50 protein-coding genes and 2 pseudogenes (2 of these 52 only partly in view) are annotated in these 56,137 nt (G+C 73.5%); 29 read left to right on the top strand and 23 right to left on the bottom strand.

Annotated features, from left to right (window positions below; genetic code table 11):
* Window positions 1–260, bottom strand: partial view of an ATP-binding protein gene (locus tag ACH4ZX_RS17900; protein WP_398273129.1) — the start only. 2,086 nt of this gene lie to the left of the window's left edge; 260 of the gene's 2,346 nt are visible here — the first part of the coding sequence; its start codon is at window positions 258–260; the stop codon falls past the left edge of the window.
* A 340-nt stretch (window positions 261–600) separates the two neighbouring features.
* On the opposite strand from ACH4ZX_RS17900, the gene lanKC reads away from it, so the two are divergent.
* A complete protein-coding gene (gene lanKC / locus ACH4ZX_RS17895) occupies window positions 601–3,156 on the top strand; it encodes a class III lanthionine synthetase LanKC (protein WP_398273127.1) in 2,556 nt (851 codons plus the stop codon).
* Window positions 3,157–3,650: 494 nt separating this feature from the next.
* Here lanKC and ACH4ZX_RS17890 read toward each other — a convergent pair whose 3' ends face one another.
* Complete coding sequence (locus ACH4ZX_RS17890) at window positions 3,651–4,637, bottom strand: DUF3048 domain-containing protein (protein WP_398273125.1); 987 nt, start codon at window positions 4,635–4,637, stop codon at window positions 3,651–3,653.
* A 322-nt stretch (window positions 4,638–4,959) separates the two neighbouring features.
* Here ACH4ZX_RS17890 and ACH4ZX_RS17885 point away from each other — a divergent pair, with 322 nt between their 5' ends.
* Window positions 4,960–6,150, top strand: coding sequence for a zinc-dependent alcohol dehydrogenase (locus ACH4ZX_RS17885; protein WP_398273123.1), 1,191 nt, complete (start codon window positions 4,960–4,962; stop codon window positions 6,148–6,150).
* Between the two features lie 15 nt (window positions 6,151–6,165).
* Here the strand turns inward: ACH4ZX_RS17885 and ACH4ZX_RS17880 are convergent, their stop codons facing one another.
* The gene (locus tag ACH4ZX_RS17880) at window positions 6,166–7,236 is read right to left on the bottom strand and encodes an ATP-dependent DNA ligase (RefSeq protein WP_398273121.1); all 1,071 of its coding nucleotides are present in this window, start codon (window positions 7,234–7,236) and stop codon (window positions 6,166–6,168) included.
* A 74-nt stretch (window positions 7,237–7,310) separates the two neighbouring features.
* Between ACH4ZX_RS17880 and ligD the strand changes: the two genes are divergently transcribed.
* Together ligD and ACH4ZX_RS17870 are read left to right on the top strand one after the other, a co-directional pair.
* The gene (gene ligD, locus ACH4ZX_RS17875) at window positions 7,311–8,348 is read left to right on the top strand and encodes a non-homologous end-joining DNA ligase (protein WP_398273119.1); all 1,038 of its coding nucleotides are present in this window, start codon (window positions 7,311–7,313) and stop codon (window positions 8,346–8,348) included.
* Window positions 8,349–8,470: 122 nt separating this feature from the next.
* The gene (locus tag ACH4ZX_RS17870) at window positions 8,471–9,475 is read left to right on the top strand and encodes a multicopper oxidase domain-containing protein (RefSeq protein ID WP_398273117.1); all 1,005 of its coding nucleotides are present in this window, start codon (window positions 8,471–8,473) and stop codon (window positions 9,473–9,475) included.
* A 4-nt stretch (window positions 9,476–9,479) separates the two neighbouring features.
* Here the strand turns inward: ACH4ZX_RS17870 and ACH4ZX_RS17865 are convergent, their stop codons facing one another.
* The 3 genes from ACH4ZX_RS17865 to ACH4ZX_RS17855 all read right to left on the bottom strand — a co-directional run bounded on the left by ACH4ZX_RS17865 (window position 9,480) and on the right by ACH4ZX_RS17855 (window position 11,444).
* On the bottom strand, window positions 9,480–9,989 hold the full coding sequence (locus ACH4ZX_RS17865) for a transposase (RefSeq protein WP_398273115.1): 510 nt from the start codon (window positions 9,987–9,989) through the stop codon (window positions 9,480–9,482).
* Window positions 9,887–10,417, bottom strand: a complete 531-nt coding sequence (locus ACH4ZX_RS17860) for a transposase (protein WP_398273113.1) — start codon at window positions 10,415–10,417, stop codon at window positions 9,887–9,889. The genes ACH4ZX_RS17865 and ACH4ZX_RS17860 overlap by 103 nt, the downstream gene beginning before the upstream one ends.
* Before the next feature lie 73 nt (window positions 10,418–10,490).
* Window positions 10,491–11,444, bottom strand: a complete 954-nt coding sequence (locus tag ACH4ZX_RS17855) for an NAD-dependent epimerase/dehydratase family protein (protein ID WP_398273111.1) — start codon at window positions 11,442–11,444, stop codon at window positions 10,491–10,493.
* A gap of 142 nt (window positions 11,445–11,586) precedes the next feature.
* On the opposite strand from ACH4ZX_RS17855, the gene ACH4ZX_RS17850 reads away from it, so the two are divergent.
* From ACH4ZX_RS17850 to ACH4ZX_RS17835, 4 genes are all read left to right on the top strand, one after another.
* Window positions 11,587–12,315 carry a TetR/AcrR family transcriptional regulator gene (locus ACH4ZX_RS17850; protein ID WP_398273109.1) on the top strand — a complete coding sequence of 243 codons (729 nt, stop codon included), beginning with the start codon at window positions 11,587–11,589 and terminating at the stop codon, window positions 12,313–12,315.
* Window positions 12,316–12,367: 52 nt separating this feature from the next.
* Window positions 12,368–12,490, top strand: coding sequence for a hypothetical protein (locus ACH4ZX_RS17845; RefSeq protein WP_398273107.1), 123 nt, complete (start codon window positions 12,368–12,370; stop codon window positions 12,488–12,490).
* Entirely contained in the window at window positions 12,468–12,719 is a 252-nt protein-coding gene (locus tag ACH4ZX_RS17840; protein WP_398273247.1) for a hypothetical protein, read from the top strand. The genes ACH4ZX_RS17845 and ACH4ZX_RS17840 overlap by 23 nt, the downstream gene beginning before the upstream one ends.
* Before the next feature lie 194 nt (window positions 12,720–12,913).
* Window positions 12,914–13,966 carry a LacI family DNA-binding transcriptional regulator gene (locus tag ACH4ZX_RS17835; protein ID WP_398273105.1) on the top strand — a complete coding sequence of 351 codons (1,053 nt, stop codon included), beginning with the start codon at window positions 12,914–12,916 and terminating at the stop codon, window positions 13,964–13,966.
* 43 nt (window positions 13,967–14,009) lie between these two features.
* Here the strand turns inward: ACH4ZX_RS17835 and ACH4ZX_RS17830 are convergent, their stop codons facing one another.
* Window positions 14,010–14,798: a VOC family protein gene (locus ACH4ZX_RS17830; protein ID WP_398273103.1), complete on the bottom strand. Its 789-nt coding sequence runs from the start codon at window positions 14,796–14,798 to the stop codon at window positions 14,010–14,012.
* Window positions 14,799–15,080: 282 nt separating this feature from the next.
* Here ACH4ZX_RS17830 and ACH4ZX_RS17825 point away from each other — a divergent pair, with 282 nt between their 5' ends.
* Window positions 15,081–15,341 (top strand): WhiB family transcriptional regulator, encoded by a 261-nt coding sequence (locus tag ACH4ZX_RS17825; protein ID WP_398273101.1) that lies wholly within the window; start codon window positions 15,081–15,083, stop codon window positions 15,339–15,341.
* An 895-nt stretch (window positions 15,342–16,236) separates the two neighbouring features.
* Here ACH4ZX_RS17825 and ACH4ZX_RS17820 read toward each other — a convergent pair.
* The 3 genes from ACH4ZX_RS17820 to ACH4ZX_RS17810 form a co-directional block, all read right to left on the bottom strand.
* Window positions 16,237–17,208 carry an acyl-ACP desaturase gene (locus tag ACH4ZX_RS17820; protein ID WP_398273099.1) on the bottom strand — a complete coding sequence of 324 codons (972 nt, stop codon included), beginning with the start codon at window positions 17,206–17,208 and terminating at the stop codon, window positions 16,237–16,239.
* A gap of 148 nt (window positions 17,209–17,356) precedes the next feature.
* Entirely contained in the window at window positions 17,357–18,133 is a 777-nt protein-coding gene (ddaH, locus tag ACH4ZX_RS17815; protein WP_398273097.1) for a dimethylargininase, read from the bottom strand.
* 90 nt (window positions 18,134–18,223) lie between these two features.
* Window positions 18,224–19,912: an ABC-F family ATP-binding cassette domain-containing protein gene (locus ACH4ZX_RS17810; protein WP_398273095.1), complete on the bottom strand. Its 1,689-nt coding sequence runs from the start codon at window positions 19,910–19,912 to the stop codon at window positions 18,224–18,226.
* 322 nt (window positions 19,913–20,234) lie between these two features.
* On the opposite strand from ACH4ZX_RS17810, the gene ACH4ZX_RS17805 reads away from it, so the two are divergent.
* Window positions 20,235–20,903, top strand: a complete 669-nt coding sequence (locus tag ACH4ZX_RS17805) for a GPP34 family phosphoprotein (protein WP_398273093.1) — start codon at window positions 20,235–20,237, stop codon at window positions 20,901–20,903.
* Window positions 20,904–21,259: 356 nt separating this feature from the next.
* Entirely contained in the window at window positions 21,260–22,042 is a 783-nt protein-coding gene (locus ACH4ZX_RS17800; RefSeq protein ID WP_398273245.1) for an isocitrate lyase/phosphoenolpyruvate mutase family protein, read from the top strand.
* A 37-nt stretch (window positions 22,043–22,079) separates the two neighbouring features.
* Here ACH4ZX_RS17800 and ACH4ZX_RS17795 read toward each other — a convergent pair whose 3' ends face one another.
* Window positions 22,080–22,496, bottom strand: coding sequence for an SsgA family sporulation/cell division regulator (locus ACH4ZX_RS17795; RefSeq protein WP_398273092.1), 417 nt, complete (start codon window positions 22,494–22,496; stop codon window positions 22,080–22,082).
* Window positions 22,497–22,764: 268 nt separating this feature from the next.
* Here ACH4ZX_RS17795 and ACH4ZX_RS17790 point away from each other — a divergent pair, with 268 nt between their 5' ends.
* Window positions 22,765–23,094 (top strand): plasmid stabilization protein, encoded by a 330-nt coding sequence (locus tag ACH4ZX_RS17790; protein ID WP_398273090.1) that lies wholly within the window; start codon window positions 22,765–22,767, stop codon window positions 23,092–23,094.
* A gap of 13 nt (window positions 23,095–23,107) precedes the next feature.
* On the opposite strand, the gene ACH4ZX_RS17785 is transcribed toward ACH4ZX_RS17790, so the two are convergent.
* The gene (locus tag ACH4ZX_RS17785) at window positions 23,108–23,404 is read right to left on the bottom strand and encodes a YciI family protein (protein WP_398273088.1); all 297 of its coding nucleotides are present in this window, start codon (window positions 23,402–23,404) and stop codon (window positions 23,108–23,110) included.
* A 48-nt stretch (window positions 23,405–23,452) separates the two neighbouring features.
* Here ACH4ZX_RS17785 and ACH4ZX_RS17780 point away from each other — a divergent pair.
* Together ACH4ZX_RS17780 and mmpA are read left to right on the top strand one after the other, a co-directional pair.
* Window positions 23,453–24,139 (top strand): annotated as a pseudogene (locus tag ACH4ZX_RS17780) (endonuclease V); the annotation flags it as partial.
* A gap of 586 nt (window positions 24,140–24,725) precedes the next feature.
* Window positions 24,726–24,872: a morphogenic membrane protein MmpA gene (mmpA, locus tag ACH4ZX_RS17775; protein WP_398273086.1), complete on the top strand. Its 147-nt coding sequence runs from the start codon at window positions 24,726–24,728 to the stop codon at window positions 24,870–24,872.
* Between the two features lie 514 nt (window positions 24,873–25,386).
* Here mmpA and ACH4ZX_RS17770 read toward each other — a convergent pair.
* Entirely contained in the window at window positions 25,387–26,565 is a 1,179-nt protein-coding gene (locus ACH4ZX_RS17770; protein ID WP_398273243.1) for a saccharopine dehydrogenase family protein, read from the bottom strand.
* Window positions 26,566–26,785: 220 nt separating this feature from the next.
* On the opposite strand from ACH4ZX_RS17770, the gene ACH4ZX_RS17765 reads away from it, so the two are divergent.
* From ACH4ZX_RS17765 to ACH4ZX_RS17745, 5 genes are all read left to right on the top strand, one after another.
* Window positions 26,786–27,937 (top strand): CaiB/BaiF CoA transferase family protein, encoded by a 1,152-nt coding sequence (locus ACH4ZX_RS17765; RefSeq protein ID WP_398273085.1) that lies wholly within the window; start codon window positions 26,786–26,788, stop codon window positions 27,935–27,937.
* Window positions 27,934–29,076, top strand: a complete 1,143-nt coding sequence (locus ACH4ZX_RS17760; RefSeq protein WP_398273083.1) for an acyl-CoA dehydrogenase family protein — start codon at window positions 27,934–27,936, stop codon at window positions 29,074–29,076. The genes ACH4ZX_RS17765 and ACH4ZX_RS17760 overlap by 4 nt, the downstream gene beginning before the upstream one ends.
* A 21-nt stretch (window positions 29,077–29,097) precedes the next feature.
* The gene (locus tag ACH4ZX_RS17755; RefSeq protein ID WP_398273082.1) at window positions 29,098–30,312 is read left to right on the top strand and encodes an acetyl-CoA C-acetyltransferase; all 1,215 of its coding nucleotides are present in this window, start codon (window positions 29,098–29,100) and stop codon (window positions 30,310–30,312) included.
* 40 nt (window positions 30,313–30,352) lie between these two features.
* Window positions 30,353–32,548 (top strand): 3-hydroxyacyl-CoA dehydrogenase NAD-binding domain-containing protein, encoded by a 2,196-nt coding sequence (locus ACH4ZX_RS17750; RefSeq protein ID WP_398273080.1) that lies wholly within the window; start codon window positions 30,353–30,355, stop codon window positions 32,546–32,548.
* Window positions 32,549–32,723: 175 nt separating this feature from the next.
* Window positions 32,724–34,058, top strand: a complete 1,335-nt coding sequence (locus tag ACH4ZX_RS17745; protein ID WP_398273078.1) for a glycoside hydrolase domain-containing protein — start codon at window positions 32,724–32,726, stop codon at window positions 34,056–34,058.
* An 8-nt stretch (window positions 34,059–34,066) separates the two neighbouring features.
* On the opposite strand, the gene ACH4ZX_RS17740 is transcribed toward ACH4ZX_RS17745, so the two are convergent.
* Complete coding sequence (locus ACH4ZX_RS17740) at window positions 34,067–34,780, bottom strand: MerR family transcriptional regulator (RefSeq protein ID WP_398273076.1); 714 nt, start codon at window positions 34,778–34,780, stop codon at window positions 34,067–34,069.
* A gap of 154 nt (window positions 34,781–34,934) precedes the next feature.
* On the opposite strand from ACH4ZX_RS17740, the gene ACH4ZX_RS17735 reads away from it, so the two are divergent.
* Window positions 34,935–35,861 carry a PfkB family carbohydrate kinase gene (locus ACH4ZX_RS17735; RefSeq protein ID WP_398273074.1) on the top strand — a complete coding sequence of 309 codons (927 nt, stop codon included), beginning with the start codon at window positions 34,935–34,937 and terminating at the stop codon, window positions 35,859–35,861.
* Window positions 35,862–35,966: 105 nt separating this feature from the next.
* Here the strand turns inward: ACH4ZX_RS17735 and ACH4ZX_RS17730 are convergent, their stop codons facing one another.
* Window positions 35,967–37,454, bottom strand: a complete 1,488-nt coding sequence (locus ACH4ZX_RS17730) for a M1 family metallopeptidase (protein WP_398273072.1) — start codon at window positions 37,452–37,454, stop codon at window positions 35,967–35,969.
* 198 nt (window positions 37,455–37,652) lie between these two features.
* On the opposite strand from ACH4ZX_RS17730, the gene ACH4ZX_RS17725 reads away from it, so the two are divergent.
* Complete coding sequence (locus ACH4ZX_RS17725; RefSeq protein ID WP_398273070.1) at window positions 37,653–39,578, top strand: Xaa-Pro dipeptidyl-peptidase; 1,926 nt, start codon at window positions 37,653–37,655, stop codon at window positions 39,576–39,578.
* A gap of 10 nt (window positions 39,579–39,588) precedes the next feature.
* Here the strand turns inward: ACH4ZX_RS17725 and ACH4ZX_RS17720 are convergent, their stop codons facing one another.
* The gene (locus tag ACH4ZX_RS17720; protein ID WP_398273068.1) at window positions 39,589–40,545 is read right to left on the bottom strand and encodes an FAD-dependent oxidoreductase; all 957 of its coding nucleotides are present in this window, start codon (window positions 40,543–40,545) and stop codon (window positions 39,589–39,591) included.
* Between the two features lie 66 nt (window positions 40,546–40,611).
* On the opposite strand from ACH4ZX_RS17720, the gene ACH4ZX_RS17715 reads away from it, so the two are divergent.
* Complete coding sequence (locus ACH4ZX_RS17715; RefSeq protein WP_398273066.1) at window positions 40,612–41,634, top strand: oxidoreductase; 1,023 nt, start codon at window positions 40,612–40,614, stop codon at window positions 41,632–41,634.
* A gap of 89 nt (window positions 41,635–41,723) precedes the next feature.
* Window positions 41,724–43,367 (top strand): ABC-F family ATP-binding cassette domain-containing protein, encoded by a 1,644-nt coding sequence (locus ACH4ZX_RS17710; RefSeq protein WP_398273064.1) that lies wholly within the window; start codon window positions 41,724–41,726, stop codon window positions 43,365–43,367.
* On the opposite strand, the gene ACH4ZX_RS17705 is transcribed toward ACH4ZX_RS17710, so the two are convergent.
* The 4 genes from ACH4ZX_RS17705 to ACH4ZX_RS17690 form a co-directional block, all read right to left on the bottom strand.
* On the bottom strand, window positions 43,364–44,152 hold the full coding sequence (locus ACH4ZX_RS17705) for a calcium-binding protein (protein WP_398273062.1): 789 nt from the start codon (window positions 44,150–44,152) through the stop codon (window positions 43,364–43,366). The genes ACH4ZX_RS17710 and ACH4ZX_RS17705 overlap by 4 nt on opposite strands.
* A 198-nt stretch (window positions 44,153–44,350) precedes the next feature.
* Window positions 44,351–46,735 carry a Tex family protein gene (locus ACH4ZX_RS17700; protein ID WP_398273060.1) on the bottom strand — a complete coding sequence of 795 codons (2,385 nt, stop codon included), beginning with the start codon at window positions 46,733–46,735 and terminating at the stop codon, window positions 44,351–44,353.
* Between the two features lie 98 nt (window positions 46,736–46,833).
* Window positions 46,834–46,965, bottom strand: a complete 132-nt coding sequence (locus ACH4ZX_RS17695) for an LPFR motif small protein (RefSeq protein WP_324790298.1) — start codon at window positions 46,963–46,965, stop codon at window positions 46,834–46,836.
* Window positions 46,966–47,039: 74 nt separating this feature from the next.
* The gene (locus ACH4ZX_RS17690) at window positions 47,040–47,909 is read right to left on the bottom strand and encodes a hypothetical protein (RefSeq protein ID WP_398273058.1); all 870 of its coding nucleotides are present in this window, start codon (window positions 47,907–47,909) and stop codon (window positions 47,040–47,042) included.
* 109 nt (window positions 47,910–48,018) lie between these two features.
* On the opposite strand from ACH4ZX_RS17690, the pseudogene ACH4ZX_RS17685 reads away from it, so the two are divergent.
* Window positions 48,019–49,020: pseudogene (locus ACH4ZX_RS17685) on the top strand (GlxA family transcriptional regulator).
* A 52-nt stretch (window positions 49,021–49,072) separates the two neighbouring features.
* Window positions 49,073–49,708, top strand: coding sequence for a DJ-1/PfpI family protein (locus ACH4ZX_RS17680; RefSeq protein WP_398273056.1), 636 nt, complete (start codon window positions 49,073–49,075; stop codon window positions 49,706–49,708).
* Here ACH4ZX_RS17680 and ACH4ZX_RS17675 read toward each other — a convergent pair.
* Window positions 49,695–50,444 (bottom strand): enoyl-CoA hydratase/isomerase family protein, encoded by a 750-nt coding sequence (locus ACH4ZX_RS17675; protein WP_398273054.1) that lies wholly within the window; start codon window positions 50,442–50,444, stop codon window positions 49,695–49,697. The two genes, ACH4ZX_RS17680 and ACH4ZX_RS17675, sit on opposite strands and share 14 nt — an antisense overlap.
* A gap of 202 nt (window positions 50,445–50,646) precedes the next feature.
* Here ACH4ZX_RS17675 and ACH4ZX_RS17670 point away from each other — a divergent pair, with 202 nt between their 5' ends.
* Complete coding sequence (locus ACH4ZX_RS17670; RefSeq protein ID WP_398273241.1) at window positions 50,647–51,159, top strand: ATP-binding protein; 513 nt, start codon at window positions 50,647–50,649, stop codon at window positions 51,157–51,159.
* 3 nt (window positions 51,160–51,162) lie between these two features.
* Here the strand turns inward: ACH4ZX_RS17670 and idi are convergent, their stop codons facing one another.
* Both idi and galE read right to left on the bottom strand, forming a co-directional pair.
* A complete protein-coding gene (idi, locus tag ACH4ZX_RS17665) occupies window positions 51,163–51,756 on the bottom strand; it encodes an isopentenyl-diphosphate Delta-isomerase (protein WP_398273052.1) in 594 nt (197 codons plus the stop codon).
* A gap of 479 nt (window positions 51,757–52,235) precedes the next feature.
* Window positions 52,236–53,201: a UDP-glucose 4-epimerase GalE gene (galE, locus tag ACH4ZX_RS17660; protein ID WP_398273050.1), complete on the bottom strand. Its 966-nt coding sequence runs from the start codon at window positions 53,199–53,201 to the stop codon at window positions 52,236–52,238.
* Window positions 53,202–53,480: 279 nt separating this feature from the next.
* Here galE and ACH4ZX_RS17655 point away from each other — a divergent pair, with 279 nt between their 5' ends.
* The 3 genes in view from ACH4ZX_RS17655 to ACH4ZX_RS17645 are tightly spaced (each overlapping or abutting the next) and all read left to right on the top strand, a layout consistent with a single transcriptional unit that may run on beyond the window.
* Window positions 53,481–55,289, top strand: a complete 1,809-nt coding sequence (locus ACH4ZX_RS17655) for a DUF5941 domain-containing protein (protein WP_398273048.1) — start codon at window positions 53,481–53,483, stop codon at window positions 55,287–55,289.
* Complete coding sequence (locus ACH4ZX_RS17650) at window positions 55,286–56,038, top strand: sugar phosphate nucleotidyltransferase (protein ID WP_398273046.1); 753 nt, start codon at window positions 55,286–55,288, stop codon at window positions 56,036–56,038. Before ACH4ZX_RS17655 ends, ACH4ZX_RS17650 begins: the two co-directional genes overlap by 4 nt.
* Window positions 56,026–56,137: the start of an iron-containing alcohol dehydrogenase family protein gene (locus ACH4ZX_RS17645; RefSeq protein ID WP_398273044.1), read on the top strand. Its footprint extends 950 nt past the window's final position; the window shows 112 of its 1,062 coding nt (coding positions 1–112); its start codon is at window positions 56,026–56,028; its stop codon lies off the right edge, out of view. Before ACH4ZX_RS17650 ends, ACH4ZX_RS17645 begins: the two co-directional genes overlap by 13 nt.

Raw genomic sequence — 56,137 nt, 5'->3', positions numbered from 1 at the left:
AGCTCGGCAGCGGTGTCCTCGTCCAGGCCCAGTCCCGCGGCGAGGGCCTGCACGGTACGCCGCTGCGGTCCCCGGGAGCGGCCGCGCTCCAGATCCGCCAGGGCGCGCACGCTCACCCCCGCGGCGTGGGACAGCCGCTCCTGGCTCATTCCGGCACGCATGCGCAGGGCCACCAGCAGCGGCCCGAACCCCTCGGCGACCGGTACGGCGGCTTCCCCGCCCATGTGGTGTTCCCCCTGCTCGGCCTGGTCCGGGCCCATGTCGTATTCCCCTTGTTCAGCCCGGCCCGGGTCCATGGCGCCTGCACGCCGCTCAGCCCGGCCCGGGCCCCTCTCGCACGCCTCCTGTTCAGCCTGGTCCGGGCACGGAGGCGACCTTCCGGCAGAAGTATGACGGGCCGTAATCCTGCTGGGAGAACTGCCTGGTGCCGCATGACGCCCGCCTGATCAACTTGTTACGCCCCCACAAGAGGCCGGCCCCCGCGGATACCCGGCGTCGTCCGGAACGGCGGCCGTGGCGGCCCCTGTGCCCGCAGGGCCGACCCCCGAAGCGGGGTGATCCGATTCACATCGTCCGCACGCCCGTGAAGGAGAGGAAAGCGTGGAGAAGGCCAACCATCTCGCCTATTGCCGAGCGGGCGTGCCGTTCTACGACCACCCGCGCAGCTCCCGGGCCGGCACGCCGTTCCCGGCCGCCGAGCGTCCCGCGCCGGCCGGCTGGCGCCGCGTCGAGAACGCCAACTGGGTGTACCTCAGCCCCGAGGACGCTCGGCTCCCCGACCAGGGCTGGAAGATCCACGTGTCGGCCACCGCCGCCGACGCGGCCGAGATCATCGACACGGTGTGGGACTACTGCCTGTCCCGTTCCCTGACCTTCAAGTTCCTGCCGCACTCGCGGGCCCACCAGTCCACGAACGGCAAGTACGCGCCCCGCGGCAGCAGCGGCAAGCTGATCACGCTCTACCCGGTCGACGACGCCGCCCTCAAGGGCGTCCTCGACGAGCTGGATCCCGTCCTCGGCGCGTACCGGGGCCCGTACATCCTCAGCGACCTGAGGTGGCGGCAGGGGCCGCTCCACCTGCGCTACGGGGGCTTCGCCCGCCGCGAGTGCCTGTCCGCGAGCGGCGAGCGGACGGCGGCCGTCGCCCGCCCCGACGGGGTGCTCGTCCCCGACGAGCGCACCCCGGTCTTCCGGATTCCCGACTGGGCGCCGGTACCCGGCTTCATCGCCGAGCAGATCGCCGCCGGCCGTGCGACCGGGGACGAACCCGCCTTCCCCTACACCATGGAGAAGGCCTTGCACTACTCCAACGGGGGCGGCATCTACCTCGCCACCGACAACGCCACGGGACACCGGGTGGTACTGCGGGAGGCCCGTCCCCTGGCGGGCCTGGACGGCGCGGGCGACGACGCGGTGACCCGGCTGCACCGGGAGGCCGCGACGCTGCGCCGTCTCGCCCATCTGGACGGCGTCCCCGCACTGCTGGGGACGTTCACCGCCTGGGAGCACCACTTCCTGGTGCAGGAGTACATCGAGGGCCGGACGCTCCAGCAGTTCACGGCCGCCGCCAACCCGCTGACCGTGCCGGGCCACGACGCACGGCGGCGCCAGGAGTACACGGACACCGTGCTGGACATCCTCGACCAGCTCGAGCGCATTCTGGAGGACGTCCACGCCACCGGAACCGTCTTCGGCGACCTGAGCCCCAGCAACGTGATGATCCGTCCCGACGGGCGCGTCGCGCTCATCGACTTCGAGATCGCCTATCGGCCCGGCACCGAGGACCCGGACCCCAGCATCGCCACCCCCGGCTTCGTCGCCGCACACGCCACCGGGTTCGACCGCGATCGCTACGCGCTGGACAGCCTGCGGCTGGCGCTGTTCCTGCCGCTGACCACGACGCTCGACCTCGACCCGGCCCGGGCCGGCCGGCTCGCCGATGCGGCGGCGTCGCTCTTCCCGCTTCCGGCCGGGTGGACCGACCGCGTGCGTCGCGCACTGACCCCTCCCGGTGTCACGGCCCGCACCGACCGGACGGCGGCCGACCTGTTCGCCGCCGCCGCGGAGGACCCCGGCTCGCCGTCCGCCCGCGAGCTGGAGCAGGCCCTGGTCGCCGCGATCCGGGCAAGTGCCACCCCCGAACGCACCGACCGGCTCTTCCCCGGCGAGCCCACCGCCCTGCACGACGGCGGCCACACCCTCGCCCACGGAGCCGCGGGTGTCCTGTACGCCCTGACCGCCACCGGACACGAGACCGACCCCGAGCACCACGAGTGGCTGTGGCAGGCCGCCCACCGTGCCGCGGAGCCCCGTCCGGGCCTGTACGACGGCCTGCACGGCGCCGCCCACACCCTGAGCCTGCTGGGCCGCCCCGACCAGGCTCTCGACATGGTGAACCGGGCCGTCGGCCTCACCACCGACGCGACACCGTCCGGGCTGTACGACGGACTGGCGGGCATCGGACTGAGCCTCCGCCACCTCGCACGGGCCCTCGACATGCCCGGCCTGCACACGCACGCCCTGGAGGCCGGCGAGCGCCTCGCCGCACGACTGAGCGGGGCCAGGAACGCCCCCGCCGGCCGCACCGGACTCATGCGCGGGTGGAGCGGACCGGCCCTGCTGCTCCTCGGCCTCCACGAGGACACCGGCGAGAGCCGGTATCTGGACCTGGCGCGTCGGGCGGTCCACCTCGACCTGGACCGCCTCCACGGCACCGCCGCGACGCCCACGCCGAGCGACGGACCACGACCGCTGCCCACCCTGGGGGCCGGCAGCGCCGGCATCGCCGTCGCCCTGGCCGCTTACCTGCGGCACCGTCCCGAGGAAGCACTCGCCGACACCCTGAAGACTCTGCACACTGCCCTGGACCTGCACTTCACCGTCTACAGCGGTCTCCTCGCCGGACGGGCCGGCCTCGCCGCCGCCCTCGCCCACAACCGCGCCGTCGAGCGTGATCCCGGGCTCGCGGCCGCTCTCACCGGCCACATCCGCGACCTCTCCTGGCATGCGCTGCCCCACGAAGGCGGCATCGCCACCTTCGGCGCCCAGAACATGCGCCTTTCCATGGACCTGGCCACCGGTACAGCGGGCGTCCTCCACGCTCTGCACACCGTCGCCGGCCGCCTGCCCGTCCTGCCCCTGATTCCCGGCCCCTGAGAACGAGAGGACCCACCATGACCGCGAACACCCCGCTGCGGAACACCGGCGAGACGGACCGCCGAAAACGCGCCGCACCGGCACCGGGCAAGTGGCCATAACCCCGAGGTGCCGGGCCGTCCCGGACGGCTTCAGTCACCTGTTCGCTCACATGACAAGGAGAATTCCATGAACCCGATCCTCGACCTCCAGATCCTCACCCCCCAGCCCGACTCGGAGGAGCTCGACGGCGCCATCGGGCAGAGCAGCACCATCTGGTTCTGCCACACCGACGTCAACTGAGCGGTGGTTCCGGTGACACCGGAACCGGTCTGACCGTCTGAACCGGCGGCAGAACAGGTGGGGGCGGGCCGGTCGGCCCGCCCCCACCAGCATGAACGAGCCTGGCCTGCGGAAGCGCGCCCGTCCCTGGCCCCGGGCCCGGGCCGGTTTCCGACCGGTGACCGAAGACGGCCCCCGGTGGCACAGGGCCGGCCTTGACGGACCCGCACCGGTCAGGTCGCCTTCGCGAACACCACCCACACCTGTCCCCGCGCGAAGCCGACCTGCGAGCCGTCCGCGGTCGTGAACCGGGTGCCGTCGCCGGCCCGCTCGCGCGTCCAGCCGACGTCGTAGACCCGCCCGTCGCGCAGCACCTGCGCCTTCCCGGAGCCCACCGTCTCGGTGTACGGCGTGTTGTTGCCGAGGAAGTCGCGGAAGGCGGACGGGCGCACCTTCACGTACTGCACGACGACGGTGGCGGGCGCCACCCGCTCGCCCGCCGTCGTCACCGCGGGCGTCCCGTCCATCGACACCAGCCAGCGGTGCCGGCTCGCCGACCAGCTGAAGGTGAAGCGGGCGGCCGGGTAGCGCACGGTCCGCGAGGACTCCGGCCGGCCGCCCTCGGGGGCGGCGCCGTAGCGGAAGCCGGTCGTCAGCGCGCCCGGGCCCGGCGCGGCGGACAGCAGGCGGCCGGGGCGCAGGTAGAGGTTGTGCGGGGCGGACCGGTCGGTGCCGCGGAAGTAGGCGTTCGGCGCCTCGTCGGGGGTCTCGGGCGTCAACGGCGCCTTGTCGATCAGCGGCAGCAGTTTGTGCTGGGCCCCGGAGAACGCGAGCAGCGGGTCGTCGAACTGGCCGAGCAGCTCCAGATCGGACTCGCGGGCGCTGCGCACCGGCCCCACGGCCTTCGGCAGTCTGCTCGCGTACACCGCCATCAGGCGGCTCAGTCCGCCTTCGACCTGCTCGGCGTAGACGACGTCGGCGGAGTCGAGGCCGGTGTGCGGCCGTGCCGCGGGGGCGTTGTCGATCTTCACGGCGAGCACGGAGCCGCCGGCCGCGTCCTGGCTCGGCGCCGGCGTCCGCGGGTTCCCGCGGCTGTCGTCCTGCGGGTGCCCTCCAGAGCAGCCCGCCATCAGCGCGGCCGTCGTCGTGGCGGCCAGCAGCGCCGCCGCCGTCGCGGTGCGTCGCCTGCGTGCCGTGCGTTGCGTGCTCACCCTGGCCACCACTCCCTCGTGTTCACCGATTGTCCGACAAGGGGGCAGGGGTGGCCATGGCCGATCGGTCCTGATCGCGCGCGTCGGCGGGCCGATCGGTCCCGCGCACGGTTCGCCCCCGGGCGCCCGGGTACCCGGCCGCCATCGCAGACCGGACCGGACGGGACAGGAGCGGACTGGTCCGGACAGGACTGGACGGGACCGGATCAGGCAGACAGAGCCAGATGGAACCAGACAGGGCCGGACGAGATCGGACCGGCGCAGGACGCAGGACGCAAGACGCAAGACGCAAGACGCAGGACAGGCATCGGCGACGGAGGGAGCGGCCGCCATGAAGGCAGTGACCTGGCAGGGCAAGCGCGACGTACGGGTGGAGACCGTGCCCGATCCGAAGATCGAGGAACCGACCGACGCCGTCATCCGCATCACGTCCACCGGACTGTGCGGCTCCGACCTGCACCTCTACGAGGTGCTCACCCCCTTCATGACGCCCGGCGACATCCTCGGGCACGAGCCGATGGGCATCGTCGAGGAGGTCGGCGCCGGAGTGCCGGACCTCTCGGTGGGCGACCGGGTGGTCGTGCCGTTCCAGATCGCGTGCGGCAACTGCTGGATGTGCCAGACCGGACTGCCGACCCAGTGCGAGACCACCCAGGTCACCAGCGAGGGCATGGGCGCCGCCCTGTTCGGTTACACCCGGCTGTACGGCTCGGTGCCGGGCGCCCAGGCCGAGTACCTGCGCGTGCCGCAGGCGCAGTTCGGCCCGATCAAGGTCCCGGAGGGGCCGCCCGACGACCGCTTCGTCTACCTCTCCGACGTCCTGCCCACCGCCTGGCAGGCGGTCGCCTACGCGGACATCCCGCAGGGCGGCAGCGTCGCCGTGCTCGGCCTCGGCCCGATCGGGGACATGGCCTGCCGCATCGCCCGGGCGCGCGGCGCCGGGCGGGTGTTCGGGGTGGACCTGGTCGGCGAGCGGCTGCGCCGGGCCCGCGCGCGGGGCGTGGAGACGTACGACCTCAGGGGCTTCGACAGCGAGAAGGAACTGGTCGCGGCGATCCAGGACCAGACCGACGGGCGGGGCCCGGACGCGGTGATCGACGCGGTCGGCACCGAGGCCCACGGCAGCGCTGTCGCCCGCCTGACCCAGCAGGCCTCGGCCATGCTGCCCAGGAAGCTGAGCGGGCCGTTCGCGGAGCGCTTCAGCGTCGACCGGCTCGCCGCCCTCTACACGGCCATCGAGCTGGTGCGCCGGGGCGGCACGATCTCGCTCTCCGGCGTCTACGGCGGCACGGCCGACCCGCTGCCCATGCTCACCCTGTTCGACAAGCAGATCCAGATGCGCATGGGGCAGGCCAACGTACGCCGCTGGGTCGACGACATCCTCCCGTACCTCACGGACGAGGACCCGCTGGGCGTGGACGACTTCGCCACCCACCGGGTGCCGCTGTCCGACGCGCCGCGCGCCTACGAGATGTTCCAGAAGAAGCGCGACGGCGCCGTCAAGGTGCTCATGCAGCCCTGAACCGGGAGCACGCGGTCAGCCGGGGGAGCCGAGGATCTGGTCCAGGTCGTAGCGCACCGGCTCCTCCAGCTGCTCGTAGGTGCAGCTCTCCGGCGTCCGGTCGGGGCGCCAGCGGCGGAAACGGGCGGTGTGCCGGAACCGCGCGCCGTTCTCCATGTGGTCGTACGCCACCTCGGCCACCCGCTCCGGCCTGAGCGGGACCCAGGACAGGTCCTTCTTGCCCGACCAGCGGCTCGGCGCGCCCGGCAGCCGGGCCGTCTCGTGCGCCGCCTCGTCGGACCAGGCCGCCCAGGGATGGCCGGACACGTCCGCCATGCGCAGCGGCTCCAGCTCCTCGACCAGCTCGGCCCGCCGCTTCATGGAGAAGGCCGCCGACACGCCCACGTGCTGCAGGGCGCCCCGGTCGTCGTACAGACCCAGCAGCAGCGAGCCCACCACGGGCCCGGACCTGTGGAGGCGGTAGCCGGCGACGACGACGTCCGCGGTGCGCTCGTGCTTGACCTTGAACATGGCGCGCTCGTCCTGCAGATAGCGCAGGGTGAGCGGCTTGGCGACGACACCGTCCAGGCCCGCCCCCTCGTACTCGTCGAACCACTGTGCCGCCACCTCGATGTCGGTGGTCGCCGGCGCCACATGGACGGGGGGCGTCACCTCGGACAGCGCCATCACCAGCAGGGACCGCCGGTCGGCGAGCGGCACGTCCAGCAGCGACTCGTCCGCGAGGGCCAGCAGGTCGAAGGCCACGAACGACGCCGGCGTCCGCTCGGCGAGCATCCGCACCCGGGACGCCGCCGGGTGGATGCGCTCGGTGAGCGCGTCGAAGTCGAGCCGGCCCTCCCGGGCGATCACGATCTCGCCGTCCAGCACGCAGCGTTCCGGCAGCCGCTCCCGCAACGCGTCCACCAGCTCGGGGAAGTACCTGGTCAGCGGCTTCCCGGTGCGGCTGCCCAGCTCGATCTCGTCCGCGTCGCGGAACACGATCGCCCGGAACCCGTCCCACTTCGCCTCGTACTGCATGCCCGGAGGGATCTTCGCCACCGGCTTGGCGAGCATCGGCTTCACGGGCGGCATCACCGGGAGATCCATGCCCCGATTCTGCTCGCTCCCGCCCCCGATCGCCCGGTATGCGGGCTTTGCCGGGTGCGCCTACCGTGGCTCGCATGGGCGAAGCGGTGGAACTCGAAGCGGGCGGGCGCACCGTGCGGCTGTCCAGCCCGGACAAGGTCTTCTTTCCCGAGCGCGGCTTCACCAAGCTGGACCTCGCCCGGTACTACCTCGCCGTCGGGCCCGGCATCCTGCGCGCCCTGCGCGACCGGCCCACCACCCTGGAACGCTACCCGGAGGGCGTCACGGGTGAGTCCTTCTTCCAGAAGCGCGCCCCCAAGAACATGCCGGACTGGATCCCGACCGCCCACATCACCTTCCCCAGCGGGCGCAGCGCCGACGAGATGTGCCCCACCGAGGAGGCCGCCGTCCTGTGGGCCGCGCAGTACGGCACGCTCACCTTCCACCCCTGGCCGGTGCGCCGCGACGACGTCGACCGCCCCGACGAACTGCGCATCGACCTCGACCCGCAGCCCGGCACCGACTACGCGGACGCCGTCCGCGCCGCCCACGAACTGCGTGCCGTGCTCGACGAGTTCGGCGGCCTGTGCGGCTGGCCCAAGACCTCCGGCGGCCGCGGGCTGCACGTCTTCGTGCCGATCGAGCCGCGCTGGACCTTCACCCAGGTGCGGCGCGCCGCCATCGCCGTCGGCCGCGAGCTGGAGCGCCGGATGCCGGACCACGTGACGATCCGCTGGTGGAAGGAGGAGCGCGGCCGGCGCGTCTTCGTCGACTACAACCAGACCGCCCGCGACCGCACCGTCGCCTCCGCCTACTCCGTACGGCCCCGCCCGCACGCCCCCGTCTCGGCGCCGTTGCGCTGGGAGGAGGTGGGCGACGCCGACCCGCGGGACCTCGACCTCGCCACCATGCCCGCGCGCTACGCCGAACTCGGCGACGTGCACGCCGGCATGGACGACCACCGTTACTCCCTGGACGCCCTGCTCGAACTCGCCCGCCGCGACGAACGCGACCACGGGCTCGGCGATCTGCCGTACCCGCCGGAGCACCCGAAGATGCCGGGCGAGCCGCGGCGGGTGCAGCCGAGCCGCGCACGCGGGGCGGTCCCTCCCGGTGACTCCTCGACCCCCTGATGCACGAACTTCGTCCGGATCGCGGATAAAACGCCGGATGGTCGGGAAATGTCCCACAGATTCACCACATATTTCCCGCATTTCCCATCCATACACTCCGCAAGAGGGCCGGGGGTTTCCGCATGGACAGACGTGCTTTCAACCGACGGGTACTGATCGGCGGCGCGGCCGCCGCGACATCGTTGTCCCTGGCTCCGGAGGCGGTGTACGCCGACGGGGACGCGCACGCCGACGTGCACGCCGACGGGGACGTGCGCACAGGCGGGGACGTGCGCCCCGACAGGGCCGTACGGACCGCGCCGGCCGGCGGGCGGGTCAGGCACCTCACGGTCTACGCCGAGGAGTTCGGCCGCGGGCGGCTGGGCTACGGCCTGAAGCGGGGAGAGGCGACGATCCCCGGCCCGCTGATCGAGCTCGTCGAGGGCGACACGCTGCACGTCGAGTTCGTGAACACCACCGACGTCCCGGCCAGCATGCACGTCCACGGCCTGGACTACGACGCCGCCAGCGACGGAACGCTCCTGAACCACAGTGCGGTCGACCCCGGCGGCACCCGCACCTACACCTGGCGCACGCACACCCCCGGCCGTCGCGCGGACGGCACCTGGCGGGAGGGCAGCGCCGGGTACTGGCACTACCACGACCACGTCGTCGGCACGGAGCACGGCACGGCCGGCATCCGCAGGGGCCTGTACGGTCCGGTGATCGTCCGCAGGAAGGGCGACGTCCTCCCGGACCGGACGCACACGATCGTCTTCAACGACATGACCATCAACAACAGGAAGTCGGGGCCCGACTTCGAGGCGACCGTGGGCGACCGGGTCGAGTTCGTGATGATCACGCACGGCAATCTCTACCACACGTTCCACCTGCACGGGCATCGCTGGGTCGACAACCGCACGGGCCTGCTGACCGGCCCGGACGACCAGGCGCAGGTCATCGACAACAGGATCGTGGGCCCCGCCGACTCCTTCGGCTTCCAGGTGATCGCCGGGGAGGGGGTCGGGCCGGGGGCGTGGATGTACCACTGCCATGTGCAGAAGCACGCCGACATGGGCATGATGGGCCACTTCCTGGTCCGGCGGCCGGACGGGACGATCCCCGGTCACGAGGGGCACGAGCACTGACCGATCATGGGCGGGTGACGCTTCTGCCGACCCGCAGCGACCTCCAGGCCGTGCTCGACGTCGACGAGTGCCTGTCCGCCCTGCGCGCCGGGTTCCGACGTCTCAGGAACGTTGATCTGCCTGCACAGCGGCAGGGAACGGAGAGCTGCTCGCGCCGGCGGCGGCGCTGGGTACGCACGCCCTCGCCCGGCCGGGCGGGGCGGTGGGGGTGTTGGGCGCGGTTGGCGCGGGAGGAGTACGCCTTGTCGTCGGCGACCGCGTCCGGCCGGGTCCTGGGGCGGCCGGCCCGGCCGCGTACCTGGATCTTCTCCAGGACCGGGATGAAGCGCGGGCGGTCCGCGGCCTGCCCGGGGGTCGGAACGATGGACAACGGGCGGCGGCGCCGCTCGACGGCGAGGTGGACCTTGCTGGTCAGCCCGCTCCGGGAGCGGCCCAGTTCGGCGGCCCGCGGTCGGGCCCTGCGGTGTCGGCGTACGGCGCGGCGTTCCTCCCGCTGGGGGTCCCCTCGTTCCACGGGCCCCTCGCCCACGGCGTGTCTTGCCTCTTTGCTGCAGCCCCTTTTTCCTCCGCCGCGGCCTTCTCCAGGTCTTCGAGGAGCTCAGGGTCGACGACCATTCCTGCTGCATGGTGATGCGCGCGGGTAACGGTCGAGTCCACGCTGACCAGGCTGAGATCGACGTCGTCGCGGGCCGCCGCCTCGGTGATCATCACGTCCATGAGGGTCTGGAAGACTGCGCCACGGGCCCGGATCCGGAATCGGTCGTAGACCGTCGGCCAGGAACCACATCTCCCCGGCACATCCCGCCAGGGGCTGCCGGTACGGAACCGCCACATCACCGCGTTGAAGTAGCTGCGCAGGTCAGGGAGCGGTCCGAACGCCCCCAGTGGCAGGTGCGGCTCGACCGGCTCCCACTCGACATCAGTCAGATCACCACGAGTCACGCAACCGGTCTGCCGCAGCCGGCACCCTCCCGAGGGGGGAAGGATCGATCCCGTGATCTCACCTCGGACAGGCTCAGCGGTGGGCGGCCGGGGTTCGGTAGGAGTCCGCGGTGGCGCTGAGCACCTCGGTCCAGGGGGTGGGCTTGAGCCCGAAGGCGGCGGTGGCCGCGCCTGAGTCCATCACAAAGGGGCGTTCGAGCTGGTAGGCGACCTCGCGCAGAGCCCGTACGGTCGGGTTGACCAGACCCAGCGCCGCCAGCATGACGGCCGGGATCTCACCGACCCTGACCGGCGCGACCCCCGCGGCCTCGGCGAGGTCGGCGACGGCCTCGCGCTGGGTACGGGGCGGGTTGCTGGGAACGTGCCAGGCCCGGCCCCAGGCCCGTTCCTCGCCGCCGACGGTGACCAGCAGCCGGGCGGCGTCCTCGGTGTAGGTCCAGCTGTGGGTGGTGTCGGCGCTGCGCAGCACCTGGATACCGCGGCCGGCCAGCAGCCGCGGCACCACCCGGGCCCCGAGCGGGCTCTCGGCGTGCGGGCCGATGTAGTCGGAGCTGCGGATCTCGGTGGTCCGGATCCGTCCGGCCCGGTGCAGGGCGAGCGCGTCCTCCCACATCCGGGCGCGTACCTGGCCCTTCACCGAGTTGGGGTTGAGCGGGGTGTCCTCGGTCATCGGGGCGGCGACCGCGCCGTAGCCGTAGAGGTTGCCGACCGTGGCCAGGACGGCACCGGAGCACTCGGCGGCGGCCAGCAGGGCGGCGGCGAGCGGGGGCCAGTCCGTGGCCCAGCGGTGGTAGGCCGGGTTGGCGCAGTTGTAAAGCACAGCCGCCCCGGCGGCCAACTCGCCGAGCGCGGCGGCGTCGGTGGCGTCCAGCCGCACGGACCGTACGCCCGGCAGTTCGGCCAGGCCGGCTGCGGCGGGCCCGGCTCCGGAGCGGCTGACCAGGACGACCTCCTCGCCGCGCGCGGCGAGGAGCCGGGTGGCGGCCGAGCCGATGGGCCCCATGCCGACGATCACGTGCTTACTCACGGTTTCCTCCGATGCGCCAGAGAACACTGTTCTCGCTTTTGGCCGATGCCGAGACTGACGCAGTGTCGGGAGCTTGTCAAGAACGGTGTGCTCGTTTGCGTACAGTGTTCTCGTTTTCGCTGCTCCATGCCAGGATGGAGGCATGTCCACCCCTCAGAAACCCCTCACCGCACGGGAACGGGCCCGGATCGAGTTCACCGCGGAGATCAAGGCGGTGGCCCGCGGGCAGCTCGCCGAGAGCGGCGCCGCCGCGCTCTCGCTGCGCGCCGTCGCCAGGGAGCTCGGCCTGGCCTCCGCGTCCGCGCTCTACCGCTACTTCCCGAGCCGCGACGCCCTGCTCACCGCGCTCATCCTGGACGGCTACACCTCCCTGAGCGACGCCGCCGAGGCCGCCTACGCCGCGCTGGACGTGGCGGACGCGGAGCGGGCGGACGCGCTGGAGCGCTGGGTCGGCGTCTGCCACGCGGTGCGGGACTGGGCGCTGGCGCATCCGCACGAGTACGCGCTGATCTACGGCACGCCGGTGCCCGGCTACGCCGCCCCCCAGGACACCGTGGCACAGGCGACCCGGCTCCCCTACCTGATCGGCGCCCTCTTCGCCGACCGGCTCGGTCAGGACGGCCACCGCCCCGGTGACAACCGGCCCGCGATGCCCGACGACGCCCGGCAGTCACTGGCGCCACTGCTCGCCAGACTTCCCCCGGACACCCCGACCGACCTGGTCATGGGCAGCCTGATGGCCTGGACCTACCTCTTCGGCGCCATCTCCTTCGAGCTCTTCGGCCACCGCCGCGAGATCATCGCCGACCCCCGCGCCTTCTTCGACCACGAGGCCCGCCGCCTCGGCACAGCCCTCGGCCTCGCCATCTGAAGGAATGGCGGGGGCTGGCCACCCTCCACGACAAGACAGGGCGCGGGAGCCGTTGCTGCGGCTGGCGGACACCAGGGAAGGGCAGCACCTCACCAGCCTGGGCGCCGACGAGCCCGGCAAGCAGGAACTGGCGGCCGACCTGCTGGAGAACCCTGCTCGTCGTCGACGACCGTGAACTCGCCGCGCGTACGGGCGCCCTGGCGGCGGCCGGACTGCCGGCCGCGGCCGCCGACGCGACCCTGGGCGAGGTGCTGCGGGGCGAGCGTCCCGGGCGGACCGGCGGCGAGGCCCGCACCGTGTACGCGCCGGTGGGGCTTCCCTGTCAGGAGCCGGCCCTCGCCTGGACGGCCTACCGCAGTGCGGAGCGGGACGCCCGGGGGCAGCGGGCCGATCTGTCGGCCTGACCCGGCCGGCCTGCTGGCGTGACCCGGCCGACCCGCCGGCGTGACCCGGCCGGCCGTCCGGCGCGCCACGGCCGGCGGGCACGGTGAGCGGACGTGGCGGGCGGACGCGGCGGGCGTTCGGCGGCGAGAGCGCTCTCACCTCGCCGCCCGTCCGGAGCTATCCTGATCCGCACCCGCCGATGAGGAGCTTGGAAGTGACCGACACAGCGCCACGTCCCACACTGGAGGCCGTGGCCGCCCGGGCCGGCGTGTCCCGGGCCACCGTCTCCCGAGTGGTGAACGGCGGCGACGGGGTCCGGCAGACGCTCGTCGAGCGGGTCCGCAAGGCCGTCGAGGAACTCGGCTACGTCCCCAACCAGGCCGCGCGCAGCCTGGTCACCCGGCGGCACGACGCCATCGCCGTCGTCATCGCCGAACCGGAGACCCGCGTCTTCGCCGACCCCTTCTTCGCCCTGCAACTGCGCGGCATCAGCAAGGAGCTGACGGCCCACGACAACCAGCTGGTGCTGCTGCTCACCGAGGGCCGCGACGACCACGCCCGGGTCGGCCGTTATCTCGCGGGCGGCCACGTCGACGGCGCGCTCGTCTTCTCGCTGCACCTCGATGATCCGCTGCCCGGCCTGATCCAGCATGCCGGTGTTCCGACCGTGTTCGGCGGACGCCCCGGCTGGAAGGACGGCGACGGCCGCGACGACGCGCAGGACGTGGAGTACGTCGACAGCGACAACCGCGGCGGCGCCCGCGAGGCCGTACGCCATCTCGTCGGCCTCGGCCGCACCCGTGTCGCGCACATCACCGGCCCCCTCGACCAGACCTCCGCGGCGGACCGGCTCGAGGGATACCGGGACGTCATGGGCGCCGCCGATCCGCGGCTGGTCGTGGAGAGCGACTTCACCCCGGCCGGCGGCGAGCGTGCGATGCGCCGGCTCCTCGACCGCTGTCCCGATGTGGACGCCGTCTTCGCCGCGAACGACCTCAGCGCGGCCGGCGCCCTGCGCGTGCTGCGTGAGCACGGCCGGCGGGTGCCCGACGACGTGGCCGTGATCGGCTTCGACGACATGTTGCCCGTCGCCGAGCAGACCGACCCTCCGCTGACCACGGTCCGTCAGGACATAGAGGGCATGGGCCGGCTGATGGCCAGGAAGCTGCTGGGCCGCCTCGGCCAGCGGGACGCAGCGCACGGCGCGGGGGACGCACCGGCCGACGTGGTCCTGCCGACGACGCTGGTCCGGCGCGCCTCCGCCTGAGGCAGCCGGCCCGCACTCCGCGACCCGGGCGGGCGGCGCCGCCTCAGGCCTGCGGCGGCGCGCTCCTGATCACCGCGAACGGGGCGCCGTAGGGGTCGGCGAGCTTGGCGAAGCGGCCCACTCCCTCGACGTCCGTGGCGGGCACCCGGACCGTGCCGCCCAGCTCCCGCGCCGCGGCGACCGCCGCGTCGGTGTCCGCGACCTCGAAGTACGGCAGCCAGTGCGCGGTGTCCTCCGACGGGTCGTCGGCCAGCGGGACGACGCCGCCGAACACTTCGTCCTCACCGGCCCCGGCGGGGTTGACGCAGGTGTAGTAGGTGGTGCCGGGGAAGGGCGCCGCCGAGGTCTCCAGGCCGAGCGCGGCGCGGTAGAACGCGGCGGCCGCGGCGACGTCCGGGGTGTACAGCTCGACCCAGGACAGCGAGCCGGGTTCGCCCGCCACGTCGAAGCCCTTGGTCTCGCCGGGCTGCCAGATGCCGAACGGGACGCCCGCGGTGTCGGCGAGGACGGCCATGTGGCCCTGCCCCATCACGTCCATCGGCTGGGCGAGCACCCTGCCGTGCGCCTGTTCGGCCGCCTTCGCGGTGGCCTCCGCGTCCGGGCTCTGGAAGTACACCGTCCAGAAGGGCGGACCCTGCTCGGCGGTGATCTGCATGCCGCCTGCCACGGTCCTCCCGTCGAGCTGGAAGAAGCCGTACCCGCCGGCCTCGGGGCCCGCCGAACGGAACCGCCAGCCGAAGAGACCGCCGTAGAAGGAGGCGGCGCCGTCGATGTCGGAGGTGCTGATGTCGAGCCAGTTCGGAGCGCCGGTGACGAAACGGGTGGTAAGCATTCTTGCTCCTCCTCGCCAGGGTCCCGCTTGTGTGTTGTGCCGAGTCTGACACCGGGCACCGACAACCGCTGCCGCGGCGCCGCGGGCGGAGCGGGCGGAGCCGGGGCCCGGCCGTGGTCACCGTGGGTCACCGCGGAGTCCCTCCGGGTTTCCGCCGCCTCCCGCGCGCCGCCGTGCACCACCGGGTCGGCGCGCGTCACCATCGGGTGGCCGGAGGCCACGCGGCACGGCGTTGATCGGGCGTTGATCGAACGTTTTTCGGCACGCGGCACGATCACGCCCATGCACATCGACACGATCACCCCGGCCGACCTCGCCTGGCAGGCCCAGGCGCTGTGCGCGCAGACCGGGGCGGACTTCTTCTTTCCCGAGCCGGGCAGCTCGGTGCGTGAGGCGAAGCGCATCTGCGGCATGTGCGAGATGCGGCCCGCCTGCCTGGAGTACGCGCTGCGGAACGACGAGCGCTTCGGCGTCTGGGGCGGCCTGTCCGAAAAGGAACGCCTGGAACTCAGACGCGCCCCCCGCGAGGGCGCTGCGCGCTAGCGTCACGCGATACGGGGGCGTGCGGTGGGATGCGGGGCGCCCGGCGCGGTCGGCGCCGGGCGCACGCACCCGCGCTTTCAGCGGTTCCCGTACGGGGCGGGCGCGCGTTGCGACGCGGGCAACGTCCCGGTGGCAGGCGTACACACCCGCCACCGCGGGTTCGCGTCTCGGGGACCACGGTCACCGGGGCCGGCGGCCCCGGACAGCGCCCCGCGGACGACGGCGCGTCGCACCGCGGCCCGCGAGAGGCGATCCGAGCTACGGTGCTGGGCTGTTGCCGGGCTACAGCCTCGGCCGGTCCGGAGTACGCCGGACCGGACCCGCCGCCGTCAGCCCGGCTGCGCGGCCCCGGGGGCGGTCAGCCCACCGGAAACCCGGCCGCCCGTCCGGGGGCTGTCGCCGCGCGAGGTCGCGGGCGGGTGGCGCCCCGCGCGGGGGCGGGGGCTTCCCGTGCGGGTGGCGCCCTGCGCCGGGGCTGTGGCTTCCCGTACGGGGCATCCCTGCGCCGGGGCTGGGGTGACCGACACGGCGTGTGTCCGGCGTACGGGTACCCGTCCCTGGCGGGGGCCATCGCTGCGCGGTCTGCGCGAGGTCGTGGGCGGGTGGCGTCCCGCGCTGGGGGCGCGGGGCTCCCGCACGGGTGGTGCCCGGTGCCGGGGCCGGGGCTTCCGGCATGGGGCGCCACTGCACTGGGGCCGGGGCTTCCGGCATGGGGCGCCACTGCACTGGGGCCGGGGCTTCCGGCATGGGGCGCCACTGCACTGGGACCGGGGCTTCCCGCACGGGGCACCCCTGCGCAGGGGGCTGGGGCGCCCCGTACGGGTGGTGCCCAGGCCGGGGCCCGGGCACCCCGCCCGAGTCGCCCCGTAGCCGGGGCGGCCCCGCGCGGTGGGGGTCAGGCGTTTGCGCGGGCCGCCATTCGGGCCTTGCGGGCGGCGAGCTTCTCGTCGAACTTCAGGGCTTCCGCGTCCAGGTCGCCCATGTACATGCCGAGCTCCTCCTGCGCCTGGCGTCCCTCGGGGCCGAGGCCGTCGATCTCCATGATCTTCAGGAACCGCAGCACGGGCTGGAGCACGTCGTCGTGGTGGATGCGCAGGTTGTAGACCTCGCCGATGGCCATCTGCGCGGCGGCCCGCTCGAAGCCGGGGATGCCGTGCCCGGGCATCCGGAAGTTCACGACGACGTCCCGCACGGCCTGCATCGTCAGGTCGGGGGCGAGCTCGAACGCGGCCTTCAGCAGGTTGCGGTAGAAGACCATGTGGAGGTTCTCGTCGGTCGCGATGCGGGCCAGCATCCGGTCGCAGACGGGGTCGCCGGACTGGTGGCCGGTGTTGCGGTGCGAGATGCGCGTCGCCAGCTCCTGGAAGGCCACGTAGGCGATCGAGTGCAGCATCGAGTGGCGGTTGTCCGACTCGAAGCCCTCGCTCATGTGGGACATCCGGAACTGCTCCAGCTTGTCCGGGTCCACCGCCCGCGAGGCGAGCAGGTAGTCCCGCATGACGATGCCGTGCCGGCCCTCCTCGGCGGTCCAGCGGTGCACCCAGGTGCCCCAGGCGCCGTCGCGGCCGAAGAGGGAGGCGATCTCGTGGTGGTAGCTGGGGAGGTTGTCCTCCGTCAGCAGATTGACGACCAGCGCGATGCGCCCGATCTCGGTGACCTTGGACTGCTCCTTGTCCCAGGCCTCGCCGTCCTCGAAGAGGCCGGGGAAGTTCCGGCCGTCCGACCACGGCACGTACTCGTGCGGCATCCAGTCCTTGGCGACCTTCAGATGCCGGTTCAGCTCCTGCTCGACCACTTCCTCCAGCGCTTGCAGCAGCCGGGTGTCGGTCCAGGCAGGGCTGCCGAGGTGAGGGGAAGTGATCGTCATGGAAACTCCAGGGGGATGTACGACGGGGGACGGACCGGCGAGCGGCGCGGGAACCTACGGAATCGTAGGCTACGAAGCCGTAGGTTACGAAACCGTAGGTTAAGCGCGCTGTAAAGAGCCCTGATCAGCCCCGTCGGGGCCTCACCCGTCAGGCGTACAGCTCCCTGAGCCGCACCGAGAGGCAGGTCACACAGCCCTCCAGTTTCTCGAACTCGCTGATGTCCACCGGCACCGGCTCGTGGCCGAGGTCGGTGAGCAGTTCCGCCGTCTTCGGCGCGCTCGCCGCCATCAGCAGCTTGCCGCCGCCCAGCAGCACGACGTGCGAGCCGGACTCCTCGGGCACCGACAGGAAGCGCGGGAACAGCGAGGGCCGGTCCACCTTCGGGATGTGCCCGATGACAGTCCCGTCCGGCAGCGCCGTCACCGCAGACTTCAGGTGCAGCACCTTGCTCACCGGCACGGCGACGACCCGCGCGCCGAGCGGCTCGACGGCGGCCCGCAGCTGCTGGACGCCGGCCGCGTTGGTACGCCCGCCCCGGCCGACGTAGATCGTGTCGCCGACCTTCAGCACGTCGCCGCCGTCCAGCGTGCCCGGGTCCCAGATCCAGTTCACCGAGCAGCCGAGGCGGGCCACGGCCTCCTCCACCCCGGCGGTCTCCGCGCGCCGGGACTCCGCGCCGGACCGCGCGATCAGGGCGACGTTCTTGTACATCACCACCGTGTCCTCGACGAACACCGAGTCGGGGCAGTCCTCGGCCGGGTCCACCTCGATCGTCTCCCAGCCGTGCTCGCGGAGCGCCGCCGCGTACTCCTCCCACTGCCGCACCGCGAGATCGACGTCGACCTTCTCCCGCTCGATGTGCGTCACCAGACCCTCGGCGAGGCGCGGGCCGGGTCGGCGGATGAGGGCCTTCTTGCTGGGCACGTCCGGGTCTCCGTGGTCGGCGGTGGATGGCGGTGGATGGCGGTCGGTGACGGTCGATGACGGTGTTCCCGATGCGACACCCGTTCGCCATCATGCAGCCCCGTCCGGCCAGGGCAAAACCCCCGTTGCCGGGTCGTGCCCCTCCCGGGACGCGCCGCCGAGGGCCTGCCCGAGCTGCTCGGGGCCGGTCTCCCGCAGTTCGCCGTCCAGCAGCAGCCAGCGGGTGACGCCGATCGACTCCAGGAACGGGAGGTCGTGGCTCGCGACGATCAGCGCCCCCTCGTACGACTCCAGGGCCGACGTCAGCTGCCGCACGCTCGCCAGGTCGAGGTTGTTCGTCGGCTCGTCCAGCATCAGCAGCTGCGGCGCCGGCTCGGCCAGCATCAGCGCCGCCAGGGTGGCCCGGAAGCGCTCGCCGCCGGAGAGCGTCGCCGCCTTGCGGTCGGCGCGCGCGCCCCGGAACAGGAAGCGGGCCAGGCGGGCGCGGATCCGGTTCCGGGTGGCGCCCGGCGCGAACCGGGCGACGTTCTCGGCGACCGACAGCTCGCCGTCGAGCACGTCGAGCCGTTGCGGCAGGAACCGCAGCGGCACATGCGCCCGTACCTCCCCGGACACCGGCCGCAGCTCCCCGGCGACCGTGCGCAGCAGCGTCGTCTTGCCCGCGCCGTTGCGCCCGATCAGCGCCACCCGCTCCGGGCCGCGCAGGTCGAGGCTGCCGGCCACGCACGCGCCGTGGGCGAGCCGCACGTCCCGCAGGGTGAGGACGCCGCGGCCCGGCGGAACGGCCGTGTACGGCAGGTCGACGCGGATCTCCTCGTCGTCCCGCACGGCCTCCACCGCGTCGTCCAGCCGCTCCCTGGCCTCGGCCAGCCTCTCCTCGTGCAGGATGCGGTGCTTGCCGGCGGACTCCTGCGCCGCGCGTTTGCGTGCGCCCATGACGATCTTCGGCTCGCGCTTGTTGTCCCACATCTTCTGGCCGTACCGCTTGCGGCGGGCCAGCTTGAGCCGGGCGTCGGCCAGTTCGCGTTTCTGCTTGCGGACGTCGGCCTCGGCGGCGCGCACCATGCGCTCGGCCGCCTCCTGTTCGGCGGCGAGCGCATCCTCGTAGGCGGAGAAGTTGCCGCCGTACCGAGTGATCTCCCCGGCGTGCAGGTCGGCGATCTGATCGACCAGGTCCAGCAGTTCGCGGTCGTGGCTGACCACGATCAGCACACCGGGCCAGGACCGGACGGCCGCGTACAGCCGCCGGCGCGCGTACAGGTCCAGGTTGTTCGTCGGTTCGTCCAGCAGCAGCACGTCCGGCCGGCGCAGCAACAGCGCCGCCAGCCGCAGCAGCACCGACTCTCCGCCCGACACCTCCCCGACCGTGCGGTCCAACTCGATGTGTCCGAGACCGAGTTCGCCGAGCGTGGCGAGCGCGCGCTCCTCCACGTCCCAGTCGTCGCCGAGCGTCTCGAAGTGCTCCTCGGCCGTGTCGCCCGCCTCGATGGCGTGCAGCGCGGCGCGCCGCGCGGCGATGCCGAGGGCCTCGTCGACGCGCAGCCGGGTGTCGAGCGTGACGTTCTGCGGGAGGTGGCCGACCTCGCCCGTCACCCGCACGGCGCCTTCGGCCGGGGTGAGCTGCCCGGCGATCAGCTTCAACAGAGTGGACTTTCCGGAGCCGTTGACGCCGACGAGCCCGGTGCGGCCGGGGCCGAACGCGACATCGAGGCCGTCGAAGACGGGGGTGCCGTCGGGCCAGGTGAAGGACAGGGACGTACAGGTGACGGAAGCAGACATACGGGCCTCGCGGTTGCGTGATGCGGTGAGGGGCAGACGCGTATCGAGACACCGACGACCGACGGCGGGAGGGGAGCGCACCGGGGCACAGGAAAGGCCCTGCTCCGTCAGGACGGCTCATCGCCGAGGTCGCACGCTGCGCACACACCTCAGGTGTGTGACGCGGTGTCCCGGGACCTCAGACGAGCAACGTCCTTCTCCGATCGACGACAACAGAACCGTCATGCACGGTATGAGCGGGCCTCGGACGCTGTCAAAGCAATTTCGCGGCCCCCGCACCGCACCCGGCCCCAACCCGACCCCACCGCGCCAAGGAGACCCCGTGCCCCACGGTTCGCTCACGCTGCCCGCCCGGCTCCACCTGCTGGCCTGGGACACCGCCACCGGCGAGGTGGCCGGCACCGCCCCGCTGGTCCGGGCGGGCGCCCTCACCGAACTGGCCCAGCGTGGCCTGCTGCTCGACGACGACGGCATCGCCACCCCGGCCGACATGGACGCCCTCACCGACGACCCCGTCCTCGACGGGCTGCTGGAACTGGTCCGGGAGTCCCGCCCGCACCGGTGGCGCGACTGGGTGACGCTGCACGCGCGCGTGACCGCGGACGCCGTACGGCAGCAGCTGACCGCCGACGGGTACCTGGCGGCGGAACGCAGACGGGTGCTCGGCGTCTTCCCGGCCGCCGACCACGTCCTGCGGCGCGCCGACGTCGTACGGGCCCTGCAGGAGGAGGCCCGCCGGACTCTCGCGGGGCCGCTCACGGCGGTGTCCGCGCAGGAGGCGGCCGCCACCGCCCTCGCGGCCGCGGCCGACCTGCCCACGCTGGCGGCCGCGGCCGACCTGCCCACGCTGGCGGCCCCGGCCGACGGGGACGGGCGCGTGGAGAGCTACGAGGGGCGCGTCGAGGAGCTGGTGGAGCGCAGCGGCGCGGCGGGGATCGTGCGGGAGCTGTGCGCGGCGCTGCGCGCCGCGGCCGTCGCGGCGGGGCACTGACGGGCCCACGCACCCGTCGGATTCCCGTCGGCCGCCGCCGTGACGCGGCTGGTTGGATGGGACGCATGACGAACGACGCACCCCTGCGCGACCGCGCCCTCGCCTTCCGCGCCCTGCACGTCCCGGGCAGGCCGCTAGGGCCTGCCCGGCGGATCATGCCGGAGACGCGGGGTCTGGCACGCCCGTCTGCGGCGTTGTCGTCGGTCCCCGACTCCCCCACGCTCGGCTGCGCTCGCGCGGGGGGACCCCCATCGCGTCGACTCCCTCCTCCGCCTTGCATCTGGACGCACCAGACCCCGCTCACGTGGGCTGCAGGGCGCCGCCGGTTTCCTCCGACTTGATCCGCCGGACAGGCCCTGGTCCTGCCCAACGCCTGGGACGCCGCGAGCGCCGTCCTCGCACAGGACGCGGGCGCCGCCGCGGTCGCGACCACGAGCGCCGGAATCGCCTGGGCCCTCGGCGCGCCGGACGGCGACCGGCTGGACCGGGCGCCGGCCCTGGAAGCGGTCCGGCGCATCACCGCGGTCGTCGGCGTGCCGGTCAGCGCGGACATCGAGAGCGGCTACGTCGAGAACGCCGCCGCGGTCGCCGACACCGTCCGCGCGGTGCTCGCGGCGGGCGCGGTCGGCGTGAACATCGAGGACGCGCGGCGGGAGAACGGGGCGGCGGGGTCGCTGCGTGACGTCGGCGAGCAGGCCGAGCGGATCGCCGCCGCGCGCGAGGCGGCCGACGCCGAAGGGACCCCGCTGTTCGTCAAGCCCGGATCGACACCTTCCTGCGGGGCGCCGGGGGGGCTGGACGTGACCCTGGAGCGGGCCGCCGCCTTCCGCGCCGCGGGTGCCGACGGCATCTTCGTCCCCGGGGTCGTCGACCCGGAGACGGTCGGGCTGCTCGCCGACGGCGTCGACGGGCCGCTGAACGTGACGGCGGACCCCGGCGCACCCCCGGTCGCCGAGCTGGCCGCGCTGGGCGTCGCCCGCGTGAGCGCCGGTTCGTCCATCGCCCAGGCCGCGTACGCGCTGGCCCGCCGCGCCGCACGCGAGCTGCTGGGCGCGGGGACGTACGGGTCGCTGGCGGACGGGATGGACTACGGCGAGCTCAACTCGCTGCTGGCGGCGGCGCCGCCGCTGGAGGCATAGCGTCGGTACACGGCACGGCGCGTCAGCGGGCGGCGCGTCAGTAGGCGTCGCGTATCAGCTCGGCCAGGTCGTGGTCGAGGTCCAGCTGCAGGTGCTCCAGGCCCACCGGCACCAGCTCGCCGGTGGCCCGCAGGAAGCGGCGCACGTCGGCCGAGTGCACGTGCACCACGGCGGTGCCCTCGGGGGCGCGGAACTCCAGGACGGTGCGGTCGAACCCGTACGGGCGCACCCGCACGTCGCCCTGTCCCTCCGGGCCATCGAGGCCGGCCGTGAGGAGTTCCCGCGAGAAGGTCCAGCAGACCTCCACGCCCTCCAGGGTGGCCGGGGCCGGGAAGGTCATGCAGACCGCGAACGGGTCGCCGCGGTCGTACCGCAGCACGGCGGGGATGCTCGGCATACGCGGCGCCGCGGCGACGAGGCGGGCCTCCACGGGCTGCTCGATGACGGTGGTCAACGCCTTGCTCCCTTGTGACGGCGGAACGAACTTCGGCGGGCGGATGAGGCCGGGCACTGAGAGAGACGACGGAATCGTCCATTCAGTACGCACGCAAAGTTAGTGACCTCTGTCACCGCCTTCATGCACGGACGTGACCCGGCCCACCTTCCCGGCGCCGGCGTGCGAACGCGCTCCTCGAGGCCGGTGGAGTGAGGGCGCCCTCGGACGTGAGGCATCGGCCGTGACGTGGGTACCCGGTCGCTCCCGGCGAAAGGAGTGACCCGACATGCCGAGCGGTTCGAGTCCCAAGCGGGAACGCCAGTACGAGCACATCAAGAAGAGCGCCGAGGACCGCGGCGAGAGCACCGGGTGCGCCAAGGAGATCGCGGCCCGGACGGTCAACAAGGAACGGGCGCGCTCCGGCGAGTCCAAGACGGCCGGCCGCACCTCGACCCAGGACATGTCGTCCGGTCGGCGGGGCGGCCGGCGGTCGGGCAAGGGATCGCAGGGGCCGACCTACGACCAGTTGTACGAGGAGGCCAAGCGCCGAGGCGTCCATGGCCGTTCCGACATGAACAAGAGCCAGCTGCAGCGCGCCCTCGAAGACAGGGGCTGACCGGCGGTCCGGCTCAGACGGGCGGCTGCCGGTACTGCTCCAGCGCCGGCGCCGTCCGGGCGGCGACGAACTCGGTGATGCGGTACTCGCACACCCCGGCGGTGACGAAGGGGTCACCCGCGGCGATCTCCTCGGCGTGCGCGCGGTCGTCGGCGACGGCGAGGATCACGCCGCCCTCGCGAGGCTTCTTGACGCCCGCGGCGAGGAAGACGCCCTTCGCGAAGTGCACGTCCAGCCAAGCCCGGTGCGCTTCCAGCTCCGCGTCGACGGCCTCGAGCGGGGCGGTGTAGATCAGCTCCATCACGAACATGATCAGGAGCCTACGCGCTCCGGTGCGCCGGCCCGTAGGCTCGGGCGCATCATGACGGTGAGCATCCCCGCGGGCTGGCCCGCGACAGAGGCGCAGGCGCGTGCGGTCCAGGACGAGCTGCGGGCCCGGGTGGTCCTCGGCGAGCCCGGCCCCCCGCCCGGAACGGGCCTGGTCACCGGCGTCGACGTGGCCTACGACGACGAACGGGACGTCGTCGCGGCGGCGGCCGTCGCCCTGGACGCGGCGACCCTGGAGGTCGTCGCCGAGGCCACGGCCGTGGGGCGGATCTCCTTCCCGTACGTCCCCGGCCTGCTCGCCTTCCGCGAGATCCCCACGGTCCTCGCCGCCCTCGATGCCCTGCCCCGCGAGCCGGGCCTGGTCGTCTGCGACGGCTACGGCCTCGCCCACCCGCGCCGCTTCGGCCTCGCCAGCCACCTCGGCGTCCTGACGGGTCTGCCCACCATCGGCGTCGCCAAGAACCCGTTCGCCTTCACCTACGACGACCCGGGCGCGCGGCGCGGAGACGCCTCCCCGCTGCTCGACGGCAACGAGGAGGTCGGCCGTGCCCTGCGCACCCGGGACGCCGTAAAGCCGGTCTTCGTCTCCGTCGGCCACCGCACGAGCCTGGACAACGCCTGCGCCCACACCCTGGCCCTGACCCCGCGCTACCGCCTGCCGGAGACGACCCGCAGGGCGGACGCACTGTGCCGGCAGGCGCTGCGGGAGGCCGCGCCGCCGGAACCGCCGGTCACCGACCGTGCGGCGGCGGACCCGGCCCGGTCGTGGGGGCGCACCCTGTTCGAGCGCCGGCCCGACCCGGTGTCCTGGGCGGGCCGGGTGCTCGATGCGGCGGCGCGCGGGACGGGCCCGGCGCCGGGGGTGGCGGCCGCCCTGGAGCTCGCCCGTGACCGGGACCGGTGGAGCCGGGGACGCGAGGTGTTCGAGCTGGTCCACGGGGGCATGGCCGCGGCAGGCGAGCGGCTCACCGACGAGCAGCGCGTCCTGTCCCGCCTCGCGGAGCTGGTCGCCGAGGTCGCTCACAACGTGGCCGGGCCCCCTCCGTACTTCGACCACCACGCGGGATGGCAGATAGGCCCCCTCGCCTGGCGGCTCGCCTCCGCCACGGACGACCCGGCCGTACGGGCCCGGATCGCGGACGCGCTCGGCGAGACGCCACCTGCCTGAGTGCAGAGTGCCGCGTGCCGTGGCTGAGTACCGCGTGCCGCGGCTGAGTACCGCGTGCCGTGGCTGAGTACCGCGTGCCGGGTCTGAGTAGCCGTACGGATGTGGCGCGGCCGGCCCGGGCGGCAGGCTGTGCGGCATGACCACGCACCGCGCCCCCGAGCCCCTGTCCGACCCCGGCCGCCCCGTCGAGCGTGCCGTGACGGCAGCCCTGATCCTCGCCGTGCCGGCGGGACTGGGCTGGATATGCGGGATGGTCTACACCGTCGCGGGCTGGTCCCTGTAGCGGCCCGCCACTCCCGGCGGCCCGACGAAGACGGCTCCCCGGTATTCCCGGCCGGCTCCCGGGCTCGCCGCCCGTGGAAGCCACCGGCTCGCGGACGCCGGTGGCTCACCGGTCTGCAGCCGCCGGAAGCTCACGGGCTCGCAGCGGCGCGGGCTTACTGGCCTGGGGCGGAGGGTTCTTACCGGCCTGCAGCCGCCGGTGGCCCGCCGTCGTCGGAAGCCCATCGGCTCGCAGCCGCCAGTGGCTTACCGACTTGGAGCCGCCGGTGGCTCACCAGTCCGCAGCCCCGGAAGCTCTCGGCTCGCCGTGACCGGCTCGCGAGCTCGCTGTGACCGGCTCTCGGCTCGCCGTGACCGGCTCGCGAGCTCGCCGTGACCGGCTCGCGAGCTCGCCGTGACCGGCTCGCGAGCTCGCCGCCCCTGGAAGCTCACCGATTGCAGCCGCCGGTGGCCGGCCGCCCCGGAGGCTCACCGGCCGCCACCCCCCGAACCTCACCGGTCCCGCAGCCGGAGGCTCACCGGCTGGCCGCCACCCGGAAGACGATTCCCGCCTTGCGCAGCCGCTCGGTGAGGGCGTCGCCCATGGCGACCGCCGTGGTGACCTGGCCGGCCGTCGCCGGGAGGTCGTCGAGGGCCAGCGACAGCGCCGACTCGGCGAACATCTTGGCCGTCTCGTCGTACCCGGGGTCGCCGCCCGAGACCTCCGTGAACACGCGTCGGCCGCCGCCCTCGCCGACGAACCGGACGCGGAACCAGCTCGTGGCCCGCTTCTGCTCGCTCGGTCCGTCACCGGGCTTGAGCCGGTCCGACAGCCGGCGCCGGACGGGCGGCAGCTGGGCCGCCGCGACGAGCCCGCCCACGGCCGCCACTCCGCCCAGCGCCACGGGAAGCCGCCGTACGGCCGCGTAGTGCCGGTAGCGGAAGTCGGGGCCGTAGCGCTCCAGGGCGCGCGCGGACCGGCGGATGATCTGCGGGTCGATGGTCGGCAGCGGCAGCGCCCACGCGCCGACCTCCTTGGCGAACCGCGGGGCGCCCGGCGACGTGATCGCCCGGCGGCCCACCAGACGGGGCTCGTGGTGCCGGCGGTCGCGTTCGGCGGCCAGCATCGGCCGCACCCGCGCGAACTGGTTGAGCGCCGAGGCGAACGTGCCGCCCGAGAAGGCGGCGTCCGCGGTCACGAACCCCTCGACGGACAGCGGCACGCCCTCCGGCAGCTGCCGGACGGTGAAATACACGCCGAGATCGTGCGGCACCGAGTCGAACCCGCAGGCGTGCAGCAGCCGCGCGCCGGTCTCCCGGGCGCGTGCGTCGTGGCGCACGTAGACCCGGTCCACGAACTCGGGCTCGCCGGTGAGGTCGAGACAGTCCGTTCCGGCGTCGGCGCACGCGGCGACGAGTTCCTCCCCGTACGTCACGTACGGTCCCACGGTGGTCGCCACCACCCGCGCCTGCCCGGCGAGCGCGCGCAGCGAGGCCGGGTCGGACACGTCCGCCCGCAGCACGCCGATCGGGTTCCCCGTCGGCAGCCGGTCCCGCAGCCGCCGCAGTTTGAGGTCGCTGCGGCCGGCGATGGCCCAGCGCAGCCCGTCCGGGGCGTGCGCGGCCAGGTACTCCGCGGTGAGCGCCCCGACGAAACCCGTGGCTCCGAAGAGCACGATGTCGTACGGGCGGTCGGTCCGGTCCGCCCGGTTCAGCCTGTTCATGACACCCCTCGGGTCCGCAGTGCGCGCCGTCGTCGGCCGCTGAGGCTAGCGTGAGCGGTAGGGACCTGGCGAGTAATTGTCTAAGCGCTTGCTCGTCCAGGTCTTGTGCGGAGTGCGGCGCGTTCATAGCATCACCGGTGTTACATCGTTTGTGTCACACAGTCCGGGGCCGCGGTACGGCGGCCGCCGGAGTCACAGCGCAGGGGGCCGGATGACAGCGGCAGGAACGCCCGGGCGGGGCCCGCTCACCGGCGTGCGCGTCGTGGAGCTGGCCGGCATCGGGCCCGGCCCGTTCGCCGCCATGCTGCTGGCCGACCTCGGCGCCGACGTCGTCCGGGTGGACCGCCCCGGCGGCGCCGCGCTCGGCATCGACCCGGCCCGCGACGTGACCAACCGCAACAAGCGCTCGGTGATCGTCGACCTGAAGTCCGCGGACGGCGCCGCCCGCGTCCTCGACCTCGCCGCCCGCGCCGACATCCTGATCGAGGGCTTCCGGCCCGGCGTCGCCGAACGCCTCGGCGTCGGCCCCGACGCCTGCCACGCCCGCAACCCGGAACTGGTCTACGGCCGTATGACCGGCTGGGGCCAGGACGGGCCGCTCGCCGACCTCGCGGGGCACGACATCGCCTACATCGCCGTCACCGGCGCCCTCGGCCTGACCGGCGCCCCCGACGCGCCCCCGGCCGCCCCCGCCAACCTGCTCGGCGACTACGCGGGCGGCTCGCTCTACCTCGTCGTCGGCGTCCTCGCCGCGCTGCACCACGCCCGCGCGACGGGCACCGGCCAGGTCGTCGACGCCGCCATCGTCGACGGCACCTCCCATCTCTCCGCGATGATCCACGGCATGCTCGCCGCGGGCGCCTGGCAGGACCGGCGCGGCGCCAACCTCCTCGACGGCGGCTGCCCCTACTACGGCACCTACGAGACGGCCGACGGGAAGTACATGGCGGTCGGCGCCCTGGAACCGCAGTTCTACGAGCGTTTCACGACCCTCCTCGGCCTGCCGGACCAGGCGGACGCCCGTACCGACGTCACGCGCTGGGACGAACTGCGCGAGGCGGTCGCCGCCCGCTTCAGGTCCCGCACCCGGGACGAGTGGACGGACCTTTTCGACGGCACCGACGCGTGCGTCGCCCCGGTGCTGTCCCTGACCGAGGCCCCGCACCACCCCCACCTGGCCGCCCGCGGCACCTTCACCGACCACGGCGGCATCACCCAGCCCGCACCCGCGCCCCGGTTCTCCGCGACCCCCGCCTCCGTCCGCCGCGGACCCGCGCGGCCCGGCGCCGACACCGCCGACGTGGCACGCGACTGGGACGTACCCGACCTGGCGTCCGACCACCCGACGAAGGACCTCGCATGAAGCGGCAGATCTTCGCCCCCGAGCACGACGCGTTCCGCGAGACCGTGCGCGCCTTCCTCGCCAGGGAGGTGCTGCCGCACTACGAACAGTGGGAGAAGGACGGCATCGTCTCCCGCGACGCCTGGCTGGCGGCCGGCAAACAGGGACTGCTCGGGCTCGCCGTCCCCGAGGAGTACGGCGGCGGTGGCACCCCCGACTTCCGCTACAGCGCCGTCCTGGCCGAGGAGTTCACCCGCGCCGGCACCCCCGGACTCGCCCTGGGCCTGCACAACGACATCATCGGCCCCTACCTGACCGGCCTGGCCACCGAGGAGCAGAAGCGCCGCTGGCTGCCCGGCTTCTGCGACGGCTCGCTGATCACCGCCATCGCCATGACCGAGCCCGGCGCCGGGTCCGACCTGCAGGGCATCAGGACCCACGCCGAGGACCGCGGCGACCACTGGCTGCTCAACGGCTCCAAGACCTTCATCTCCAACGGCATCCTCGCCGACCTGGTGATCGTCGTCGCCCGCACGACCCCCGAGGGCGGCGCGCACGGACTGTCGCTGCTGGTCGTCGAGCGCGGCACGGACGGCTTCGAACGCGGCCGCAACCTCGACAAGATCGGCCAGAAGGCGCAGGACACGGCCGAGCTGTTCTTCCGCGACGTGCGGGTGCCCAAGGAGAACCTGCTCGGCGAACTCAACGGCGCCTTCGGGCACCTGATGACGAACCTCGCCCAGGAGCGGCTGTCCATCGCCGTCGCCGCGATCGCCGCCGCCGAGCACCTGCTGGAGATCACCGTCCGGTACGTCAAGGAGCGCGAGGCCTTCGGCCGGCCGCTGGCCGCCAAGCAGCACATACGCTTCGAGACCGCCGAGATGGCCACCGAGTGCGCCGTCACCCGCGCGTTCCTCGACCGCTGCATCGAGGAGCACACCGACGGCGGACTCGACGCCGTGCACGCCTCCATGGCCAAGTGGTGGGCCACCGAGCTGCAGAAGCGCGTCGCCGACCGCTGCCTGCAACTGCACGGCGGCTACGGCTACATGACCGAATACCCGGTCGCCAGGGCCTTCACCGACGGCCGCATCCAGACCATCTACGGCGGGACCACCGAGATCATGAAAGAGATCATCGGCCGTTCCCTGCTCGCCTGACCCTCACCGAAAGGCTTTCCCGTGAGCACCGAAGCGTACGTGTACGACGCGATCCGCACCCCGCGCGGCCGCGGCAAGGCGAACGGCGCCCTGCACGGCACCAAGCCCGTCGACCTGGTCGTCGGGCTCATCCACGAGATCCGCGACCGGTTCCCCGGCCTCGACCCGGCGGCGATCGACGACATCGTCCTCGGCGTGGTCAGCCCGCTCGGCGACCAGGGCTCCGTGCTCCCGCGGATCGCCGCCATCGCCGCGGGACTGCCGGACACCGTCGCCGGCGTACAGGAGAACCGCTTCTGCGCGTCCGGTCTGGAGGCGGTCAACATGGCCGCGGCCAAGGTCCGTTCCGGCTTCGAGGACCTCGTCCTCGCGGGCGGCGTCGAGTCCATGTCCCGGGTGCCGATGGGCTCCGACGGCGGCGCCTGGTTCAACGACCCGATGACCAACATCGCCACCGACTTCGTGCCGCAGGGCATCGGCGCCGACCTGATCGCCACCATCGAGGGCTTCACCCGCCGGGACGTCGACGAGTACGCGGCGCTGTCGCAGGAGCGGGCGGCCACGGCGTGGAAGGAGGGCCGCTTCGACCGGTCCGTCGTCCCGGTGAAGGACCGCAGCGGCCTGGTCGTCCTCGACCACGACGAGCACCCGCGCCCCGGCACCACCGCCGACTCCCTGGCCGGGCTCAAGCCGTCCTTCGCGGACATCGGCGAGCTCGGCGGCTTCGACGCCGTCGCGCTGCAGAAGTACCACTGGGTCGAGAAGATCGATCACGTCCACCACGCGGGCAACTCCTCCGGCATCGTCGACGGCGCCTCGCTGGTCGCGATCGGCTCCAAGGAGGTGGGGGAGCGCTACGGCCTCACCCCGCGCGCGCGGATCGTGTCCGCCGCCGTCTCCGGCTCCGAGCCCACCATCATGCTCACCGGCCCGGCGCCCGCCACCCGCAAGGCCCTCGCCAAGGCCGGGCTGACCATCGACGACATCGACCTCGTCGAGATCAACGAGGCCTTCGCCGCGGTCGTCCTGCGCTTCGTCAAGGACATGGGCCTGTCCCTGGACAAGGTCAACGTCAACGGCGGCGCGATCGCGCTCGGCCACCCCCTCGGCGCGACCGGCGCGATGATCCTCGGCACGCTCGTCGACGAACTGGAGCGCCAGGACAAGCGCTACGGCCTCGCCACGCTGTGCGTGGGCGGCGGCATGGGCATCGCGACGATCGTCGAGCGCATCTGAATCCCAGCGACCCGCACGCGACTTCTACGGAGACCCCCTCATGACCGAGAGCACCACCATCCGCTGGGAACAGGACGACACCGGCGTCGTCACCCTCGTCCTGGACGACCCGAACCAGTCCGCGAACACCATGAACCAGGCGTTCCGCGACTCCCTCGCCGCGGTCACCGACCGCCTGGAGGCGGAGCAGGACGCCATCCGCGGCGTGATCGTCACCTCCGCCAAGAAGACCTTCTTCGCGGGCGGCGACCTGCGCGACCTCATCCGGGTCACCCCGGACACCGCGCAGCAGCTGTTCGACGGCGGCATGGCCATCAAGCGCAACCTGCGCCGCATCGAGACCCTCGGCAAGCCGGTCGTCGCGGCGATCAACGGCGCGGCCCTGGGCGGCGGCTACGAGATCGCCCTGGCCTGCCACCACCGCGTCGCCCTCGACGCCCCCGGCTCGAAGATCGGCCTGCCCGAGGTCACCCTCGGCCTGCTCCCCGGCGGCGGTGGCGTGGTCCGCACCGTACGCCTGCTCGGCATCGCCGACGCGCTGCTGAAGGTGCTGCTCCAGGGCACCCAGTACGACCCGCGGCGCGCGCTGGACAACGGCCTGGTCGACGAGGTCGCCGCCACCCCGGACGAACTCCTCGCCAAGGCCCGCGCGTTCATCGACGCCCACCCCGAGTCGCAGCAGCCCTGGGACCGGCCCGGCTACCGCATCCCCGGCGGCACGCCCGCCAACCCCAAGTTCGCCGCCAACCTGCCCGCCTTCCCGGCCAGCCTGCGCAAGCAGACGGCCGGCGCCCCCTACCCGGCGCCGCGCAACATCCTCGCCGCGGCGGTCGAGGGCTCCCAGGTCGACTTCGAGACCGCCCAGGCCGTCGAGGCCCGCTACTTCGTGGAGCTGGCCGCCGGGCAGACCTCGAAGAACATGATCCAGGCGTTCTTCTTCGACCTCCAGGCCGTCAACTCCGGCGCCAACCGCCCGAAGGGCGTCGAGCCCCGGCATGTCCGCAAGGTCGCCGTGCTCGGCGCGGGCATGATGGGCGCGGGCATCGCCTACTCGTGCGCCCGCGCGGGCATCGAGGTCGTCCTGAAGGACGTGTCCGCGGAGGCGGCCGCCAAGGGCAAGGGCTACTCCGAGAAGCTCTGCGCCAAGGCCGTCTCCCGCGGCCGTACCACCCAGCAGAAGGCGGACGCGCTGCTGGCCCGCATCACGCCCACGGCCGACCCGCAGGACCTGGCCGGCTGCGACGCGGTCATCGAGGCCGTCTTCGAGGACCCGGCGCTCAAGCACAAGGTGTTCCAGGAGATCCAGCACATCGTCGAGCCGGACGCGCTGCTGTGCTCCAACACCTCCACCCTGCCGATCACCGCGCTCGCCGAAGGCGTCGAACGGCAGGCCGACTTCATCGGACTGCACTTCTTCTCGCCCGTCGACAAGATGCCCCTGGTCGAGATCATCAAGGGCCAGCGCACCGGCGAGGAGGCGCTGGCGCGCGCCTTCGACCTGGTCCGGCAGATCAAGAAGACGCCGATCGTGGTCAACGACTCCCGCGGCTTCTTCACCTCACGGGTCATCGGCCACTTCATCAACGAGGGCGTCGCCATGGTCGGCGAGGGCATCGAGCCCGCGTCGGTCGAGCAGGCGGCGGCGCAGGCCGGCTACCCCGCGAAGGTGCTGTCGCTGATGGACGACCTGACGCTCACCCTCCCGCGCAAGATCCGCAACGAGTCCAAGCGGGCCGTCGAGGAGGCGGGCGGCACCTGGCCCACGCACCCCGCCGAGGCCGTCATCGACCGCATGGTCGACGAGTTCGGCCGCACCGGCCGCAGCGGCGGCGCCGGCTTCTACGAGTACGCGGAGGACGGCAAGCGCCTGCGCCTGTGGCCGGGCCTGCGCGAACACTTCACCAAGTCCGGTCACGAGATCCCCTTCCAGGACATGCAGGAACGCATGCTGTTCTCCGAGGCGCTGGACACCGTCCGGCTCCTGGAGGAGGGCGTCCTGACCTCCGTCGCCGACGCCAACATCGGCTCGATCTTCGGCATCGGCTTCCCCGGCTGGACCGGCGGCGTGCTGCAGTACATCAACGGCTACGACGGCGGCGCCGGGGCAGGTGTCGGCCTGCCCGGCTTCGTCGCCCGCGCGCGTGAACTCGCCGAGCGGTACGGCGACCGGTTCACCCCGCCGGCGCTGCTGGTCGAGAAGGCGGAGAAGGGGGAGACCTTCACCGACGCGCGCTGACCGGCGGCCCGCGGACACCGCGGCCGTCCCACGCCCCCGCCCCCGCCCGCCCGGATCTCCGGTGCGGCGCGGGCGGGGGCGTGCGCCGGGCAGGGCCGGTCGGCCCCTGGCGAAGCGCGGGCGGCGCGCCCACCCTGAGGATGCGGGAGCCCGTCGAATCCGCCAGGGGGGCGTCATGTCGCAGCCGAAGCCAGTCCTGAGGAGACTCCTCACCGTCTCGTCCGCCTGGGTCCTCGGCGGCACCGCCGTCCTGGTCTTCGGGCCGCCCGCGGCCGCCGAACCGGCCACCTCCGTCGCCTATCCGCCGGGCTCCACCGCGACCCGCTACTCCGGCCTCGCCTTCGACGCCTGCACCGCCCCGCCGCTGACGACGCTCCAGGCCTGGAGCACCTCCCCGTACCGCGCCCTCGGCGTCTACGTCTCGGGCGTCAACCGCACCTGCGCGCAGCCGGAGCTGACCTCGTCCTGGGTGGCCTCCGCGGCCCGGCTGAAGTGGCGGCTGCTGCCCGTCCACAAGGGCCTGCAGCCGCCCTGCGGCGCCCGCCCCACCGACGACAAGATCAGCACCACCCCGGCGACGGCCCGCGGCCAGGGCACCGCCGCCGCCAAGGAGGCCGTCACCGCCGCCAAGGCGCTCGGCATGCTGCCCGGCAGCGCGCTGTACAACGACATCGAGCACTACAGCCAGACCGACACCGCCTGCCGCACCGCCGTCCTGTCCTACCTCTCCTCCTGGACCAGGGAACTGCACCGCGTCGGATACGTCTCCGGCGTCTACATGAACCTCAACCTGGGCGCCCGGCAGCTCGCCGACGCGTACACCTCCACCGCGTACGCGCGGCCGGATGCCCTGTGGATCGCCCGCTACGACGGCGTCGACTCCCTCAAGGGCTGGTCCGGCGTCGCCGACGCCAAATGGGCCGTGCACCAGCGCGCCAAGCAGTTCCGCGGCGACCACGACGAGACGTACGGCGGTGTCACCCTGAACATCGACACCGACCGCCTCGACGCGCCCGTCGCCACGGTCGCCCTGCCCTACCAGGTCACCGGCACCACCCCGCTCAACGCCCGCACCGGCCCCGCGACCAGCTACCCGGTCGCCGCGACGTACGCGCCGGGCTCCACCCTGAAGGTGGTCTGCCAGGCACCCGGCACCAAGGTGGGCACCACGTCCGTCTGGGACCGGCTGACCAACGGCGCCTACGTCTCCGACCGCTACGTCAGCACCCCCTCCGGCACCGGCTACAGCTCGCCGCTGCCGCGCTGCGCCTACCCGTACCAGGTCACGGCCCCGGCCGGACTGACCGAACGCAGCGGCCCCGGCACCGGCTACGCGGCCGTCGGCACCTCACCGGGCGGCGCCCTGGCCTGGGTCACCTGCCGGCGCACCGGGTCGACCGTCGGCACCACGAACATCTGGGACCGCCTGGACAATGGCCACTACGTCTCCGACCACTACCTGGCCACCCCCAGCACCATGACCTACGGCAGACCCGTTCCGCGCTGCTGAGCGCCGGCTCAGACGGGCCGGCCCTCCCGCGGCTCGGACAGCCACTGGTGCAGCTCCTCCTTCAACGACCGCTGGAACGTCGTCAGGAGGGCCTGCACCACCAGCGGCTGCATGTGCGCGGAGAGCGTCTTCACGTCCTGCTGGTCCCGCTCCGAGACCTCTCCCCGGAACAGCCGCGACAGCTCGCGCGCGGCCGCCCGCGAGTGCTCCACCAGCACCGACCGGGCCGCGAGGATGGCGTCGTGGGACAGCGGCACGTCCAGCAGCTCCACGGCGAGCCGGAGCTGACCGCAGTCGACGCGGTAGCCGTCCCCGTCGGGCCGGACCACGTTCATGGCCGCCAGCCGCTCCATGTCGTCCTCGTCCAGCGGCCGCCCCGCCCGGCGCCGCAGCTGCTCGGGGGTCAGCGTCTCCACCGCGTCCGGCGCCCAGGAGGCCACCACCGCCCGGTGGATGGCCAGGTCCCGGTGGCTCAGGTCCGGCGGCAGCTGCCCCATGTAGCGCTCGATCGCGGCCAGCGTCATGCCCTGGCGCTGCAGCTCCTCGATGAGCGCCAGCCGGGCCACGTGCCGCGGCCCGTAGCGGCCCACCCGCCGAGGACCGATCACCGGCGGCGGCAGCAGCCCCTTGGTGCTGTAGAACCGGACCGTGCGGACCGTGATCCCGGCCCGCGCGGCCAGCTCGTCGATCGTGAGCGTCGGCTCCTCGGCGTCGGTCGTCATGTGCAGCAGTATCGCTGTCACACCAGTACTGCGAAACCTCCCGGACCGCGCCGGTACCGAGCCGGCCGGGCACCGCCGGTCTCCTGTCGCCGGTCACCGGCGGAGCCTAAGGTGGGCCCATGGCAGAGATCACCAACGTCGGGGGCGGGGCCGCGTGAGCCGGGACATCGACGTGCTCGTCCTGGGCGGCGCGGGCGTGGACACCGTGATCCGCGTGCCGGCGCTGCCGCTCCCGTACGCCGACAGCTACCTGATCGGCTCCGGCATCCACACCCGCGCGGGGCAGACCGGCGACTTCGTCGCCCTGGGCCTGGCCGCGCTCGGCCTGCGCACCCACCACCTCGACTGGCTGGGCGACGACCCCGAGGGCGACCTGGTCCGCGCGCTGCACGAGGAGCGGGGCGTCCCGCTGACCGCGATCCCGCAGCCCGCCGGGACCAAACGCGCGGTCAACCTCGTCGGCCCCGACGGCCGGCGCCTGTCGCTGTACGACGGGACCCGCGGGCACGACGACGACCGGTTCCCGGAGCCGGAGCTGCGCGCCCTGGCCGGCGCGAGCCGCCACGCCCACGTCACGATCACCCACCCCTGCGCGCACGCGCTGCCGCTGCTGCGCGAGTGCGGGGTGACCGTCTCCACCGACCTGCACGACTGGGACGGCGAGAACCCGTACCACGAGCCGTTCGCCCACCAGGCGGACCTGGTCTTCCTGTCCGCCGCCGCGCTCGGCGACCCGGAGCGGACGATGCGCCGCATCGCGGAGCGGGGCCGGGCCCGGGTCGTCGTCGCCACGGCCGGCGCCGAGGGCGCCCACCTGCTCGCGGACGGGGAGCTGACCCGCGTACCGGCCGTCGCGCCGCCCGCCGCGGTGGTGGACTCCAACGGCGCGGGCGACGCCTTCGCCGCCGCGTTCCTCTACGGCCACCTGCGCGGCGAGCCCCCGCGGCGCTGCGCCCGGTACGGCGCGGTGGCCGGCGCGCACGCCTGCACGGTGCCGGCCACCCGGACGGGGGCGATCAGCCGTGACGAACTCCTGACCAGGTCCGCCGACCCGCACCCGGCGGACCCGGCGCCCCTGTAGGCCGCGCCGGGCCCGGGCCCGGCAGGCCCCCGCCGGACCCGGCAGGCCCCCGCCGGGCCCGGCAGGCCCCCGCCGGGCCCGGGCGGCCCGGCGGGGAACCGCGGCTCAGTGCACGTCGTTCGTGGCCGCGATCTTCTTCCACGACTTCGGCTGCGCCACGGCCGCCGACGACCGGGCGACGGACGCGTCCCGCGCGGCGGGCGCCGCCGGCTTCGACGGCTCGAACAGCCAGGTGTCGAAGAGCGCGGACAGCGACGTGCCGGAGACCCGCTCGGCGTAGGCCCGGAAGTCGGCGACCGAGGCGTTGCCGTAGGCGTGCTCCTGCGGCCAGCCCTTCAGGATCGCGAAGAACGCGTCGTCGCCGACCTCCTCGCGCAGCGCCTGAACGGCCAGCGCGCCCCGGTCGTAGACGGCGGCGGAGAACTGGTTGTCGGGGCCGGGGTCGCCGGGCGCCACCGTCCAGAACGGGTCGTCGGCCGGGTGCGCGGCGTACACGTAGTCGGCGAGCTCCCGCGTGGTGCCATCGCCCTCGTGCTCGGACCACAGCCACTGCGCGTACCGCGCGAAGCCCTCGTTGAGCCAGATGTCCTTCCAGCCCTCGATGGACACGGAGTCGCCGTACCACTGGTGCGCCAGCTCGTGCACGACCACGGAGGTGTTCGAGCCGTTCGCGAACTGCCGCGGGCTGTAGTAGACGCGGGTCTGCGTCTCCAGCGCGAACCCGGTGGTGGTGTTGGGCACGTACCCGCCGGCCGAGGCGAACGGATATGGCCCGAAATAGCCGCTGAGCCAGTCCACCAGCTCCCCGGTGCGCTCCACGCTCGCCCGCGCGGCGCCGTCGTTGTCGCCGAGGTCCTTGCTGTAGGCGTTGACGACCGGCACCCCGCCGTCGGAGGTGCTGGTCGTGATGTCGAACCCGCCCACGGCCAGCGTGGCCAGGTAGGTCGCCTGCGGCTTGTTCTCGCGCCAGTTCCAGCGGGTCCAGCCCAGGCGTGAACTCGTCGACTGCAGGGTGCCGTTGGAGATGACCTGGGTGCCGTCCGGCACGGCCACCGACACGTCGTAGGTCGCCTTGTCGAGCGGGTGGTCGTTGCTGGGGAACCACCACCAGGCGGCCTCGGGCTCGTCCGCCGCCACGGCTCCGTCCGGGGTGCGGTGCCAGGTGGAGAAGCCGTACGCGCTCTTCGTGGACGGCACTCCGCTGTAGCGGACGACCACGGTGACCGGGGTGCCCTTCGGCAGCGGCGTCTTCGGGGTGATCTCCAGCTCGTGCTGACCGGAGGCGGCGAAGGCGGCCTTGGCGCCGTTCACCCGTACCTCGCTCACGTCGAGCAGGAAGTCCAGGTCGAACCGGGACAGGTCCTGGGTGGTGCGCGCCAGGATCGTCGCCGTGCCCTCCAGCTCGTCGGTCGCGGGCTGGTACCGCAGCCTCAGGTCGTAGTGGGAGACGTCGTATCCGCCGTTGCCGTAGGCCGGGTAGTAGGGGTCGCCGATGCCCGGAGCGCCTGGGGAGAAGCTCGCGGCCGATGCCGGGATCGCCAGCAACAACGAGGCCGCAGCGAGTGCGCCCGGCGCGATGATTCTGCGGTGCACGGAAGGCTCCAAGTCGTAGGAACACGGGGTCTGTTCGAGCCTATTGAGTCCCTGTGGACACGGGCCTGTCCACGGCACCCTCCGCCACACGATCGCCATCCGGCCGTCACGAACCGACCGTCCCACCGGCGTCACCTGCCCCTGCGTTCGTCCGATTGCCGTCTTTTTCGCTTGAGTTGACCGATGTAGCGTCCGCGCATGCGCTTCACGACCTGGAGACCGCTCGCGGCGGCGGCGGTAGCCGCCCTGATGGCCGCCTTCCTCACCCCGGCCGCGGCCCACGCCACCCCTCGGGAGAGCCGCCCCGTCTACTCCTACGAGGACGCCGTCCGCGAGGCCGTCTGGGTGGACACCGGGCTCGACGGCGACGGCGACGGCAGGAACGACCGCGTCGCCGCCGACATCGTCCGGCCCCGCGAACCCGCCCGGCAGGGCCGCAAGGTGCCCGTCATCATGGACGCGAGCCCCTACTACTCCTGCTGCGGACGCGGCAACGAGAGCCAGAAGAAGACGTACGACGCCGACGGCGACATCCTGCGGATGCCGCTGTTCTACGACAACTACTTCGTCCCGCGCGGCTACGCCTTCGTCGGCGTCGACCTCGCCGGCACCAACCGCTCCGACGGCTGCGTGGACGTCGGCGGCCGCTCCGACGTCCGGTCCGCGAAGGCCGTCGTCGACTGGCTGGGCGGCCGCGCCAAGGCCTACACCACCCGCACCGGCACCACCCCGGCCCGCGCCGGCTGGAGCAACGGCAGAACCGGCATGATCGGCAAGAGCTGGGACGGCACCATCGCCAACGGCGTCGCCGCGACCGGCGTCAAGGGCCTGAAGACGATCGTCCCGATCAGCGCCATCTCCTCCTGGTACGACTACTACTTCCAGCAGGGCGCCCCGCTGTACGACTCCGGCCCCGACTGGCTGTCCGACTACGTCGACAGCCCCGACGCCCGCGCCCGGTGCGCCGCCGTCCAGCGGAGACTCGTCGACGGCGCCCCGCGCACCGGCGACTGGACGCCCCTGTGGACCGAGCGCGACTACGTCAAGGACGCCTCGAAGGTCAGGGCCAGCGTCTTCCTGGTCCACGGCATGCAGGACCTCAACGTCCGCACCAAGCACCTCGGCCAGTGGTGGGACGCCCTCGCCGAGCACGGCGTCCAGCGCAAGATCTGGCTCTCCCAGACCGGCCACGTCGACCCGTTCGACTTCCGCCGCGCCGCCTGGGTCGACACCCTGCACCGCTGGTTCGACCACGAACTGCTCGGCTACGACAACGGCATCGACCGCGAGCCCATGGCCGACGTGGAACGCCACCCCGACCAGTGGGTCACCTCGAAGACCTGGCCGCCGCGCGGCACGGCCGCCACCACCCTGCACCCGGCCCGCGGCAGCGAGCCCGGCGTCGGCACCCTCGGCCCGGCCACCGCGTCCGGCACCGAGACGTTCACCGACGACCCGGGACGCGGCGAGACCGACTGGGCCGCCGACATCGACCGGACCACCCCCGACAAGGCGGGCTTCGTCACCCGGCCGCTCAGCCGCGACCTGCGCCTGTCCGGCTCCTCCCGGGTCACCGTCACCGCGACCCCGACCACCCCGACGGCCCACCTCTCCGCCGTCCTGGTCGACCTCGGCCCCGACACCGTCCGCGACTACGCCGACGCCGGCGAGGGCATCACCACCCTCACCGACCGCACCTGCTGGGGCGCCAGCACCGCGGCCGACAGCGCCTGCTACAAGGAGACGCGGGCGAAGACGGTCGACGTCGCGTACACGGTGTTCAGCCGCGGCTGGGCCGACCTCGGCACCTACGCCTCCGGCCGCAAGGGCGTCCCGCTCACGCCGGGCAGGGCCTACACCATCACCGTCGGCCTCGCGGCCACCGACCACGTCGTCCCGGCCGGCCACCGCCTCGCCCTGATCGTCGCGGGCACCGACAGGGACCTCATCGACCCGCCCGCCGACACCCCGACCCTCACCCTCGCCCTGTCGGGCACCTCCGCCCGCGTTCCCCTCGTGGGCGGCGCGGCGGCGTTCGCCCGCGCCACCTCCGGCACGGCACCGCACGCGCCGACGGCGACCCACGGACCGGGGGCGCGGCACACCCCGCAGCGGATCCCGTAGGGCCCGCCGCTCAGGCGGCCGGGCACGCCAGCCCGGCCGCCTCCTCGGCACAGCCCCAGGCCACCGTGACGCCCGCCCCGCCGTGCCCGTAGTTGTGCACCAGCACCCGCCCGTCCGGCAGCAGCCCGCGCTCCAGCCGGACCGCGTCCCGGGCGGGCCTGAGCCCCACCCGGTGCCCCAGCACCCTCGCCCCGGCGACCTCGGGCCGCAGCGCCGCGCACCGGCGCACGATCGCCTCGGCGACCGCCGGATCCGGCTCGGTCGACCACACGTCCTCCTCGGCCGTGCCGCCCAGCAGCAGCCGGCCGGGCTGCGGGAAGACGTACGCCATCTCCCCGCCGGCGCCGGTCGAGACCGTCCAGGTGCGGATCCCGGGGTTCTCCACCACGACCAACTGCCCGCGCACCGGCCGCACCGACGGATCCGGCACCAGATCGCGGGCGCCCAGACCGGTGCAGTTGACCACCACCCCGGCGTCCGCCTCCGCGAGAGCGGACACCGCGCGCTCCTCGACCGTCCCGCCCGCCCGCGCCAGCCGCTCCCGCAGCCAGGACAGATGGGCCGGCATGTCGATCAGCGGCAGCCGCGCCCACAGCCCGGCGCCCGCGTACTCCGCGGCCGTCGCCGCGCACAGCCCCGGCAGCCGCTCGGCCGCCCACGCCGTGGTGGAGTCCAGGTCCGTCTCGCCCAGTACCCCTTCGACCATGCGTACGCCGGTCGTCTCCGGCCGGGCCGCCGACTCCTCGTACACCTCCAGCGACCGCAGGGCCCACCCGCGGGCCCGCGCCGGCGGCTCGATCCGGTACGGCCACCACAGGGCGCCCGCGACCGCCGAGGTGGTCCGCCCGGCCGGATCCCGCGTCCACACCCGCACCCGCACACCCCGCTCGGCGAGGACCACGGCCGTCGTCAGCCCGATGATCCCGGCGCCGACCACGACGACATCACTGTTCGATCCGCTCTCCATGCGGGGACCGTAACGGAATGTGTCATGCCGTGCTCGGAGTGGATCCGCGGCGGGAATACTCACAGCATGTCTGCCGAGTACGCGACCTTCGGCCTGGCGCCGGCGATGCGGGCCGGTGGCGTCCTCGCCGACGGCGCCTACCAGATCCACCGGGACTTCGTGGACTTCGTCGTCGACGGGCGCCCCCTGCTGTTCCGGCTGTCCGACCTCGACGCCGTCTCCCCGCTCGCCTCCGACGTCCCGCCCGCCATCTTCACCGAACAGGTCCGCGGCCTGCTGCTGGAGGCCGCGGCACCGCTGCCCGGCGGCCGGCACATCATCTACGGCTGCCCCGAGTGCGCGGACCTCGCGTGCGGCGCCGTCACCGCCGTGATCGACCGGGACGGGGACGACTACATCTGGCGGGACTTCGCCTGGCAGACCGCCCCGCAGGCCGACCTGGAGCTCAACGGCTACCACGGCATAGGGCCCTTCCGGTTCCGCGGCGCCGACTACCGGCAGGCGCTCGGCGCCCTCCTCGACGGCGACGCCCCCGGCACGCGCCGCCGTGTGCTGCTGATCGGCGCCCGTGTCGCCGTCCTCGCCAAGCTCGCCGCCGCGCTGCGCACCATCGGCATCGGCGCCGACATCGCCCACGACGCCGACGGGGTGCCCGCCGAGGAACTCCGTGGCTACGGCGCCGTCGCCTTCGGCCGCGCGGTCACCGAGGAGGAGCGCGCCGCCGTGCGCCGCTGCTTCGAGCGGGCCGGCGTCGACGTGGCCTACGTCGCCGGTCTCGCGCCGGTCGTCCCGGTCCTCGTCGCCCAGATCGAACACGCCCTGGACCGCGGCCCCGTGACGCGGCGCCGGCTGACGGGCCTGGCGGCCTCCGGCGGCGAGGTGCGCGTCGAGGTCACCTCGCCGTGCCGGGTGCGCCTGACCGCGTACCGCCTGGACCGCCTCTACCGCACCCGCACCCGCGAGGTCTTCGACGGCGTCCTCGAGACCGGCGGCCACCGCATCCCCCTGGACGCCGCGGCGGTGAAGGGGGAGGCCTTCGTGGTGGCGCGGACGGCGGGGAACGTGCTGGTGGCGCCGGTGGCCCGCTGAGCCCGGGCGGGCCGGCTGCGGGACATGGCGAGGCACGGCGAGATCGGCGAGATCCGCGAGATCGGCGAGACATTAGGATCGACGGCCTGATGACTGCCACCCTCGTCGCCAAGAACCTCGCCGCCGGGCACGGCGACCGCTCCCTGTTCTCCGGGCTCGACCTCGTCGTCGCGCCCGGGGACGTGATCGGGCTGGTCGGAGCCAACGGCGCGGGCAAGTCCACGCTGCTCAGGATGCTCGCCGGGCTGCTCACGCCCGAACAGGGCGAACTGCGGCTGTCCCCGCCGACGGCCACCGTCGGCCACCTGCCGCAGGAGCCGGAGCGGCGGCCCGGCGAGACGGTCCGGGAGTTCCTCGCCCGCCGCACCGGCGTCGCCGAGGCGCAGCGGGCGATGGACGAGGCCACGCAGGCCCTCGTCGACGGCGCGCCCGGCGCCGACGACGCCTACGCCACCAGCCTGGACCTCTGGCTCGGCCTGGGCGGCGCCGACCTGGACGAGCGGGCCGAGGAGGTCGCCGGCTCACTCGGCCTGACCGTGGGTCTGGACCAGCCGATGACCTCGCTGTCCGGCGGCCAGGCGGCCCGCGCCTCACTCGCCTCCCTGCTGCTGTCCCGCTACGACGTCTTCCTGCTCGACGAGCCCACCAACGACCTCGACCTGGACGGCCTGGAGCGCCTCGAACGCTTCGTGACCGGCCTGCGGGCCGGCACGGTCGTGGTCAGCCACGACCGCGAGTTCCTCGCCCGCACGGTCACCAAGGTCCTCGAACTCGACCTGGCGCAGCGGCAGATCACCCTCTACGGCGGCGGCTACGAGGCCTACCTGGAGGAGCGCGAGACCGCCCGCCGGCACGCCCGCGAGGACTACGAGGAGTACGCCGACAAGCGGGCGGCGCTGCAGGACCGGGCGCAGATGCAGCGCTCCTGGATGGACAAGGGCGTGAAGAACGCCCGGCGCAAGGCGGGCAACGACAACGACAAGATCGGCCGCAAGTTCCGCAGCGAGGCCAGTGAGAAGCAGGCCGCGAAGGCCCGGCAGACCCAGCGCATGATCGAACGGCTGGACGTCGTCGAGGAGCCGCGCAAGGAGTGGGAGCTGCGGATGGAGATCGCGTCGGCGCCGCGCTCCGGCGCGGTGGTCGCCACCCTGCGGGACGCCGAGGTGCGGCGCGGCGGCTTCACCTTCGGGCCGGTGTCCCTGCAGATCGACTGGGCGGACCGGGTCGCGGTCACCGGCGCGAACGGCGCCGGCAAGTCGACGCTGCTCGGCGCCCTGCTGGGCCGGGTGCCGCTGGACGCCGGGCACGCCGCTCTGGGCTCCGGCGTCCTGGTCGGCGAGGTCGACCAGGCCCGCAGGCTGTTCCACGGCCCGCAGGCCCTGCTGGACGCGTTCTGCGCGGCCGTCCCCGACACCGAGCCGGTCGAGGTCCGCACCCTGCTGGCCAAGTTCGGCCTCAAGGCGGACCACGTCCTGCGTCCCGCAGCGGAACTCTCCCCGGGCGAACGCACCCGGGCCGCGCTGGCCCTGCTCCAGGGCCGGGGCGTCAACCTGCTGGTGCTCGACGAGCCGACCAACCACCTTGACCTGCCGGCCATCGAGCAGCTGGAGTCCGCCCTCGACGCCTACCAGGGCACCCTGCTGCTGGTCACCCACGACCGGCGCATGCTGGACGCGGTCCGGGTGACCCGCCGCCTGGAGGTGGCGGACGGCAAGGTGACCGAGTCCCGCTAGACGCCCGTCACGTCGACGTGGTCACCGGAGGCCTTGGCCGGTCCGGTGGTGCCGGTGCCGGCGAAGTTCCAGCGCCAGTAGCCGTCGGCGGTGGCCGTCACCGTGGTCTTCAGGGCGCCGCCGGTGCCGCTGGTCACCGTTTTCACGGTGGTGTACGTCGTGGTGCCGGCCTTGCGGAACTGGAGTTTCACCGACTGGCCCGCGTAACCGCTGTAGGTGCCGCCCGAGCCCCAGTTGGCGCGGGTGAGCGCGCCCTTGACGGTGAGGACGCCGCCCTTGGCCACCGGCTCGGGGGTGGCGTCCACGGTCAGCCTGCCGGCGCGCTTCATCAGGAAGGTGCCCGCGCTGTCCTTGTCGACGTAGTCGACGTCGTTGGCGTCCACGGACGTCCAGATGTGCCACGTGCCCGCGTCGGCGTTGGTCAGCATCGAGTTCGGGTCGATGGTGATGTCGGCGGTGCAGGTGGAGGTGGTGCCGCTTCCGGAGACCGGGGCGCAGGTCAGCGGAGTGTCGGACCCGGGGCCCGCGAAGCCGTCGGGGTCGTCGAAAGAGCCGTGGTAGAGCCAGCCGTAGGCATCCTTGATGCCCGAGTCGTCGGTCGCGCTGATGCTGAGGGTGACCGTCTTCTTCGTCATCGCGCCCAGCACGACCGGCTGGCCGCCGTTGACGACGGCCAGGAGCACCTGGGTGTCTCCCGCACCGGAATCGGCCCGGGCGTCCGTAGTGGCGAGGGCGGACAGGGCCATCGCGCCCGACACGGCCGCGACGGCGGAACGTCTGAACATGTGTCCCCCAAGGATGAGTTGTTCCGCCTGGAGACAGGCAGTGCGAAGGTGGCCGAATCATAGTGATCCGGCCGTTCTCCCGGCCCGGCTTTCGCCCGATGGCCCTGGGGCGGGACAGAAGGTCACCCGATCCTCGGGCACGCGGCTCTTTCCGGGCCGGACCGGACGGTGTGACCCCCCTGGCCCGGCCCGTGCGGGTCAGCGCTTCTTCGGATCGACCAGCCCGGCTCGCCGCAGCGCGTCGGCCATCGCGCTGTTGGCCGGCGGGGGCGCCTGACGGGAGCCCTGCCCGGCGCCGCCCCGGCCCTGGCCACCGCCGCCCCCGCCCTGCCGGCGCTGCTGCGGCGGACGCCCGCCGCGCTGACGCCGCTCGCCTCCCTCGGCCGGCCGGCCGCCCTGCGGTGCGGCCTCGTCGTCCAGCCGCAGCGTCAGCGAGATGCGCTTGCGCGGGATGTCGACGTCGAGGACCTTCACCTTGACGATGTCGCCCGGCTTCACCACGTCCCGCGGGTCCTTGACGAACGTCCTGGACATCGCCGAGACGTGCACCAGTCCGTCCTGGTGGACGCCGACGTCGACGAACGCGCCGAAGGCGGCCACGTTCGTCACCACGCCCTCCAGGATCATCCCGGAGGACAGGTCCGAGATCTTCTCGACGCCCTCCTTGAAGACGGCCGTCCTGAACGCCGGACGCGGGTCGCGCCCCGGCTTCTCCAGCTCCTTCAGGATGTCGGTCACGGTCGGCAGACCGAACGTCTCGTCGACGAAGTCGTCCGGCCGCAGCGACCGCAGCACCGACGTGTTGCCGATGAGCGCGGCGACGTCCTGCCCGGTCGTCTTCACCATCCGCCGCACCACCGGGTACGCCTCCGGGTGCACGCTGGAGGCGTCCAGCGGGTCGCCGCCGCGGATGCGCAGGAAGCCCGCGCACTGCTCGTACGCCTTCGGGCCCAGGCGGGCCACCTTCTTCAGCTCCTGGCGGGACGCGAAGGGGCCGTTGGCGTCCCGGTGCGCCACGATGTTCTCGGCGAGGCCGGAGGTGATGCCGGAGACGCGGGCGAGCAGCGGCGCCGAGGCGGTGTTGACGTCGACGCCGACGCCGTTGACGCAGTCCTCCACCACCGCGTCCAGCGAACGCGACAGCTTCACCTCGGACAGGTCGTGCTGGTACTGGCCGACGCCGATCGACTTCGGGTCGATCTTCACCAGCTCGGCCAGCGGGTCCTGGAGCCGGCGTGCGATCGACACCGCGCCGCGCAGCGACACGTCCATGTCGGGCAGTTCCTGCGAGGCGAAGGCGGAGGCCGAGTACACGGAGGCGCCGGCCTCGGACACCATCACCTTGGTGAGCTTCAGCTCCGGGTGCTTGGCGATGAGTTCGCCGGCGAGCTTGTCGGTCTCACGGGACGCGGTGCCGTTGCCGATGGCGATCAGCTCGACCGCGTGCTCCTTCGCCAGCCGGGCCAGCTTGGCGATCGCCTCGTCCCACCGGTTGGCCGGGACGTGCGGGTGGATGACGTCGGTGGCCACCACCTTGCCGGTCGCGTCGACCACGGCGACCTTCACGCCCGTACGGAAGCCCGGGTCGAGCCCCAGCGTCGCGCGCGTGCCGGCCGGGGCGGCGAGCAGCAGGTCGCGCAGGTTCGCCGCGAACACCCGGACGGCCTCGTCCTCGGCGGCCGTGCGCAGCCGCAGCCGCAGGTCGAGGCCGAGGTGCACCAGGATCCGGGTGCGCCAGGCCCAGCGCACGGTGTCCAGCAGCCACTTGTCGGCGGGCCGCCCGCGGTCGGCGATCCCGAAGCGGTGGGCGATGATCCCCTCGTACGACGACGGGCCGTCGGTGGGCTCCTCCGGCTCCATGACGAGGTCCAGGACCTCTTCCTTCTCGCCCCGCAGCATCGCCAGGATCCGGTGCGAGGGCAGCTCGGTGAAGGGCTCGGCGAAGTCGAAGTAGTCGGCGAACTTGGCGCCCGCCTCCTCCTTGCCCTCACGGACCTTGGCGGACAGCCGCCCGCGCACCCACATGCGCTCGCGCACCTCGCCGATCAGGTCGGCGTCCTCCGAGAACCGCTCGGTCAGGATCGCGCGGGCGCCGTCCAGCGCGGCCTGCGGATCGGCCACGCCCTTGTCGGCGTCGACGAACGCGGAGGCCGCGGCGAGCGGATCGACCGTCGGATCGCCCAGCAGCCCCTCCGCGAGCGGTTCGAGGCCGGCCTCGCGGGCGATCTGCGCCTTGGTGCGCCGCTTGGGCTTGTAGGGCAGGTAGATGTCCTCGAGCCGGGCCTTGGTCTCGGCGGCGCGGATCCGGGCCTCCAGCTCCTCGGTGAGCTTGCCCTGCTCGCGCACCGACTCCAGGATCGCCGCCCGCCGATCCTCCAGCTCCCGCAGATAGCGCAGCCGCTCCTCGATCGTGCGCAACTGCGCGTCGTCGAGCATCTCGGTCGCTTCCTTGCGGTAGCGGGCGATGAAGGGCACCGTGGAACCGCCGTCGAGCAGTTCCACGGCGGCCCTGACCTGCCGCTCCCGTACGCCGAGCTCCTCGGCGATCCTGCCTTCGATGGAGCCTACGAGGGGTGTCGTCACGATCCCGTACCGCCTTCTCACAGAGGTTGCGCGGCAATTGTGGCAGGCGGCACCGACACTCGGGGATCAGGGCGCACCCGGCGGGCCGGGCGGCGCGGTCAGGCGCCGCGGCCGCGGGCGGTGGAGGAGGCGCCGCCGAAGAGGCGGGCCACCGCGCGGAACGGCAGCGTCACCACGGTGGCGACGGCGCCACCGATCTGCCGCAGGACGTCAGCGATCGCTCGGAACACGTGTCTCCCCTTTCCCTCTCCCGGCCGCCGCGGCCGGGAGAGGGACGGGTACCTCGGCGAGCGCCGGACATGCGTCAGCGCTTGCCGATCAGGTCCGCCGGGAAGGCGCCCGCGGCGAAGGCCGCGCCCGCGAACGCCGTGCCGAGCTCGGTCAGACGCGCGACGCCGGGCGCGCCCAGGTGCTCGTACGGCGCCCGGTGGAGCCGGTCGGTCTCGGTCTCGATCTCGGTGCGCAGGGCGACGCCGCGCTCGGTCAGCTCGCCGTCCGCGTCCAGCAGCCCGCGCTCGCGCAGCCGGTCCGTGGCCGCGTCCCAGTCCTCCTGGCTCCAGCCGCGTGTGCCGAACACCCACTTCGGGGTCATCCCCTTGCCGGTGGCGGTGTGCGTCACCACCGCCTCCAGGCCGTCGAGGCCGGCCGACATCAGCACGGCGAGGTGCCCGTCGCCCCGGTGCTCGCGCAGCAGCGTGGCCGCGTGGAAGTACGCCAGGTGCGGCTCGTCGGGGACGGGCAGGTCGGCGTGCGCCGCGTACAGCGGCCGGGCCGCTCGCGAGCACGCCTCGGCGGCCCGCAGCGCGAGCCGGGCGGCCTCCGCCATCTCCGGCGACGCCACGGCCTCCTCGCCCAGCAGCCGGCGCAGCGTCGCGTCGGCCGCACGCGCGCGTGCGGCCAGGATCTTCTCGGGGGCGGCGGTCTCCCACACGGCGGGCACGTGCCGGGCCACCAGCTCGTACTTGTAGTGGTAGAAGGCCGCGGCCACCGTGCCCGGCCCGACCGGCCCCATGGCCGCCGCCCGCACGGCGAAGTTGACCGCCCGGGGCTGGGTGATGCCGAGGGCGGCCAGTTCCCGGCCCAGGTCCGGCGAGAAGTAGTGCGTCGCGTGCAGCGAGTTGAGGACGTTGTGGCAGCGGCGGCCGGCGCGCGGCTCCAGGACGGCAGTAGTCATGCGGGCACGTTACCGACTGGTTGGTACGCCCTCCAGAGGCGGGAGCCGGATGGCAGGAAAGGTGGGCTTCTCGTCGCGGCCATGGCGGGGCCCGCCAAGAATCGGGTCCATGGCAGAGCGAACCGTCCTCGTCGTCCTCTTCGACGGCGTGCAGAGCCTCGACGTCACCGGTCCCGTGGAGGTCTTCGCGGGCGCCGAGCAGCACACTCCGGGCAGCTACCGCATCGCGACCGCCTCGGTGGACGGCCGCCCCGTCCGCACGTCCAGCGGTCTGACCCTCGTACCGGACTCCGCGCTCGGGGACGCGCCCGGCCCGCACGCCCTCGTCGTCCCGGGCGGCCCCGGAACCCGCCGGCCGCTGCGTGACACGCGCCTGACGGACTGGCTGCGCGCCCACGGTCCGCGCGCCGAACGCCTCGTCTCCGTCTGCACCGGAGCCGCCCTGCTCGCCGAGGCGGGCCTGCTGGACGGCCGCCGCGCCACCACCCACTGGGCGTACAGCGACAAGCTCGCCCGCGACCATCCCGGCGTGGAGGTCGATCCGGACCCGATCTACGTCCGCGACGGATCGGTGGCCACCTCGGCCGGCGTCACCTCGGGCATCGACCTCGCCCTCGCCCTGGTCGAGGAGGACCTGGGGCCGCCCGGTGGCGCTGACGGTCGCCCGTCACCTGGTGGTGTTCCTGCGCCGGCCCGGCAACCAGGCGCAGTTCAGCGCCCGACTGGCCGCCCAGACCGCCCGGCGCGAGCCTCTGCGGGACGTCCAGCTGGGGGTCCCCCCACGCCCCCAGGGCGTAGGGGGAGGATCACGGAGCATCCGGCCGGCGATCTCAACGTCGAGGCCCTGGCCGCCCGCGCGAACCTCTCCCCGCGCCACTTCGCCCGCGCCTTCCAGGCGGAGACCGGCACGACGCCCGGCCGCTACGTCGACCGGGTCCGCCTCGAACACGCCCGCCGTCTGCTGGAGGAGACCGCGGACGGCGTCGAGGAGATCTCCCGCGCCAGCGGCTACGGCACTCCCGAGGCGATGCGGCGCGCCTTCGTCAAGGCACTCGGGACGCCGCCGGCCGAGTACCGCCGCCGCTTCCGCCCGCTGAGCCGCTCCGTCTGAACCGTTCTTGCCGAACCGCTCCCTGCCGCTCCTTCGAGGATGGAAGAAACCGATGCAGATCGCCGTCGTTCTCTTCGACCGCTTCACCGCCCTGGACGCCGTCGGCCCGTACGAGACGCTCGGGCGGCTGCCGGACGCCGAGACCGTCTTCGTCGCCGAGCAGGCCGGTCCCGTCCGCACCGACACCGGCAACCTCGCCCTCGTCGCCGACCGGACCCTGGCCGAGGTGGAGCGGCCCGACATCGTCGTCGTGCCGGGCGGGCCGGGACAGACGGCGCAGATGGACAACCAGGTCCTGCTGGACTGGCTGCGCGCCGCCGACGCCACCACCACCTGGACGACGTCGGTGTGCACCGGCTCCCTGCTGCTGGCCGCGGCCGGGCTCCTGGGCGGCCGCCGCGCCACCTCGCACTGGCTGGCCCTGGACCACCTGAAGCGCTTCGGCGCCGAGCCCACGGGCGAGCGGGTGGTCGTCGACGGCAAGTACGTCACCGCGGCCGGCGTCTCCTCCGGCATCGACATGGGCCTGACCCTGCTGGGCCGGATCGCCGGGGACGAACACGCGCAGGCCGTCCAGCTGCTCACGGAGTACGACCCGCGGCCGCCCTACGACGCCGGCTCACCGGACAAGGCCCCCGCTCACCTGGTGGCGAGGTTCCGCGAGGGCAGCCGCTTCATCCTGACGTAGTCCAGGAGAAGCGCGGCTGCCTGCGCTCCAGGAACGCGGCGACGCCCTCCGCGGTGTCGCCGCTGCCGCGTGCCTGCTCGGCCCAGTACGCGTCCCGGTCCGTGCGGCCGTTCGCGAACTCCTTCGCGGCGGCCTGCGTCAGCTGCGAGCGGGACGCCAGGACGCGGGTGAACTCCGCCGCCCGCCCGGCCAGTTCGTCCCCGGGCAGCACCTCGTCCACCAGGCCCGTGCGCAGCGCCCGCTCCGCGTCGATCAACTCGCCCGAGAACAGCAGGTACTTGGCGGTCCCCGGCCCCACCAGCGACACCAGCCGCCGGGTGGAGGAGGAGGGGTAGACGATCCCGAGCTTCGCCGGTGTGACGCCGAACAGCGCGCCCGACTCGGCGAACCGCAGGTCGCAGGCCGCCGCGAGCTGCGAGCCGCCACCCACGCAGTGCCCGCGGATCACGGCCAGCGTCGGCCTGGGGAAGGCGGCGAGGGCCTCCTCGGCGCGCACCGCGAGTTCCTGCGCCTCGGCGGGCGAGCCGCGCAGGGTGGAGATGTCGGCCCCGGCGCAGAACGTGCCGCCCTCGCCGGTCAGGACCAGCGCCCGCACCTTGGGGTCGTCCGCCAGGGTGGACAGCAGCGGCGGCAGGGCGGCCCACATCGCGGCCGTCATGGCGTTGCGCTTGGCCGGGTGGTGGATGACGACGGTGGCGACCGAGTCGGTGACGTCGTGCAGCAGCTGGGGCTCCATGGGCCGGATGCTAACCGCCCCGCCGGCCTCCCGATCGGCAAGGGGTGCGGGCAGGATCGGTCCGGGAGTCGGCCGTGCCGTGCGGGAGCGGTCAGAAGCGTTCGATATCTGCTGACTTCTGGTCAGTCGTCCGAAGCGGAGTGTGTCGTTACCAACACTCGGACGCGTGGTGACAATCGAGGGCGAGGGTGGCGACCGGACGATGGACGACCACGTGCGCGGCTTCGGCCCGCGCCACCGCGACGGCGCGCCGGAGTCCCTCGCGCCGCGGCCGCCCGGCGGCCCCATGCCGTACGAGGGCGTCTGGCGGTTCACCGCCCCCGCCGTCGAGGCGTCGGTCCCGCAGGCCCGGCACGCCGTGCGGGACCTGCTGCACCGCCAGGGCGTGCCCGCCTCCGACGACCTGGTGCAGGGCCTGCTGCTGATCGTCTCGGAACTGGTCACGAACGCCGTCAAACACGCGGCGCTGCTCTCGCCCGTGCTCGCCGTCGAGGTCGCCGTGGGCGCCGAGTGGATCCGCGTGTCCGTGGAGGACAACCACCCCTACCGGCCCACCGCCCTGGAGGCCGACCACGGCCGTACCGGTGGACGCGGGCTGCTGCTGGTGAGCGAGATCACCCGGGAGGCGGGCGGCGCGTGCGAGGTCGCGCACACCGCGAGCGGCGGCAAGGTGATCTGGGCCGCCCTGCCGCTCAAGCCGGTCCGGGTGCGCTGAGCGTCACCAGCCCGTCGACGGGTCCGTCAGTTCCCGGATCGCCGGACGGGCCGCGTCCAGCACCGTCATGAACCACGCCGAGAACGGGTCCGCGGCGTGCCGGCGCGCGAGCTCGGCCGGGCTCACGAAGGCGGTCGCGCCGACCTCCTCCGGATCCGGCCGCAGCGGGGCCTGCACCAGGCCGACGAACAGGTGGTTGTACTCCTGCTCCACCAGGCCCGACTCCGGGTCCGGGTGGTTGTAGCGCACCGTGCCCGCCTCGGCGAGCAACGAGGGGGACACGCCCAGCTCCTCGTACGTCCGCCGGGCCGCCGCCGCGAACGGCGCCTCGCCGGGGTAGGGGTGACCGCAGCAGCTGTTGGACCACACGCCGGGGGAGTGGTACTTGCCGAGCGCCCGCTGCTGCAGCAGCAGCCGGCCCTGCTCGTCGAAGAGGAACACCGAGAACGCGCGGTGCAGCTGCCCCGGCGGCTGGTGGGCGGCGAGCTTCTCCGCGGTGCCGATCGTCACGCCGTCCTCGTCGACCAGTTCCAGCAAAATCGCCTCTGCGGTGCCGCTCGACGAACTGTGCGTCGCGGTGGCAGGTGTGATCGGCATACCCATCCTTCGCCTCGGTTCTCGCGCCCCCAAGTCTGCCGTACGCCTCCGGCACTCCCGGAACTCGGCGCGGCGCGCCCGCATGTCCCACGGGCAGCGGCCACCACCGGCCGGACGCCCGGAGAGGGGCCCGATAGGTGATCGTGCCCGGCCCGGCCGCCGGGGAACCGTCCGGCACGCGGCACCGCGAACCAGCCCGCCGGAACGGCCGCACCCCGGCCCGTGGAGCACCCCGCTCCCATCAGGACACCGCCCCGCCGCGGCGGCACGCACGTCCGCGCCCCGTGCGGCACGAGCGCCCGCGCGCACCCCACGCCTGCGCGCCCCGCACGCCCGCGCGCCCCGTGCGGCACGAGCGCCCGCGCGTCCCGCGCCGGGCATGCCGCTCGTGCGGGACGCCGCCGCACGCGGAGCACGGGATGCGTGGCGCGGGACGCGCCCGCCGCTGAGGAACGATTCGCAGGCCGGCGCGTGACCGGTCAGCGGGCGTGGTGCAGCAGCCAGCCCTGCCACGCCGACTCGACCATCTCCCGCACGCCCCGCCGGGCGCTCCAGCCCAGTTCCCCGGCCGCCCGCTCGGCGGAGGCGACCGCGCGCGGCGCGTCTCCGGGGCGGCGGGCCTCGACGACGGCGGGGCGGGTGTCGCCGGTCACCTCGCCGATGACCGTGACCAGTTCGCGCACCGAGACGCCCTCACCGCGGCCGATGTTGACCGTCAGGTCGCCGCCGAGGTCCGCGAGCCTGCGCGCGGCGGCCAGGTGCGCCTCGGCCAGGTCGGCGACGTGGACGTAGTCGCGGATACAGGTGCCGTCCGGCGTCGGATGGTCGTCGCCGAAGATCCGCGGGGCGTCGTCACGGGTGAGCCGGTCGAAGACCATGGGGACGATGTTGAAGACGCCGGTGTCGGCCAGTTCCGGGGCGGCGGCGCCCGCGACGTTGAAATAGCGCAGGCACACCGTCGAGATGCCGTGCGCCCGGCCCGCCGCCCGCACCAGCCACTCGCCGGCCAGCTTGGTCTCGCCGTACGGGTTCACCGGCGCGCACGGGGTGTCCTCCGTGATCAGGTCCACGTCCGGGCTGCCGTACACGGCCGCCGACGAGGAGAAGACGAACTTCCCGATCCCGGCCTCGGCGACCGCCTCCAGGAGCGTGCCGAGGCCGCCGACGTTCTCCTGGTAGTACCGCGCGGGCTGCGCCACGGACTCGGCGACCTGCTTGCGCGCGGCCAGGTGCACCACGCCGGTCACCTCGTGCTCCGCGAACACCCGCTTGAGCAGGCCGGCGTCCAGCGACGAGCCGCGCACGAGCGGGACGTCGGCGGGCAGCCGGCCGGCGACCCCCGCCGAGAGGTCGTCCAGCGCGAGCACGTGTTCCCCGGCGTCGCTCATGGACCGCGCCACATGGGCCCCGATGTATCCCGCTCCGCCTGTGATCAGCCACGTCATGGTCGTCCACCCTATGCCGACCGGACGAGCGGCAATCCGGTGCCTGAGATGTCCGGGTCTGTGGTGCGCGGTTTGTGGGCAGGGCCCGCGATCCCCGATGATGATCGCGGCAAAGGCCGGTGGAGGCGACGCTGATCGGCCCGTGAACGGGCGGTGAACGGCGCTGTCCGGGCATCCGATAGCCTCTGCCGACATGCCGCCCGCCTGGTGCAGCCAAGGGGCGCCCCCATCGTGCACATGCCCGGCGCCACCGCGTCGGCACCCAGGGAGTGAGTTCGGTTGTCGACCGCCATCCTCACCGGTCAGCCGGTCCCCGGATCGTCGATCGAGGGTGATCTGCGGTCCCTCGGCTTCGACGTCCGGGTCGCCGCGGACCCCGCGGACGCCGAGACCCTCCTCGCCCAGGTGCCCGGAGACCGGCGCGTCGCGCTCGTCGACGCCCGCTTCGTCGGCCACCCGCACGCCCTGCGCCTCGGCCTCACCGACCCGCGCTTCGACCTCGCCGCGATCCCGGGCGCCGTCACCGCCAAGCCCGCCGCACGCCAGGCGCTGAGCCGTGCGGTCGTCAGGGAGAACTCCGCGGGCGGCGGCGCCGTCGCAGTGGACAGCCTCGCCGACCGCGTCGTCACCGCCCTGGACGCCGACGGCGCCGACGTCCGCCGTCCGGACCTGGGCAGCCTCGTCGCCGTCGTCCCCGCCGACCCGCAGGCCCGCAACGAGGCACGGCAGGCCGTCGCCGCCGTCGACGACGAGGCCGTACGCCTGAAGTCGGCCGTGAAGGCCCGCGACGGCTTCTTCACCACGTTCTTCATCAGCCCCTACTCGCGCTACATCGCCCGCTGGTGCGCCCGCCGCGGCCTGACCCCCAACCAGGTCACCACCGCCTCCCTGCTCACCGCGCTGATCGCGGCGGGCTGCGCGGCCACCGGCACCCGCGGCGGCTTCATAGCGGCCGGCGTCCTGCTGATCGCCTCCTTCGTGCTGGACTGCACCGACGGTCAGCTCGCCCGCTACTCGCTGCAGTACTCCACGCTCGGCGCCTGGCTGGACGCCACCTTCGACCGGGCCAAGGAGTACGCCTACTACGCCGGCCTCGCGCTCGGCGCGGCCCGCGGCGGCGGCCATGACGACGTATGGGCCCTCGCGCTCGGCGCGATGATCCTGCAGACCTGCCGGCACGTCGTCGACTTCTCCTTCAACGAGGCCAACCACGACGCGACCGCCAACACCAGCCCCACCGCCGCCCTGTCCGGCAAGCTGGACAGCGTCGGCTGGACGGTGTGGCTGCGGCGGATGATCGTCCTGCCGATCGGCGAGCGCTGGGCGATGATCGCCGTCCTCACCGCGGCCACCACGCCCCGGATCACCTTCTACGCCCTGCTCATCGGCTGCGCCTTCGCGGCGACGTACACCACGGCCGGGCGGGTGCTGCGCTCGCTGACCCGGAAGGCGAAGCGCACCGACCGGGCGGCCGAGGCGCTGGCGGATCTGGCCGACACCGGCCCCCTGGTCGAGGCGCTCGCCCCGCTCATGCGCGGCAAGGGCCCCCACATCGCACCGCTCAGCGCTGCGGGAGGCGCCGCCCTGGTCCTCCTCGCCGCCTGGGCCTGGGGCCCGAGCTGGTGGGTCGTCCTGGCCGCCGGCGCGTACGTCCTGCTCGCCGCCGAGGCCGTCGCCCGCCGCCCCCTCAAGGGCGCCCTCGACTGGCTCGTCCCGCCGCTGTTCCGGGCCGCCGAATACGGCACCGTCCTGGTCCTCGCGGCGAAGGCGGACGTGAACGGCGCCCTTCCCGCGGCTTTCGGGCTGGTGGCGGCCGTCGCCTACCATCACTACGACACGGTGTACCGCATCCGCGGGGACGCCGGAGCGCCCCCGGCCTGGCTGGTGCGGGCCGTCGGGGGACAGGAAGGACGGATCCTGCTCGTCGCCGTCCTGTCCGCGCTGCTCACCGCTTCGCAGTTCACGGTCGCGCTCGCGGTCCTCGCCGTGGCCGTGGCCCTGGTGGTGCTCTTCGAGAGCATCCGCTTCTGGGTCGCCGCCCACAAACGCGGCGCATCCGCAGTACACGACGAAGGAGAAACCGCATGATCGGCCTCGTGCTGGCGGCCGGCGCCGGACGGCGTCTGCGCCCCTACACCGACAGCCTGCCCAAGGCGCTGGTTCCGGTGGGGCCCGCCGGCATAGAGGGCGAACCCACGGTCCTGGACCTGACCCTCGGCAACTTCGCCGAGGTCGGCCTGACCGAGGCCGCGGTCATCGTCGGCTACCGCAAGGAGGCCGTCTACGAGCGCAAGGCGGCGCTGGAGGCCAAGTACGGCCTCAAGCTCACCCTCATCGACAACGACAAGGCCGAGGAGTGGAACAACGCCTACTCCCTGTGGTGCGGCCGTGACGCGCTCAAGGACGGCGTGATCCTCGCCAACGGCGACACCGTCCACCCCGTCTCCGTGGAGAAGACGCTGCTGGCCGCCCGCGGCGACGGCAAGCGGATCATCCTCGCCCTCGACACCGTGAAGTCGCTCGCGGACGAGGAGATGAAGGTCGTCGTCGACCCCGCCAAGGGCATGACGAAGATCACCAAGCTGATGGACCCGGCCGAGGCCACCGGCGAGTACATCGGCGTCACCCTGATCGAGGGCGACGCCGCCCCCGACCTGGCCGACGCCCTGAAGACCGTCTGGCAGACCGACCCGCAGCAGTTCTACGAGCACGGCTACCAGGAACTCGTGAACCGGGGCTTCCGGATCGACGTGGCGCCGATCGGCGACGTCGAGTGGGTCGAGATCGACAACCACGACGATCTCGCCCGCGGACGGGAGATCGCGTGCCAGTACTGACCCGGCTCATTCCCTCGCCGCTCGTCGTGGACATCCGGCCCGGAGCCCTCGACGACCTCGCCGGCGTCCTCGCCGACGAGCGCATCTCGCAGTCGGGCC

Source organism: Streptomyces sp. NPDC020490 (genome assembly GCF_044335305.1).
Lineage (GTDB): Bacteria > Actinomycetota > Actinomycetes > Streptomycetales > Streptomycetaceae > Streptomyces.
The sequence above is the reverse complement of the archived record's forward strand: the minus strand, read 5'-3'. Positions and strand labels throughout refer to the sequence as shown.

What these genes read in the sequence shown, in the direction of transcription:
- ACH4ZX_RS17885 (WP_398273123.1), top strand. Translation starts at nt 4,960, where the DNA reads ATGAAGGCAGTGACCTGGCAGGGCAAGCGCGACGTACGGGTGGAGACC.
- ACH4ZX_RS17880 (WP_398273121.1), bottom strand. Translation starts at nt 7,236, where the DNA reads ATGGATCTCCCGGTGATGCCGCCCGTGAAGCCGATGCTCGCCAAGCCG.
- ligD (WP_398273119.1), top strand. Translation starts at nt 7,311, where the DNA reads ATGGGCGAAGCGGTGGAACTCGAAGCGGGCGGGCGCACCGTGCGGCTG.
- ACH4ZX_RS17870 (WP_398273117.1), top strand. Translation starts at nt 8,471, where the DNA reads ATGGACAGACGTGCTTTCAACCGACGGGTACTGATCGGCGGCGCGGCC.
- ACH4ZX_RS17850 (WP_398273109.1), top strand. Translation starts at nt 11,587, where the DNA reads ATGTCCACCCCTCAGAAACCCCTCACCGCACGGGAACGGGCCCGGATC.
- ACH4ZX_RS17830 (WP_398273103.1), bottom strand. Translation starts at nt 14,798, where the DNA reads ATGCTTACCACCCGTTTCGTCACCGGCGCTCCGAACTGGCTCGACATC.
- ACH4ZX_RS17825 (WP_398273101.1), top strand. Translation starts at nt 15,081, where the DNA reads ATGCACATCGACACGATCACCCCGGCCGACCTCGCCTGGCAGGCCCAG.
- ACH4ZX_RS17820 (WP_398273099.1), bottom strand. Translation starts at nt 17,208, where the DNA reads ATGACGATCACTTCCCCTCACCTCGGCAGCCCTGCCTGGACCGACACC.
- ACH4ZX_RS17810 (WP_398273095.1), bottom strand. Translation starts at nt 19,912, where the DNA reads ATGTCTGCTTCCGTCACCTGTACGTCCCTGTCCTTCACCTGGCCCGAC.
- ACH4ZX_RS17790 (WP_398273090.1), top strand. Translation starts at nt 22,765, where the DNA reads ATGCCGAGCGGTTCGAGTCCCAAGCGGGAACGCCAGTACGAGCACATC.
- ACH4ZX_RS17785 (WP_398273088.1), bottom strand. Translation starts at nt 23,404, where the DNA reads ATGTTCGTGATGGAGCTGATCTACACCGCCCCGCTCGAGGCCGTCGAC.
- mmpA (WP_398273086.1), top strand. Translation starts at nt 24,726, where the DNA reads ATGACCACGCACCGCGCCCCCGAGCCCCTGTCCGACCCCGGCCGCCCC.
- ACH4ZX_RS17765 (WP_398273085.1), top strand. Translation starts at nt 26,786, where the DNA reads ATGACAGCGGCAGGAACGCCCGGGCGGGGCCCGCTCACCGGCGTGCGC.
- ACH4ZX_RS17760 (WP_398273083.1), top strand. Translation starts at nt 27,934, where the DNA reads ATGAAGCGGCAGATCTTCGCCCCCGAGCACGACGCGTTCCGCGAGACC.
- ACH4ZX_RS17750 (WP_398273080.1), top strand. Translation starts at nt 30,353, where the DNA reads ATGACCGAGAGCACCACCATCCGCTGGGAACAGGACGACACCGGCGTC.
- ACH4ZX_RS17745 (WP_398273078.1), top strand. Translation starts at nt 32,724, where the DNA reads ATGTCGCAGCCGAAGCCAGTCCTGAGGAGACTCCTCACCGTCTCGTCC.
- ACH4ZX_RS17740 (WP_398273076.1), bottom strand. Translation starts at nt 34,780, where the DNA reads ATGACGACCGACGCCGAGGAGCCGACGCTCACGATCGACGAGCTGGCC.
- ACH4ZX_RS17725 (WP_398273070.1), top strand. Translation starts at nt 37,653, where the DNA reads ATGCGCTTCACGACCTGGAGACCGCTCGCGGCGGCGGCGGTAGCCGCC.
- ACH4ZX_RS17720 (WP_398273068.1), bottom strand. Translation starts at nt 40,545, where the DNA reads ATGGAGAGCGGATCGAACAGTGATGTCGTCGTGGTCGGCGCCGGGATC.
- ACH4ZX_RS17715 (WP_398273066.1), top strand. Translation starts at nt 40,612, where the DNA reads ATGTCTGCCGAGTACGCGACCTTCGGCCTGGCGCCGGCGATGCGGGCC.
- ACH4ZX_RS17710 (WP_398273064.1), top strand. Translation starts at nt 41,724, where the DNA reads ATGACTGCCACCCTCGTCGCCAAGAACCTCGCCGCCGGGCACGGCGAC.
- ACH4ZX_RS17705 (WP_398273062.1), bottom strand. Translation starts at nt 44,152, where the DNA reads ATGTTCAGACGTTCCGCCGTCGCGGCCGTGTCGGGCGCGATGGCCCTG.
- ACH4ZX_RS17690 (WP_398273058.1), bottom strand. Translation starts at nt 47,909, where the DNA reads ATGACTACTGCCGTCCTGGAGCCGCGCGCCGGCCGCCGCTGCCACAAC.
- ACH4ZX_RS17680 (WP_398273056.1), top strand. Translation starts at nt 49,073, where the DNA reads ATGCAGATCGCCGTCGTTCTCTTCGACCGCTTCACCGCCCTGGACGCC.
- ACH4ZX_RS17675 (WP_398273054.1), bottom strand. Translation starts at nt 50,444, where the DNA reads ATGGAGCCCCAGCTGCTGCACGACGTCACCGACTCGGTCGCCACCGTC.
- ACH4ZX_RS17670 (WP_398273241.1), top strand. Translation starts at nt 50,647, where the DNA reads ATGGACGACCACGTGCGCGGCTTCGGCCCGCGCCACCGCGACGGCGCG.
- idi (WP_398273052.1), bottom strand. Translation starts at nt 51,756, where the DNA reads ATGCCGATCACACCTGCCACCGCGACGCACAGTTCGTCGAGCGGCACC.
- galE (WP_398273050.1), bottom strand. Translation starts at nt 53,201, where the DNA reads ATGACGTGGCTGATCACAGGCGGAGCGGGATACATCGGGGCCCATGTG.
- ACH4ZX_RS17650 (WP_398273046.1), top strand. Translation starts at nt 55,286, where the DNA reads ATGATCGGCCTCGTGCTGGCGGCCGGCGCCGGACGGCGTCTGCGCCCC.